General features: G+C 58.8%; 55 protein-coding genes, 1 tRNA gene and 4 pseudogenes (2 of these 60 only partly in view). 17 read left to right on the top strand and 43 right to left on the bottom strand.

The window, feature by feature from the left end:
* The 5 genes in view from lysA to A7D21_RS13415 are tightly spaced (at most 58 nt apart) and all read right to left on the bottom strand, a layout consistent with a single transcriptional unit that may run on beyond the window.
* Nucleotides 1-1,290 carry the 5' portion of a diaminopimelate decarboxylase gene (gene lysA, locus A7D21_RS13435; RefSeq protein WP_069551914.1) on the bottom strand. It extends 33 nt beyond the left edge of the window, so 1,290 of the gene's 1,323 nt are visible here — the first part of the coding sequence; the start codon lies at nt 1,288-1,290; its stop codon lies beyond the left edge, outside the window.
* 23 nt (nt 1,291-1,313) lie between these two features.
* Nucleotides 1,314-1,976 carry an adenylyl-sulfate kinase gene (gene cysC / locus A7D21_RS13430; RefSeq protein ID WP_069551913.1) on the bottom strand — a complete coding sequence of 221 codons (663 nt, stop codon included), beginning with the start codon at nt 1,974-1,976 and terminating at the stop codon, nt 1,314-1,316.
* A gap of 8 nt (nt 1,977-1,984) precedes the next feature.
* On the bottom strand, nt 1,985-2,743 hold the full coding sequence (locus A7D21_RS35295) for a hypothetical protein (RefSeq protein ID WP_139372230.1): 759 nt from the start codon (nt 2,741-2,743) through the stop codon (nt 1,985-1,987).
* A gap of 58 nt (nt 2,744-2,801) precedes the next feature.
* Complete coding sequence (locus A7D21_RS13420; RefSeq protein ID WP_053255897.1) at nt 2,802-3,965, bottom strand: argininosuccinate synthase domain-containing protein; 1,164 nt, start codon at nt 3,963-3,965, stop codon at nt 2,802-2,804.
* A gap of 51 nt (nt 3,966-4,016) precedes the next feature.
* The gene (locus A7D21_RS13415) at nt 4,017-5,000 is read right to left on the bottom strand and encodes an aldo/keto reductase (RefSeq protein ID WP_053255898.1); all 984 of its coding nucleotides are present in this window, start codon (nt 4,998-5,000) and stop codon (nt 4,017-4,019) included.
* A 191-nt stretch (nt 5,001-5,191) separates the two neighbouring features.
* On the opposite strand from A7D21_RS13415, the gene A7D21_RS13410 reads away from it, so the two are divergent.
* Complete coding sequence (locus A7D21_RS13410) at nt 5,192-6,115, top strand: LysR family transcriptional regulator (RefSeq protein WP_053255899.1); 924 nt, start codon at nt 5,192-5,194, stop codon at nt 6,113-6,115.
* Here the strand turns inward: A7D21_RS13410 and A7D21_RS35290 are convergent.
* From A7D21_RS35290 to A7D21_RS13395, 4 genes and pseudogenes are all read right to left on the bottom strand, one after another.
* Nucleotides 6,108-6,218 (bottom strand): annotated as a pseudogene (locus A7D21_RS35290) (IS5/IS1182 family transposase); the annotation flags it as partial. The gene A7D21_RS13410 and the pseudogene A7D21_RS35290 overlap by 8 nt on opposite strands.
* A gap of 25 nt (nt 6,219-6,243) precedes the next feature.
* The gene (locus tag A7D21_RS13405; protein ID WP_053255900.1) at nt 6,244-6,489 is read right to left on the bottom strand and encodes a Pathogenicity locus; all 246 of its coding nucleotides are present in this window, start codon (nt 6,487-6,489) and stop codon (nt 6,244-6,246) included.
* A gap of 49 nt (nt 6,490-6,538) precedes the next feature.
* On the bottom strand, nt 6,539-6,793 hold the full coding sequence (locus A7D21_RS13400) for a hypothetical protein (RefSeq protein WP_053255901.1): 255 nt from the start codon (nt 6,791-6,793) through the stop codon (nt 6,539-6,541).
* Nucleotides 6,794-6,805: 12 nt separating this feature from the next.
* Nucleotides 6,806-7,327 (bottom strand): annotated as a pseudogene (locus A7D21_RS13395) (N-acetyltransferase family protein).
* Nucleotides 7,328-7,584: 257 nt separating this feature from the next.
* Between A7D21_RS13395 and A7D21_RS13390 the strand changes: the two are divergent.
* The 3 genes from A7D21_RS13390 to A7D21_RS13380 all read left to right on the top strand — a co-directional run bounded on the left by A7D21_RS13390 (nt 7,585) and on the right by A7D21_RS13380 (nt 10,273).
* Nucleotides 7,585-8,049 carry a hypothetical protein gene (locus A7D21_RS13390; protein ID WP_069551911.1) on the top strand — a complete coding sequence of 155 codons (465 nt, stop codon included), beginning with the start codon at nt 7,585-7,587 and terminating at the stop codon, nt 8,047-8,049.
* A gap of 216 nt (nt 8,050-8,265) precedes the next feature.
* Nucleotides 8,266-8,874, top strand: coding sequence for a LysE family translocator (locus A7D21_RS13385; protein WP_053255904.1), 609 nt, complete (start codon nt 8,266-8,268; stop codon nt 8,872-8,874).
* 415 nt (nt 8,875-9,289) lie between these two features.
* Entirely contained in the window at nt 9,290-10,273 is a 984-nt protein-coding gene (locus A7D21_RS13380) for a GlxA family transcriptional regulator (protein ID WP_069551910.1), read from the top strand.
* Here the strand turns inward: A7D21_RS13380 and A7D21_RS13375 are convergent.
* The 7 genes from A7D21_RS13375 to A7D21_RS13345 all read right to left on the bottom strand — a co-directional run bounded on the left by A7D21_RS13375 (nt 10,248) and on the right by A7D21_RS13345 (nt 21,957).
* Entirely contained in the window at nt 10,248-12,194 is a 1,947-nt protein-coding gene (locus tag A7D21_RS13375) for a pepsin-like aspartic protease (protein WP_069551909.1), read from the bottom strand. The two genes, A7D21_RS13380 and A7D21_RS13375, sit on opposite strands and share 26 nt — an antisense overlap.
* A gap of 145 nt (nt 12,195-12,339) precedes the next feature.
* Complete coding sequence (locus A7D21_RS13370) at nt 12,340-13,680, bottom strand: MFS transporter (protein ID WP_069551908.1); 1,341 nt, start codon at nt 13,678-13,680, stop codon at nt 12,340-12,342.
* Between the two features lie 20 nt (nt 13,681-13,700).
* Nucleotides 13,701-14,522 (bottom strand): aspartate/glutamate racemase family protein, encoded by an 822-nt coding sequence (locus A7D21_RS13365; RefSeq protein WP_053255908.1) that lies wholly within the window; start codon nt 14,520-14,522, stop codon nt 13,701-13,703.
* Nucleotides 14,523-14,552: 30 nt separating this feature from the next.
* A complete protein-coding gene (locus tag A7D21_RS13360; RefSeq protein WP_232005419.1) occupies nt 14,553-15,314 on the bottom strand; it encodes a hypothetical protein in 762 nt (253 codons plus the stop codon).
* Between the two features lie 195 nt (nt 15,315-15,509).
* Nucleotides 15,510-17,168, bottom strand: coding sequence for a hydantoinase B/oxoprolinase family protein (locus A7D21_RS13355; protein WP_053255910.1), 1,659 nt, complete (start codon nt 17,166-17,168; stop codon nt 15,510-15,512).
* A 13-nt stretch (nt 17,169-17,181) separates the two neighbouring features.
* Nucleotides 17,182-19,260, bottom strand: a complete 2,079-nt coding sequence (locus A7D21_RS13350) for a hydantoinase/oxoprolinase family protein (RefSeq protein ID WP_069551907.1) — start codon at nt 19,258-19,260, stop codon at nt 17,182-17,184.
* 168 nt (nt 19,261-19,428) lie between these two features.
* Nucleotides 19,429-21,957, bottom strand: a complete 2,529-nt coding sequence (locus tag A7D21_RS13345) for a LuxR C-terminal-related transcriptional regulator (RefSeq protein ID WP_256556162.1) — start codon at nt 21,955-21,957, stop codon at nt 19,429-19,431.
* A 385-nt stretch (nt 21,958-22,342) separates the two neighbouring features.
* Here A7D21_RS13345 and A7D21_RS13340 point away from each other — a divergent pair.
* Nucleotides 22,343-22,597, top strand: a pseudogene (locus tag A7D21_RS13340) (ADP-ribosylglycohydrolase family protein); the annotation flags it as partial.
* Here the strand turns inward: A7D21_RS13340 and A7D21_RS13335 are convergent.
* The 5 genes from A7D21_RS13335 to A7D21_RS13315 are packed head-to-tail and all read right to left on the bottom strand — an operon-like array spanning nt 22,594 to nt 29,058.
* Nucleotides 22,594-23,880: an FAD-binding oxidoreductase gene (locus A7D21_RS13335; protein ID WP_069551905.1), complete on the bottom strand. Its 1,287-nt coding sequence runs from the start codon at nt 23,878-23,880 to the stop codon at nt 22,594-22,596. The pseudogene A7D21_RS13340 and the gene A7D21_RS13335 overlap by 4 nt on opposite strands.
* Before the next feature lie 3 nt (nt 23,881-23,883).
* The gene (locus tag A7D21_RS13330) at nt 23,884-25,455 is read right to left on the bottom strand and encodes an aldehyde dehydrogenase (NADP(+)) (protein WP_069551904.1); all 1,572 of its coding nucleotides are present in this window, start codon (nt 25,453-25,455) and stop codon (nt 23,884-23,886) included.
* A 58-nt stretch (nt 25,456-25,513) separates the two neighbouring features.
* Nucleotides 25,514-26,461: a dihydrodipicolinate synthase family protein gene (locus tag A7D21_RS13325; RefSeq protein ID WP_053255915.1), complete on the bottom strand. Its 948-nt coding sequence runs from the start codon at nt 26,459-26,461 to the stop codon at nt 25,514-25,516.
* Nucleotides 26,462-26,493: 32 nt separating this feature from the next.
* Nucleotides 26,494-27,420, bottom strand: a complete 927-nt coding sequence (locus tag A7D21_RS13320) for a 4-hydroxyproline epimerase (RefSeq protein ID WP_069551903.1) — start codon at nt 27,418-27,420, stop codon at nt 26,494-26,496.
* 12 nt (nt 27,421-27,432) lie between these two features.
* The gene (locus tag A7D21_RS13315; RefSeq protein ID WP_069551902.1) at nt 27,433-29,058 is read right to left on the bottom strand and encodes an APC family permease; all 1,626 of its coding nucleotides are present in this window, start codon (nt 29,056-29,058) and stop codon (nt 27,433-27,435) included.
* Nucleotides 29,059-29,244: 186 nt separating this feature from the next.
* On the opposite strand from A7D21_RS13315, the gene A7D21_RS13310 reads away from it, so the two are divergent.
* Together A7D21_RS13310 and treS are read left to right on the top strand one after the other, a co-directional pair.
* A complete protein-coding gene (locus tag A7D21_RS13310; RefSeq protein ID WP_053255918.1) occupies nt 29,245-30,003 on the top strand; it encodes an AraC family transcriptional regulator in 759 nt (252 codons plus the stop codon).
* A gap of 86 nt (nt 30,004-30,089) precedes the next feature.
* Complete coding sequence (treS, locus tag A7D21_RS13305; RefSeq protein WP_069551901.1) at nt 30,090-32,156, top strand: maltose alpha-D-glucosyltransferase; 2,067 nt, start codon at nt 30,090-30,092, stop codon at nt 32,154-32,156.
* Between the two features lie 90 nt (nt 32,157-32,246).
* Here treS and A7D21_RS13300 read toward each other — a convergent pair whose 3' ends face one another.
* Nucleotides 32,247-32,858: a cysteine hydrolase family protein gene (locus tag A7D21_RS13300; RefSeq protein WP_069551900.1), complete on the bottom strand. Its 612-nt coding sequence runs from the start codon at nt 32,856-32,858 to the stop codon at nt 32,247-32,249.
* Nucleotides 32,859-33,029: 171 nt separating this feature from the next.
* On the opposite strand from A7D21_RS13300, the gene A7D21_RS13295 reads away from it, so the two are divergent.
* Nucleotides 33,030-33,887, top strand: coding sequence for a S9 family peptidase (locus A7D21_RS13295; RefSeq protein WP_069551899.1), 858 nt, complete (start codon nt 33,030-33,032; stop codon nt 33,885-33,887).
* A 589-nt stretch (nt 33,888-34,476) separates the two neighbouring features.
* Here A7D21_RS13295 and A7D21_RS35275 read toward each other — a convergent pair.
* Together A7D21_RS35275 and A7D21_RS13290 are read right to left on the bottom strand one after the other, a co-directional pair.
* On the bottom strand, nt 34,477-34,662 hold the full coding sequence (locus A7D21_RS35275) for a hypothetical protein (protein ID WP_073637437.1): 186 nt from the start codon (nt 34,660-34,662) through the stop codon (nt 34,477-34,479).
* A gap of 233 nt (nt 34,663-34,895) precedes the next feature.
* Complete coding sequence (locus A7D21_RS13290) at nt 34,896-35,828, bottom strand: cation diffusion facilitator family transporter (protein ID WP_069551898.1); 933 nt, start codon at nt 35,826-35,828, stop codon at nt 34,896-34,898.
* 962 nt (nt 35,829-36,790) lie between these two features.
* Between A7D21_RS13290 and A7D21_RS13280 the strand changes: the two genes are divergently transcribed.
* Entirely contained in the window at nt 36,791-37,099 is a 309-nt protein-coding gene (locus A7D21_RS13280; protein ID WP_053255924.1) for a hypothetical protein, read from the top strand.
* A gap of 39 nt (nt 37,100-37,138) precedes the next feature.
* On the opposite strand, the gene A7D21_RS13275 is transcribed toward A7D21_RS13280, so the two are convergent.
* Together A7D21_RS13275 and A7D21_RS13270 are read right to left on the bottom strand one after the other, a co-directional pair.
* On the bottom strand, nt 37,139-37,825 hold the full coding sequence (locus tag A7D21_RS13275) for an SOS response-associated peptidase family protein (protein WP_069551896.1): 687 nt from the start codon (nt 37,823-37,825) through the stop codon (nt 37,139-37,141).
* An 85-nt stretch (nt 37,826-37,910) separates the two neighbouring features.
* The gene (locus A7D21_RS13270) at nt 37,911-38,387 is read right to left on the bottom strand and encodes a YkgB family protein (RefSeq protein WP_069551895.1); all 477 of its coding nucleotides are present in this window, start codon (nt 38,385-38,387) and stop codon (nt 37,911-37,913) included.
* 892 nt (nt 38,388-39,279) lie between these two features.
* On the opposite strand from A7D21_RS13270, the gene A7D21_RS13260 reads away from it, so the two are divergent.
* Nucleotides 39,280-39,474 carry a hypothetical protein gene (locus A7D21_RS13260; protein WP_069551893.1) on the top strand — a complete coding sequence of 65 codons (195 nt, stop codon included), beginning with the start codon at nt 39,280-39,282 and terminating at the stop codon, nt 39,472-39,474.
* Between the two features lie 246 nt (nt 39,475-39,720).
* Here A7D21_RS13260 and A7D21_RS13255 read toward each other — a convergent pair whose 3' ends face one another.
* From A7D21_RS13255 to A7D21_RS13250, 3 genes and pseudogenes are all read right to left on the bottom strand, one after another.
* The gene (locus A7D21_RS13255; RefSeq protein WP_069551892.1) at nt 39,721-40,086 is read right to left on the bottom strand and encodes a hypothetical protein; all 366 of its coding nucleotides are present in this window, start codon (nt 40,084-40,086) and stop codon (nt 39,721-39,723) included.
* A gap of 453 nt (nt 40,087-40,539) precedes the next feature.
* A pseudogene (locus A7D21_RS36205) lies at nt 40,540-40,785 on the bottom strand (integrase arm-type DNA-binding domain-containing protein); the annotation flags it as partial.
* A gap of 162 nt (nt 40,786-40,947) precedes the next feature.
* Nucleotides 40,948-41,034 (bottom strand) — tRNA-Leu (locus A7D21_RS13250).
* A 229-nt stretch (nt 41,035-41,263) separates the two neighbouring features.
* Here A7D21_RS13250 and A7D21_RS13245 point away from each other — a divergent pair.
* Entirely contained in the window at nt 41,264-41,629 is a 366-nt protein-coding gene (locus tag A7D21_RS13245; RefSeq protein WP_053255927.1) for a glyoxalase/bleomycin resistance/dioxygenase family protein, read from the top strand.
* Between the two features lie 9 nt (nt 41,630-41,638).
* Here A7D21_RS13245 and A7D21_RS13240 read toward each other — a convergent pair whose 3' ends face one another.
* On the bottom strand, nt 41,639-41,920 hold the full coding sequence (locus tag A7D21_RS13240) for a hypothetical protein (protein WP_053255928.1): 282 nt from the start codon (nt 41,918-41,920) through the stop codon (nt 41,639-41,641).
* A gap of 184 nt (nt 41,921-42,104) precedes the next feature.
* On the opposite strand from A7D21_RS13240, the gene A7D21_RS13235 reads away from it, so the two are divergent.
* Entirely contained in the window at nt 42,105-42,563 is a 459-nt protein-coding gene (locus A7D21_RS13235) for a GFA family protein (RefSeq protein ID WP_053255929.1), read from the top strand.
* Nucleotides 42,564-42,565: 2 nt separating this feature from the next.
* Here the strand turns inward: A7D21_RS13235 and A7D21_RS13230 are convergent, their stop codons facing one another.
* A complete protein-coding gene (locus A7D21_RS13230) occupies nt 42,566-43,093 on the bottom strand; it encodes a DinB family protein (RefSeq protein ID WP_069551891.1) in 528 nt (175 codons plus the stop codon).
* Nucleotides 43,094-43,215: 122 nt separating this feature from the next.
* Between A7D21_RS13230 and A7D21_RS13225 the strand changes: the two genes are divergently transcribed.
* Complete coding sequence (locus A7D21_RS13225; protein ID WP_053255931.1) at nt 43,216-43,905, top strand: DUF533 domain-containing protein; 690 nt, start codon at nt 43,216-43,218, stop codon at nt 43,903-43,905.
* Here the strand turns inward: A7D21_RS13225 and A7D21_RS13220 are convergent.
* The 10 genes from A7D21_RS13220 to A7D21_RS13180 form a co-directional block, all read right to left on the bottom strand.
* Nucleotides 43,902-44,723, bottom strand: a complete 822-nt coding sequence (locus tag A7D21_RS13220; RefSeq protein WP_069551890.1) for a hypothetical protein — start codon at nt 44,721-44,723, stop codon at nt 43,902-43,904. The genes A7D21_RS13225 and A7D21_RS13220 overlap by 4 nt on opposite strands.
* Before the next feature lie 18 nt (nt 44,724-44,741).
* Nucleotides 44,742-45,089: a DUF2493 domain-containing protein gene (locus A7D21_RS13215; protein WP_053255933.1), complete on the bottom strand. Its 348-nt coding sequence runs from the start codon at nt 45,087-45,089 to the stop codon at nt 44,742-44,744.
* Nucleotides 45,090-45,154: 65 nt separating this feature from the next.
* Complete coding sequence (mgtA, locus tag A7D21_RS13210; protein ID WP_053255934.1) at nt 45,155-47,869, bottom strand: magnesium-translocating P-type ATPase; 2,715 nt, start codon at nt 47,867-47,869, stop codon at nt 45,155-45,157.
* A gap of 235 nt (nt 47,870-48,104) precedes the next feature.
* Nucleotides 48,105-48,398 (bottom strand): hypothetical protein, encoded by a 294-nt coding sequence (locus tag A7D21_RS34325; protein WP_083272188.1) that lies wholly within the window; start codon nt 48,396-48,398, stop codon nt 48,105-48,107.
* Between the two features lie 319 nt (nt 48,399-48,717).
* Nucleotides 48,718-49,329, bottom strand: a complete 612-nt coding sequence (locus tag A7D21_RS13205; RefSeq protein ID WP_069551889.1) for a LysE family transporter — start codon at nt 49,327-49,329, stop codon at nt 48,718-48,720.
* Between the two features lie 73 nt (nt 49,330-49,402).
* A complete protein-coding gene (locus A7D21_RS13200; protein ID WP_069551888.1) occupies nt 49,403-50,194 on the bottom strand; it encodes an AraC family transcriptional regulator in 792 nt (263 codons plus the stop codon).
* A 48-nt stretch (nt 50,195-50,242) separates the two neighbouring features.
* Nucleotides 50,243-50,932 (bottom strand): arsenical resistance protein ArsH, encoded by a 690-nt coding sequence (arsH, locus tag A7D21_RS13195; protein WP_371850835.1) that lies wholly within the window; start codon nt 50,930-50,932, stop codon nt 50,243-50,245.
* Nucleotides 50,933-50,941: 9 nt separating this feature from the next.
* Nucleotides 50,942-51,412 (bottom strand): arsenate reductase ArsC, encoded by a 471-nt coding sequence (locus A7D21_RS13190; protein ID WP_053255937.1) that lies wholly within the window; start codon nt 51,410-51,412, stop codon nt 50,942-50,944.
* 13 nt (nt 51,413-51,425) lie between these two features.
* Nucleotides 51,426-52,709, bottom strand: a complete 1,284-nt coding sequence (locus A7D21_RS13185; RefSeq protein ID WP_053255938.1) for an arsenic transporter — start codon at nt 52,707-52,709, stop codon at nt 51,426-51,428.
* A 19-nt stretch (nt 52,710-52,728) separates the two neighbouring features.
* The gene (locus A7D21_RS13180; RefSeq protein WP_053255939.1) at nt 52,729-53,085 is read right to left on the bottom strand and encodes a metalloregulator ArsR/SmtB family transcription factor; all 357 of its coding nucleotides are present in this window, start codon (nt 53,083-53,085) and stop codon (nt 52,729-52,731) included.
* A gap of 178 nt (nt 53,086-53,263) precedes the next feature.
* Between A7D21_RS13180 and A7D21_RS13175 the strand changes: the two genes are divergently transcribed.
* The 3 genes from A7D21_RS13175 (at nt 53,264) to A7D21_RS13165 (ending at nt 54,554) form a co-directional block, all read left to right on the top strand.
* Nucleotides 53,264-53,479, top strand: a complete 216-nt coding sequence (locus A7D21_RS13175) for a hypothetical protein (RefSeq protein ID WP_053255940.1) — start codon at nt 53,264-53,266, stop codon at nt 53,477-53,479.
* Nucleotides 53,480-53,550: 71 nt separating this feature from the next.
* The gene (locus A7D21_RS13170; RefSeq protein ID WP_069551887.1) at nt 53,551-54,246 is read left to right on the top strand and encodes an AzlC family ABC transporter permease; all 696 of its coding nucleotides are present in this window, start codon (nt 53,551-53,553) and stop codon (nt 54,244-54,246) included.
* Nucleotides 54,243-54,554, top strand: a complete 312-nt coding sequence (locus A7D21_RS13165) for an AzlD domain-containing protein (RefSeq protein ID WP_069551886.1) — start codon at nt 54,243-54,245, stop codon at nt 54,552-54,554. Before A7D21_RS13170 ends, A7D21_RS13165 begins: the two co-directional genes overlap by 4 nt.
* Before the next feature lie 107 nt (nt 54,555-54,661).
* Here A7D21_RS13165 and A7D21_RS13160 read toward each other — a convergent pair whose 3' ends face one another.
* The gene (locus A7D21_RS13160; protein WP_053255943.1) at nt 54,662-54,919 is read right to left on the bottom strand and encodes a hypothetical protein; all 258 of its coding nucleotides are present in this window, start codon (nt 54,917-54,919) and stop codon (nt 54,662-54,664) included.
* A gap of 109 nt (nt 54,920-55,028) precedes the next feature.
* Between A7D21_RS13160 and A7D21_RS13155 the strand changes: the two genes are divergently transcribed.
* Complete coding sequence (locus tag A7D21_RS13155) at nt 55,029-55,382, top strand: hypothetical protein (protein WP_069551885.1); 354 nt, start codon at nt 55,029-55,031, stop codon at nt 55,380-55,382.
* A gap of 144 nt (nt 55,383-55,526) precedes the next feature.
* Here A7D21_RS13155 and A7D21_RS13150 read toward each other — a convergent pair whose 3' ends face one another.
* Nucleotides 55,527-55,548 carry the final stretch of a YoaK family protein gene (locus tag A7D21_RS13150; protein WP_053255945.1) on the bottom strand. 683 nt of this gene lie beyond the right edge of the window, so 22 of the gene's 705 nt are visible here — the last part of the coding sequence; its start codon lies off the right edge, out of view — the gene reads right to left on this strand; the stop codon is at nt 55,527-55,529.

Here is a 55,548-nt window from a genome sequence, read left to right as displayed (position 1 = left end):
CACTAAATCTTCGTGAGTTTCACGAGTCCGTATTAACTTGGCATTGATTCCCTCAACCAGGACTTCGGGTGGGCGCCCACGGGAGTTGTATTGGCTGGCCATACTCATGCCATACGCACCACATGAAAAAATCGCCAATACACTGCCATTGTCAAACGCCGGTAATGCTCGACCTAATGCAAAGTGATCGCCGGTCTCACAAATAGGCCCAACAATATCGGTCTCCTCCAAGTGAGTGGCGTCGGACTGCTGAGCGCTGTGGGTTAACGCCGTCCAATGGCCAGAAAAATTTTCAAAATGGGTTGGCCAAATAACATGGTTGGCACCATACAGGGTGGGCCGCAGCAGTACGTTCATGCCCGCATCGACAATAGCGATCTTTCGATCCCAGCCTTGTTTAATGTATTCGACGGTGGTCAGCAAAATACCGGCATTTGCGCTGATCGAACGACCCGGTTCAATGATGAAGCGGATACCGCGCTGTTTCAGCCCTTGCAGACGCTGACAAATAAGTGCTCCCGTTTCAGTTAATGAGCCGACGGGATTGCTTTCGGTCCCGTACTGCGCTGGAAAACCTCCGCCAATGTTGACAAATTCGATCGCACAATCAGTCGCCTTAAGTCGGTTGATCATGTCCTCGATCTTATCGATGGCAGACAAATAGGTCTGAGCTGATGGAATCGGCGATCCAAGGTGAATATGGATCCCAACGACATCGACGCTTGAGTAACGTTTCGGCTCGAACAGTTCGTAGGCGCGTTCCATCGGTATGCCAAATTTTGTCTGGCGGCCGCCTGTTGAGGTTTTCTCAGGGGTGCCAGCATCCGCCACATCCGGATTGATACGAATGGCCACTTTTATACGCTTACCGGCCGTCGTGGCGACCTCATCCAGACGCAGCAGCTCGCCTTCAGACTCCACATTAAAAAGGAAAACGCCAGCTTCAACCGCGTAGCGAATTTCTTCACGCGACTTGCCGACCCCGGCAAACACAATCTTGTCCGCAGTCACTCCCGCCATCAGTGCCCGGTGGAGCTCACCGCCACTGACCACATCCAGCCCTGATCCTTGATCGACCAAAAGCTTAAGGATGCTGAGATTACTGCAGCTTTTAACTGAGAAACAAATCAACGGCGAGAGGGCAGAAAACGCATCTTTCAGCACGGTGTAGTGATTTTTCAGGGTGTGTGCTGAATAGACATACACGGGGCTTCCATGCTGTTCGACTATCTGACGAACATCAAGGTGCTCCACATGTAAATGACCGTCGACAAAATTAAAATGGTCCATCTTGCTTCCTCCAATTGATGAGCTTAACTGCGTGCACTGACCCGCTCGCGGGATAAGCAGTCATCCGTTGATTCCAATAACAACCGACCCGTGCTGTACAAATAGTTGACAATCTTTTCAGCGCAAGCAATTGCGGTTTGAGTGTCCGTATTGATGATGAGTTCGGGATGTACCGGTGGTTCATATGGAGAATCGATGCCGGTAAACTCGGCGACCTGTTTCTCCCTGGCCTTTTTATACAGCCCTTTTGGATCGCGTGCCTCGCACACATCAAAAGAGGCATTGATAAAGATTTCCACGTAATCACTGTCGCCAATCAGCGCTCTTACCTGGGCGCGATCATGTCGAAAAGGAGAAATAAATGCGGTCAATACGATTAAGCCCGCGTCAGCAAGCAACTTGCTGACTTCACTCACCCGTCGAATATTTTCACTTCGCCCTTGGTGGGTGAAATCCAGGTCACGGCATAACCCATGACGTACGTTATCCCCGTCCAACACGTAAGTCAGGTAACCTTTCTGGAATAACAGCGATTCTACCAGACCGGCCACGGTGCTCTTTCCAGCCCCACTCAAGCCGGTAAACCAAAGCACACAAGGTTTTTGTTTCAATCTAGCGCTGCGCATAGATTGTTCCACGGGAAATAATTGCCAGGTCAGGTCACAGGCCACATCAGATATAGGCATTTCGTTCGTTACCCTAGGTCGCCAAGGTGCTTGTTTAGTACAGCCTCCCTTTCACGCTTCAAATACTCATAATGCGGCATATTTTCTAAGTAGAATTCATGCAGTACCGGGTGGTTGTCGACGCGCGTGCTGTATTGCTTTTTGATCGGCGCAATGCCTGTGCTGTTTGCTGCATCCAAATGCCAATGCTGGGTTCGCTCCCACACATCCAAGTGTCCGCTCTGCCACTGGAGAGCAGCGGGCAGGTGCTGCAAGTTAGCATCCCTGCAAAAGTTCGAAATTGCACACTCAGGGCTCAGGATCATGTCGTCCGCATCAACGAACAAGGGCGAATGTATCGACTCCGCCTTCACGGCATCATAGAGTTCAGCCAAGTGTTGGTAGCCCACCTCGCTGCAGGTAAGGCCTGGGTTAATATAGTAGTGTGAGTTAATTACTTTTTCCGGATTGCGCAACATGAACACATGTTGCGCTTCGCGCATATAAGACGTTCCCGTCAGTCGATGACGATAGTCAAACTCACAGGTGTCCTTGATGAACACAGCACGTTGCGCGCGCAATGCCTGTACATAATTGAAAAGCTCGGTTGAATTGTTCAACGTCTGAGTTGAATGATCCGTCTGCGGATGGCTGTATATACCACACGCCGACAGATCGCACAGAGGCTCATGCAAGATAGTGAAGTCACCACGCGCGGCGATCACACGTACAAATGCGGTGGAAAGCGAGCGTGGAGGGGCCCACAAAACAATTAGTCTGTGCTGCATAGTTAACCTTTATTTCAGCAATATGTGCAGGATGCCAGGACAGTCAGCCCCTCATGGCTTAAACGGATTCAGTGATCCACTTTTGCCCGCCATGAGCGAAACGGAATTGCTGTGCGGTAAAGCGCGACTTGGAGTATTCGCGTACGCGGTCAACCATGTAGTTGCCTTTATAAGCGATCACATCGACGGTGCCATTCGCTTGTTCAGTCAATGTGGCTACGTTGGCCAATGCGGCCTGCGTGGCGGGGTCATACAAACGACCTGCATACGATTGACGTGCGATAAAGGGTGACAAAAACCGCAGGACCTCCCATGAGTCCTTGTCGACCGTTGCTTGCAGTAGATGTTTCGCTGCGATGCCGAGCATGTCCAGCCCCGGAGATTCGTATAAGCCACGGCCTTTAGTGCCGTTCATTCGGTTTTCCAATACGTTCTTCAAGACCACCCCATTGCGGCCTGCGATCCTGTTGGCTTCAGCGAGTGCCTGGTAGTAACTCACTGACTGACCATTAATCTCAACGGGAATACCTTGCTTAAAGGTGATACTGCAAGTCTCTGGCACGTCGGGCGCATCCATGACCTTGACGCCCATGATCGGGCTGATCATGTCGGGTGAATTTGAGAGCACCTCAACTTCGCGGTTCTCATGCGACACACCGCCGACGTTGGCATCAACGGAGTGATGGGCTTTCGTACGCATCATGGTTTCGTCGGCGTCGGCAACAAAGTCGCCCATGTCTACGCGGGTTCGAAAACGATCTGACGTGGTTGGGTCTTCCCAGGGAGAAAAGGGCGTGATCTCTGGCGCAAACATTTTCAGGTAGTAATTGAAGCGGAATTCATCGTTGCCGCCATGAACGGCGCCGTGGGCCAATACACTGCACTGACGTTCGCGCAATGCATCAACCAGGCCTTTAACAGTTACGGCTCTGGCGATGCCAGTCGTGTTCCAGTAGCCACCGTCGTACTGCGCCTGGGCACGTACAGCGTGGAGAAAGCTGAGCGCAATGTCTTCCTTCAAATCAATGACATTAACGGCCTGCATCAATTCGATGTTGTCTGCACAAAACTCGTGTGCTTCATCACCCGGTTGACCAATGTCGACAATGAACTGTTCGACGTCAACGTGCTCCTCTTTCAAACGCTGCGCGATGAATAAGCTGACCAAGCCACCGGAGGCACAGATGCCAACTTTCTTACCTTTCAAGTCCGAGAATTTCACGTGGTAGTCCTTTAGAGAGTTGTTGTTATTAACAGTTTCGCTTCACGCCTGTTACTGCGACCACGCGGTCGGTTCACGGTCCCATCGGTGCTGTCGTAGTAGCGTCATTAACGCCGGCTCTATCTTGCCCTTGTCAGAACACGCCATGTTCGCTTCGACATGTGGAATAGAGCGCATGCCAGGAATAGTCGTTGCGACGTTATCGTTGGACAGAATGAACCTCAGCGCGACGTCCGATAGCTGAGTATCGGCGGGAAGAGCCCGCCTCAAAGACTCGACCCGCGCCACCGTCGCTGCCAGGTTTTCTGGCACGAAATAGCTGCTTCTCCAATCACCGGCAGGCCACGTTGAGTCGATCGTTAAATTCCCCGTCAGAGAGCCTTCGTCGAACGGCACCCTGGCGATGACGGCAATGTCCAGTTCGCGGCATAACGGAAGTAATTCATCGTCAGGCGCTTGATCAAAGACGTTATAAATCACCTGTACCGCGTCGATCATTCCTGTTTTCAGCGTGTCGAGTACGTTGGTGGGTTCCCAGCGATTGACACTGATGCCGATGCCGCGAATCAGGCGTTGCCGTTTGAGGTCATCCACCACGCGTATCCAGGATTCATCATGAGCCCACGCATCTTCCCAGACATGAAATTGCAGTAAATCCAGGGACGCCAAGCCGAGTGACTGCAAACTTTTCTCGACATATTCTTCAATATGGTCGGGCGGGAAAATCTGGTCTAAACGGTCGCCCCGGTGCGAGGGCCATTCGCGGTTCTTGGGGGGGACTTTAGTGGCTACATATAAGGTTTTGCCTGGGTGGTTTCGTAATGCTTCCCCCAGCATTTTTTCGCTGTGGCCACGACCATAAATCCACGCCGTATCGAAAAAGTTGCAGCCTAGTTGAATCGAATGCTCCAACGCCGCCATGCCGCTGACATCGGATGAGCCGGTCCAACCCCCTTCACCTCCCGCGACCCCCCACATTCCATATCCCACTTCAGAAACATTCCATTCCAGTCGTCCAAATCGCCGGTATTTCATCGCCCGCTCGCTGTAGGGTTATTTTATTCAGGACGCGATAAGCGCACTCATGTAGCGATCATCCTGATCATTAAAGTCTCGAGTACCTGGAAAGTATGCTCAGCAAAAAAACAAAGTAAAAATATCAATTTAGTGGCTGGCTATTCATTTCTGATATGGTATGGCTTGTTCGATTCATCGCGGGTTGGCTCATGAATTTCAGTTTTCGCCATGTGGAAGTATTTTGGGCGGTAATGACGACAGGCAGCGCGACGGGTGCCGCTGAACTTCTGCATACCTCGCAGCCCACCATCAGCCGAGAGCTCAGCCGGTTCGAAACGCTGACTCAGTTGACGTTGTTCAAGCGCGCGGGTGCAAAGTTGATTCCGACTGAGCATGGGCTGATGTTGTTCGATGAAGTTCAACGCAGCTATGTGGGGTTAGCCCGAGTGAAAAATGCCGTCGAGGCCATCAGGCATTTTCGGCAAGGGCAAATTTCGTTGACGTGCATACCGGCTTTCTCGAATGCCTTGTTGCCACAGGTCTGCCAGGATTTCTGCAGTGAATTTCCTGGCGTCAGCATCAATATCACGCCCCAGGAATCGCCCGCCCTCGAGGAATCGCTGACTGCTCAGCGTTATCACCTGGGGTTGACTGAAACCCTGGAAACACCCCCGGGCACCTACATCGAAACACTCTTGAACCTCGACGTGGTGTGTGTTTTACCGTCTTATCACGAATTAAATGCGAAAACAGTCCTCACACCACAAGACTTCGAGGGGCAAAATTTTGTTTACCTTGCGGCGGATGATCCCTACAGAAGAAAAACGGACGCTATCTTCCACCAGTCGGGCATTGAAAGACGGCTCGCGGTAGAGACACATAGCGCGAGCGCCGTGTGTGCGACCGTTAACCTGGGGGTGGGCGTTGCCATTGTGAATCCGATCACCGCCCTCGACTATGTCGGGCGAGGTTTGCAGATTCGTCGCTTTTCACATTCAATTTCTTACTGTGTCAGTGTCGTACGGCCGTTGCACCGCCCCGAATCGTCTACCGTGGAACATTTTGTTGATTCCCTTCGGAAAAATTGTCAGCAGATAAGTGCCCGGTTAGAGGGTTTAGACAAATTCAAGTGATAAGCCGGCGAGCAAGCATGTGAGCCTCGGCCAGCCACTCCCACGCCTCAATCACATCGAGTAGCCGATCATGATGCATGATCAACCGTCTGGCTCGCTCATTTCAGGCATGGGCCCCCCAGGGGCGCTCACGCCTCTTCAGCCTGAGCCCTCGCAAGCGCTATCGCGGCAGTAATCGCCGCGCGGGCCTGAGGGCTGTTCTTCCAGCACGTCGAACCGAGCGCCGCCGATACCTGAGCCAGGATGTCATTCACATCGGATTTCCCGAGCGCGTCGAGCGAGTCGATACCCATCTGCTCCAACCGTGTGATGACGGTGGGGCCGACACCCTTGAGGGCGAGTAACGCGCGGCTTTCTTGCGGTGAGAACGGCATGCATACATTCCTTTTAGGGTGGCGGATCACCTAAGCGACCGGCCCGTGTTCACGGGGCCTCTGCCCGGACGATACGGTGCACCTTGACCTCTTCTGCGTACACGCCAAGCTTTTGCTGTTGAGCGATCAACAGCGCGCATACTTTCATCAGCGCCACGGCTTCATCCGGCGTTCTGCCGCTTTGCGCCATGGCCGTCAGTTCAACCAGCGACCAGCCGATAACAGCGGTCGCGTCTTCAAGGTCGTAAAACAGTTCCTGCTGAGCGGTTCTGGGCCCATCGAGCCCATGGATCAATGCTTCCATTTGCTTCCCCGTTTATGGCTGCAATTCAAGCGCCATCACCACCATACCGATTTCAGCCAGGTCCGTACTGAACGGAATTTCGCCGATGCGTTGAAACCCAACCGTCTGATAAAAGCGCTGCGCAGGTGCATTGGTTTTGAGCACGTCCAGCCAAAGCCAGCGTTCCCCGCGTTGGGCGGCTTTATCACGAATGACCTGCAACAGTCGTTTTCCGTAACCCATCCCGGCGGCGGATTTCAGGAAGTAGATTTTCTGCAGCTCTGCACCCACGTCACCGGTTCAAGGCGCGGGGGTTGACCAATTGACCTTGGCAAATCCAACTGCCTTACCGTGTTCGTCTGCAGCCATCAGCCAGAGCTGGCGTTCGGGCACGTCGAGTGACCGGCCCAGCGCGCTGGCTGAGAAGTCTTGATCGAGGAAACCTTGCAGGCCGGCAGGAGACCATAACGTCGAAAAGTGTTCGCGGTAGGTTTCGCAACCGACCTCACGCAGCGTATCGATATCGGTGTTGGTCGCTTCACGAATGTGGATCATGTGCCTCCCTGTTGATGAGTGTGCAGCCCTTGATAGCGTCCAGCCTAGCCCAAGGGCCTTATCCTGCGAGGCGAAATCCTTGAGCAACTGCGCATCCTCTGATTAGCCTGGTTAAACCGGCGAACGCGCTGCGAAAACCGGCCTGCCGTTGTGAAATGTTGTGAAGCGTGGGGAATGGCTCTTTGCCCATGCTAACGTCCGCGTCGGGGTATCGTCAGCACGACGATTTCATTCGTTCCATTGAGGGAGCAGCGCCGATGTCTACTACCGTAACGCCCGCGGCCGGCGGGCCGAACACTCCAAAGTCCTCACCGTCTACGTTCGATGACAAGTTGAACATTGCCAAGTCCAGCAAGGTGATTGCCGACTACCTGCGCCAGACCGGCAAGTCAGCGATTACCAAGCAGGAACTGACGCAGTTGGCCAACAATGCCTCTGGCAAGGTGCCCACCGATGTATCCGATGCTGCCAAGTACATGGAGCGCAATCCGGATGTGTTCACCGCCATCGAAACTCACGACGTGGCCGGTGCCGATAACCTGTCGGGGGTGTGGAACTTCGATTGGGCCGCCAACGGTGGGTTGAACGGCACGTCGACCGACGCCATCGCCAAAATGCAGGACACGTTTGATTTCGCCATCGCCAAGTCCGCGCAAATCACCGAGATTTCCACCGGTAAAAAAGCCGAGCTGGACTCGACCAAGCAACGGCCACAAAACTGAGCCCCGTGTGTTGTCAGCCAAGATAGACGGTTCCCGGCGCAACCATCGGGAACCGTTTCCAGTCAGGTTGAAATTGCGTCATCCGTGGCAAACCGGATGGGCTCTTGTTGACTAGGGCCAAAGTGTATTCCTCGATCCGCCCCTAGCTGTACGGGGCGGTTGTGACCGCAACCGACTACTGTCGCAGGCATACCATCACCGCTTGGATGCCGCGCCATGTTCATGTCTACCAGCCTACTGTCAGCGTTTGTGCTGTTTGCCTTCGTGTCTTCAATCACCCCCGGGCCCAACAACACGATGTTGCTCGCCTCAGGCGTGAACTTCGGGTTCCGCCGCTCGATGCCCCATGCGTTGGGGATCAGTATTGGTTTCATGCTGTTGGTGATATCGGTCGGCCTGGGCCTGGGTGAGGTGTTCAAACTCTTCCCTTGGGCCTACACCGTACTGCGCTATGTGGGCGCGACGTACTTGCTGTACCTGGCGTGGAAGATTGCGACGTCTGGAGGCATGTCCGACAGCAGCGGTGAGCACGGCAAGCCCATGACCTTTTTAGGCGCAGCCGCCTTTCAATGGGTCAACCCCAAGGCATGGATCATGGCGTTGGGCGCGATCACCACCTACACGCCGGCTGAGGGGTATGTGACCAACGTGCTGGTGATTGCCCTGGTGTTTGCAGTGGTCAACCTGCCCAGCGTGTGCGTATGGGCGGGCTTCGGCACCGGCCTGCGTAACGTGTTGCGCGAGCCACGCTGGATAAGGGTGTTCAATTGGTCGATGGCCGGCTTGCTGGTGTTGTCGTTGTACCCGATGCTGTTTGTCAGTTGATCGGCTGCGTCGATGCCCTCGCAAGCGGCCCGCCCGGTTCCGCGGTTACACCGGCGAGATGGTCGCCAGCAAGCCAATGCCAATGGTCAACACCAAAAAACCGAACAGAAAAATTGCCATCTTGGTCATAAGGCCTCCGAAGGGAAGGGGAGCGACAGGAATGTCGGGATGTCGCCATTGTCCGCTTCGGCGGCATTTCGATACAGGCGCAGATAGAAAAGAAAAAACCGTATCAGATGGTCCGGCAACGCTGCGACTGCGGGGCCGCAAGGCCGGCGGTTTTCTAAAGATCAGCCATTAACCGTGCGGGCAAAGCACCGGGACAGTTTGCGCATTTGCCCCTAAGATAGCGCCCACTGCATCAACAATAAGAGTGGGCCAACCCTCGATGGAAAGACGCCAGTTCAGCGGTGGCATGAAAGGCAAGAACCTGCGCTACCTCAATGAAAACACCCAGCAGCCGCCGCAGGTCACGCGTGTCGGGTTTTTGCTGCTCGAACACTTCTCCCTGCCCGCATTCACCCAGACCCTCGATACACTCATCACCGCCAACCTGCTGCGCCCCGAGCTGTTCGCCACCCGTACGTTTGGTTGCGGCGACGGTGAAGTCATCAGTGACCTGGGCCTGGTGATCCGCCCCGATGCGCGCCTGGCGCTGTCGGTGTTGTCGGACCTGGACTTATTGGTCGTCTGCGGTGGCTTTCGCACCGAGCTCAAAGCGGGCGACGATTTCATCCAGCTGTTGCGCAGCGCGGCCGAACAGGGTGTGAGCCTCGCCGGTTTGTGGAACGGCTCCTGGTTCCTGGGCCGCGCCGGGCTGCTGCAAGGCTATCGATGCGCCATCCACCCGGAGCATCGCCCGGCACTGGCAGAAGTGTCCAAGGCCGCCCAGGTCACCAGTGAGCCCTACGTGATCGACCGCGACCGACTGACCGCTTCCAGCCCGTCGGGTGCATTCCACATGGCGCTGGACTGGATCAAAGGCTTGCACGGCAAGGCGCTGGTCGAAGGCATCGAAGACATCCTCGCCTTCGAAGAATCGCGCTACCGACGCATCAAACCGACGGAAAATGTCTGCGTCAGCGCACCGCTGCGCGAAGTGGTCAAGTTGATGGACGCCAACCTCGAAGAACCGCTGGAGCTCGATCAACTGGCCGTCTACGCCGGCCGCTCGCGCCGCCAGCTTGAGCGGCTGTTCAAAGAGCAACTGGGCACCACACCGCAACGCTATTACATGGAGTTACGTGTAACCGAGGCGCGGCGCCTGTTGCAGCACACCGAGCTGTCGCAAGTGGACGTGCTGGTGGCGTGCGGGTTTGTCTCACCGAGTCATTTCAGCAAGTGCTATAGCGCGTATTTCGGGTACAGACCGTCTAAGGAAAAGAGACTGGTGAAGTAGCGCGGATGAAATTCAACGAGGAAATTTTCGTTGCGAGGTAGGCCTGTGCGGGCGGGACTGGCGAGCTTGCCAGTACCAGCAGATTCAACGTTTGCTGCACAAAATCCAAAGTGCCGCAGAGTGTCGAGACGGCACCGTCCTGCGTAGTTGTTACGGTCAAACTAACGGATTGCAACGCGAGCTTGCTGGTGACGGCGTTGATGTCGGTAAAGCCGGTGAGTTCGACAGCGGTGTCGTTTGTGGTTAGAAAGCCTCGAACAATTCCGAATCGATGTTGGCTGTCAGCCTCAACCGTCAATGACAGGATCGTTTGATCAAGGGCGACCCATTGGCCGGCTAACGCGTTTTCGACCGGCATCACTTCGATAGGCTCACAGGATGTGGCTGGGGGGTGTTCTGCCACTCGGCGATAAACCAGCTTGTCGAGGTAGTTCCCCCGGCTCGCAAGGTCAGGAAAGTCACCCGATGCGACCAGCAGGTGCGACAGTGTCAGCACATCACCTCTGTCGTCAGTACTCAACTGCCCGCTCAATCCCGAGACCCAGTTCCAACTGGGGTCGCTCGTTTCGTCGCCAAGGTCGTGCCACTCAATGGCCAATGCCAACGGCTGGTTTTTAATGCGTGTGGCACCTGCTCCCGCTGTAAATCCGCGGATGGCATAGCGGCCAGTTGAGCCGGTTGAAGATTGGTAAGAGCCGCAAACTTGCCGGTCCGAGACGTTCAGGCTCATCAGTGAGCCGTAGTCGTTCTGCCAGGTGCCTGCGACCGAGACAGTTTCACTGGCAACCCTGAGCAGGGTGGTCTTGCCGTCGAGCACCGTTCGTTCGCCGGGGGCGAAGCGCCGCGAAGAAGATTGGGTAATGATTTGCGGGCTATCCGGGCGATTGAATAGCCAGACGCCCACCGGTGACAGGGAGTAAACCGTGTTCGAGCATTGCACCACCTGGTATTCATACACCGTGTAGCAATGCTCCATGACCACCGACCCCACCAGCACTAGATCGGTCAGGCCGAGTGCATTGAACTGTGGCAGCACCTGGCCTTTTTGCGGACCTTCGTCGATCAGGCAGTTGTAGAGATTGGCTCCCAAGGTGAGTTCGCCGTCGGCAAATCCCAACACAACGTCAGGTTCGCCTCCCTGGGCAATACGGGCCAGTGTCTGGCGCATCAATGTATCGTCGCCCTTGAACCGCGAAGAACCGGAATCGATCGCGAACTTGATATCGGCGGCCAACTGTTCTGTGCCGACGGTATAAGACTTGAGTTCGGTCGACCAGATGTATTCAACCCCGGGCAAGGCGGTGTAGGCGGACCAGGGTAAAAACAGGCGTGGGCCCTGAGTTTTTAACGGGTCAACCGCGCCCATTTGGCAGGTGCCATTGCGCTCATGACGGTTCCAGTCAAACGCCACAAACGGGTAGGCCGGGGACAGTTGCCCCTCACGCATCAATGACTGGAGCACAAACGAGTTGCGACTTTCTACGTACGCACTGCTACAAGGCAGGCCCAGTGCGCCGTCCCAGTCGAGCTGTTTGAATTGCTCACCCGCATAGTTCGCGGCTACAAACAGCTGGGTATCCAAGCGAGCGCCGGCTGGCGTGGCCAATACGTCTGAAGCCGTCTCGACCTGCATCGTGCCCCATGGGCCAAAGCTGTAAGGCCGACGCAGGCAATCGGTAAAACGGAAGGTGCTGGACGCTGCAACGTCAAAACGGCCATCCGCGAAATGGACACATTGATCATGCGGGCAGAGCGTCGATGTGACCCAATTGATATTAGTGCCTGAGTCGATCGCGAACTTCAGCCTTTGCCCTGGCGTGCCAAGATTGAGCGTGCAGTACCACGGCGAGGCGCCGTTGTTTTGAAAAGGCCCGCGCTGCATGGGGAAAACCAAACGGTCTGGTGGTGGATTGCTGTCCATGGGAACTCCGTTTCCAAGGGTGATCCGGGGCTCCCGACCGATATCGGGAGCCGTCTAAGGCGCCTATTCAATCTGCTACGCCTGCCCGTGAATGCCAGTAGCGTGCGCTTGGATCAGTCGGATTCGACGCTGAAGCCAGGGCGCTTTAACGCAATGCCTCGCCTTCCGTTTCGGGAATCAACGCGGCGAGCAACATCGTGACCAGCAGGAACGCATTGATGATGGTGGCGGTCAGGTTGAACGAGGAGCCATAGGCGATCAGTGCACCGATCAGCGAGGGTGCCAGCACGTTCGCCACGCGCTGGGCGAAGATGGCCCAGCCATAGCCCGCTGTGCGCAGGGCCGTCGGGTACAGTTCGCCAATCCAGGTACCCCATACACCCCAGGCACCGAGGCTGAAAAAGGCCAGGGCGAAGTTGCTCAGGTAGAGCATTTCCAGGCTATGGGCGTTGGCGAACCCGTACCCGGCGAGCACCGCTGCGCCAATGAAACTCAGGATGACTTTTTTACGCCCCAGCCGCGCGGTCAAATAGGCCGCCGCCATGTACCCCGGAATCATGCACAGCGCCGACAGCGCAATAAAACCGTAGCTTTGCGGCAGGCTCAGGCCACGTTGCTGGAGCAGCGTCGGCAGCCATGTTTGCAGGCCCCAGTAACCCCACGAAAATGTAAAGTTAACGGTTATTTGCAGCAGGCTGACCTTGAGCAGTGCGCCCGTGAACATGTCGCGTTGACGCCCGGATGTTGTCCGATCGACCTGCAGCTCGCACCCCTCGGGTATAAGCATCGAGCCTTGGCTCAATGTATAAATTGTTGCCTTGGCATCTTCCTGGCGCCCGACTGACGCCAGCCAGTAAGGCGACTCTGGTACCCAGCGCGCTACGGCAATCGCCCATAACCCGCCCAGCGAACTCAAGACGATAACGGCGCGCCAACCATATGGCATCAGCCATACCGTGGCGCCCAGGGCCAATAACATTCCGATCGGCCAGCCCGAGGCGAGATACACCGTCAACGCGCCGCGATGGCGTACCGGCAGCAGCTCCTGAAAATGCGCAAATGTCACCACTATCATGCCCACGGCCGCAACTCCGGAGAGCAATCGCAGGGCATACAAGCTCGAATAGTCCGGTGCAAACGCGCTGGCCAACGAGATCACCCCATAGCTGCCAAGGCTCCAGATAATCGCGCGTTTGCGACCGATGTGTTCGGCCAGCTTGCCCCAGGCCAACGCCCCCAGCAGCATGCCGATGAACATCGCGCCGATCAGATGGCCCAGTGCGAGTGCATCCAGGGAAAAATCCGCAGCAATCAGCGGCGCGGTGTAGACGATGATCATCATCTCCCACGCTTCAATCGCAAATACCAGGAACAACACCAAGCAACACCGCAGGTGGTTACGGGTTAGCGGAACGTCTCTGAACACATCACCCACGTTGCGATTGAGCGCCGCTGTAGTGTGTGGCGTCGAGGGAATCTCACTCATAGTGGCTATCCTTTTTGTGGTCAGGCTTTGACGCGATTGCCGATGGGGGCGGGGCCCTGGAACAAGCCGAATCGTTTGATTTCGGCTTCGGGTGGCGGCTCACAGCTGCCCACGCGGCTCGGGCGCCAGCCAAACCTGCGTTTCATTCCGGCCATGGCTTCGGCCACTTTGAATGCCGCCACTACCGGGTCGATCACCGGTACGCCGACCTCCCGCTGCACCTCCTCAAAAAAGCCGAATTCGATGGTGCAGCCCAGGATAATGGCCTCGGCGCCGTCATCTTCGACGGCGCGCCGAGCTTGTTCGATGATCTTGCGGCGCGTCACCGCGTGGTCGAGCTGGAACTCATCCACGCCCATGCCCAGCGGTCGCATGGACGCCAATCTGTCGCCGGCACCGTAGCTTTGGACGAGGCTGCGCATCTGCTCAATCCATTTGGTACGCCCGACAATGATCGAGTACCGATTCGCCAGGTGCGCCGCCACTTGCAGGCTGGCCTGGCAGGGCCCCACGACCAGGGTCTTACCGGACAGTTCGCGGGCATCGGCCAATGCCGGGTCGTAAAAGCAGCCCAGCACCAATGCATCCACGCCCGACTGTGCACAATCGCGGGCAACGCGCACGGTGCGTTCATAGGTGAGAGCCTCGTAGGCGCGGTATTCCAGGTGGGTGGGGCTTGAGGCCATGTCGAACGACACGACCTCAACTTCGGTGGAGGGTTGTTTGATGCTGTGCAGCAGTTCGGCGATAGGCGCGTCGAAGGTCGGGCACCCGATGGGGTTAAGCCAGCGTACGATGACCGGCATGTCGTGGGGCGCAAGAGTGGGGGTAGTGCTGTCCATACGGTATTCCTCATAGGCGAGTGAGTGGCGCTAGAAAAATTTAACCAGCGCCATGGTCAAGCTATTGGAATGGGGCAGGTTGTCGCTGTGGTAGTAATCGACGTTCAGGTTGGTCGACAGGAAGAAGCCCTGTTTGCTGAAACCTGTGTAGGTCATCGCCGGGCCGATTTTGCCTTGGCGCGATTCCTTGAAGTCCGAGGCCGTACGGTTGTTGATGTGATAGGCGTGATGCACACCGAGCCATAAGTCGTCGGTCACCAGATACCCGGCCGCAACGTTTGCGAACCACCAGCTGACACCCCCTTGAAGCCGCGTGGGGGCACCGTCGCCAAGGTCGGTAGCGTGACGATTGCGCGCGGCGTAATGGATGCCGACCGGCGTGAACGTGGCAGCGAAACGCCCTACACGCAGGTAGTTGGCGACGCTGAAGCTGGCACCGTAGCGGTTGGCGAAGGCGCCATATCCCGTGCCTTCATCGTTGCCGTTGGGAAACTCCAGCGAAAGGGTTGGGTTGACCCAGAACGTGGTGAAGTCGTCGGAGCCATACGGGCTGGTGGGTTCTAGCACGTTGTAGTAATAGGCCAGGCCCAGGTTGGGGGAGGCGACGCCCCACGAACCATTGCTGCGTGTGCCATTAGCGCCGGTGTAACCCGCATCGGCGCCTACCCAGAACTGCACCTGATCGCGCTGCGTTCCGGTCAAGCCGGTTTCGGAGAAGTACGCCAGGACCGTATTACTGCCCGCTCGCACGTCGCCATCCTTGGTGCGATTGAACACGGGGAAAGATTCCAATGCCCACTTTCCGGGTATTCCCGGCTGGGCGAATCCAATGAACTGATCGCCCTGTGCCGAGGGTGTGATTCCCAAAATCAGGGCAAGCGCGGGCGCTACCCATAAACGCGATGAGTGTTGCGGTTTCATGGTTGTGCTCTCTTTTTTGTTGTTGTTTTCAAGCCGCGCGTCAGGTGGGTTCGAGGCGACCCGGGGCTAAGGTGTCAGGCCGTAAACCGAGCGGGCGGTCGCGGCGTCGATATAGCCATTTTTCAGGTCCTCGCGAACGGCGTGCGGGTCGCGCCGGCTGGCAGGGCCATACCCGCCGCCTGCGCCGGTGCGAACTCTGACCAGGTCTCCGGCATTCAAGGCAATGCCGCTGGCCATGCAGTAACGCTCGTGTTGACCGTCTTTGCGGATGACTTCGACATAATTGGGCGTGCCTTCGCCGCCTTGGTCCAGGCCCCAGGGCGGGATGACCGAACGGGTGTAGCCGCAGGTCATGAAGCTGTCATCGGCACGAATCCGGTAGTCAATGCACACGCCGCGGCCACCGCGGAACTGGCCGTGCCCGCCGGGTTCGTCATTCAGCGCCATGCGCTCTACATACAGCCCATAACGCGCCTCACAGACTTCAACGGGGCAGTTGTAGGTCTCACCATGCAACCCGGAGTAAACCGCATTGTTGCCATCGCGCCCGGGTTCTGCGCCCCAGCCACCAATTTCCGGCTCCACCAGGGTAAACACGCGGCCGGTGTCCGGGTGCACGCCGCCGATGATTGTGGCGCACACGGAAGCGAAATTGCCGGCGGGCAAACGATCGGGAAACTGCTGGGCCAGACAGCACAGGATCAGGTCGTGCACCCGAATCAGGTTCTCGAAGTAAAAGCCCTCTGCGGCAGGCGGCATGGCGTCGAATAACGAGCCTGGGCGAGTCAGTACCCGCAGGGGTCGAAAAGTACCGCCATTGGTGATGCCTTGCGGCGTGGTCAAGGCCTTGAACGCCATTTGTGCGGCGACCACCGCGCCGTCGCGACTCAGGTTGGTCGGCCCCAGGCACTGGTCCGGGTTGTCCCGCAGGTCGATCACCAACTCAGTGCTGCGGATATCAATCCGAACCTTGAACAGGCTGCCGTCGTCTTGCAGCTCTTCAAGGTTCAGTTGCCCGGCAGGCAATGTTGCCAGGGCTTTGAGCGACATCTTTTCGCCCAAATCCATGAAGTCTTTCATCGCCAGTAAAAACAGCACGGTGCCGTATTTTTCGGTGAGCTCGCGCAGCCGTGCGGCGCCACCGCGTACGGCGGCGACCCCGGCCCAAAGGTCACCTTCCATGAAGTCCGGCATACGGGTGTTGGCCCGCAATATCTGCAACACCGAACGGATCGGTTGGCCCTTGCTGATCAGCTTTACCGAGCCCAGGCGCAGGCCCTCCTGAAAGATATCCGTGGCATCCGTCGATAACGACCCAGGCACTCGGCCGCCCACATCGTTCCAGTGCGCAATGTTCGCCGTCCAGGCAACCAGTAGGCCGTCGGCAAACACCGGCATGGCCAATACCACGTCGTTCAGATGAGTCACTGCACCATCGTGAGGGTCGTTGCTGATGAACACATCACCCTCTTCAATATCCTGCGGCAACGGATGGTGCTGGCGAATTTTTTTCACGGCTTTGTCCAGCACGCCGACAAAGGCTGGAATGCCTGCGCCGGAACTGGCGATCTCACCGTGCGCGTCGGTGATGCCTGTGCCCATGTCCAGCACTTCGTAGATCACCGGGCTCATGGCAGCCTTGCGCATGGCGGTGAACATCTCGTCGGCAATCGCCTGAAGCGAGTTCTGGATGATGTCGCGCGTAAAGATATCGAGGGTGTGCATGGTGAATACTCCGTCAGCCGTTGATCATGATGTGCAGGTTGCCAAGACGATCCACCTGCACGCGGTTGCCGGGGTGTACCACCACGGTTGTGCCTGCGTCCTCGACAATGGCCGGACCGAAAAATGTCATCAATGGTTCAAGCAGGGCGTAGTCATAGAGGCTTGCCTCATGAATACCTTCCTGGGCGTAGTCGACGCGTCGCCGGCCCTTGCAGGCATCACCGATCAGGCGCCCGGTGACGGGCAGCGCCTGGGGCGCCAATTTGCCGACTTGAGCGATGGCCACCAGGTGAAAGCCGATGATTTCCACCGGGGCTTGTAGGGCATAGGTGTAGTGCTGCTCATAGAGCGTGTGAAAGCGTTGTTCGATCACGGCCCAGTCGGTGTCGATGCGTTCGTGCGGGTCGAGCGGTACTTCGACCGCGTGCTCCTGGTTTTGATAGCGCAACTTGCAATGCATCTGGATTTCGACGTGCTGAGGGGGGATGGCTTGCGCGACGAACTGTTCGCGGGCGGCCCCCGACAACTCTTCGAGAAACAATTGAGCCTGCTGGCGTTCGCCGTGGTGGGCGGTCTGCACAAAGCGGTTGATAAACAGGTCGCGTCGCAAGTCCGAGAGGGTCATGCCCCAAGCCGAGAACACCGAAGCATTGCGGGGGACGATGACCTTTCGCACACCCAACTCTTGCGCGAGTGCAACGGCATGCATGGCGCCACCGCCGCCGAATGCCATCAATGTCAGCTCACGCGGGTCATGCCCGCGGCTTAAAGACACCAGCTTCAACGCATTGACCATGTTGTCGTTGGCCAAGCGCACGACGCCGCGTGCGATCTCATCCGGCGGCAAGTGCAGGCGTTGGCCAAGGGCGTCCAGTTCACGCACAACGGCAGGCAGGTCGGCCACCACGTTGCCGCCACAAAAGTAATCCGGGTTGATGCGCCCGAGCATCAGGTTGGCATCGGTGGTGGTGATCTGTGTGCCGCCGTTGCCGTAGGCGGCAGGCCCCGGCACGGCGCCGGCGGAATGCGGGCCAACATGCAGTTTGTCGAAGTCGTCCACCCAGGCGACCGAACCGCCGCCGTTGCCGATTTCCACCAGGTCCACTACGGGTACCATGATCGGGTAACCCGCGTTGATCCGGTTACGTTCAATCCAGTAGTCGGTTTTGATCGACACTTGGCCGTTGCGAATCAGTGCACATTTGGCTGTGGTACCACCAATGTCGAGGCCCAGCACGTTCGGTTCCTCAATCAGCCGTCCCAACTCGGCAGCCGCCCAAAAGCCACTGGCTGGCCCCGATTCGACCATGGTGATCGGCGTTTCCCGCGCATGCTCCACACTGTCGATGCCACAGTTCGACTGCATGATGTACAACGGGGCCTTGTAGCCGCTGTCGCGCAAACCGCTGGCCAACTCGTCAAGATAGCGTGCGGCGATGGGCTGGACATAGGCGGACAGCACGGTCGTGCTGGAGCGCTCATACTCACGCCATTCCCGGGTGATCTGATGGGACGCGACGACGGACACGTCTGGCCAGAGCCTGCGCACTTCATTCAGTACGGCCTGTTCATGGGCCGGATTGGCATAGGCGTGCAGCAGGCAAATCGCAATCGCCTGTACGTCGTCGGCGCGGAACGCTTCAATGATTGCGGCGACTTGCGCCAGTTCAAGCGGTTGCCGCTCCTGACCATTGGTATGCAAGCGTCCGGTTATTTCACGACGCAAATAGCGCGGTACGAAGGGGGCTGGCTTTACCCATTTCAGGTTGAAGTAATCCGGGCGATTGGCACGGGCGATCTCCAGCACATCGCGAAAGCCGTGGGTGGTTATTAATCCTGTCTTGACGCCCCGGCGTTCGGTCAGGGCATTAATCACCACGGTGGTGCCGTGCGCCAGGAAGTCTACGGCCGCCAAATCCACGTCAGCCTTGCGGATGACATTGAGCACGCCTAGAGCGAAGTTCGGTGGCGTGGTGTCGACTTTGGCCGTACGAATCGTTTGTTCGCCGGTGGCCGGGTTGTTTTCGAAATACACGAGGTCGGTAAAAGTACCGCCGACGTCGGTGGCCACACGCACTGTTTTGCCGTCCATACCCACAGGGCATCTCCTGCTGTACTTACGTTGTGAGGGGCGCCAGGCGAGAGCCTTTCGCTGGTGTTGAGGCATGCTAGGGCGCGCTGCGCGGCGCAGGCTATGAGCAGGGCGGGTAGGTGACGAGGTTTTGGGCGCATCGACTACCCGCCTGGGTAGGTTGGTGGATCAATGAGGCGCGTCAAGCAGCCCAAGACGCAACGCTGCAGCCATGGCGGCGGTGCGGCTGTCGACACACAGCTTGGTAAACACATGCTTGAGATGGAACTTCACGGTGTTTTCAGAAATATCCATCGCCAGGGCTATGGCTTTGTTCGATTGGCCTTGGGCAAGCAAGGTGAGAATCTGTGTTTCCTTGGCGCTGAAGGACATGCGCGAACGCACCGGGTGGGCGCGCCACCCGCGCAGGCGCGTGATGATCGCGTGCTGGTTGTGGGCGGTATTGGTACAGGCTTCCAGCGCCGTCAGTATGCAAGGCCCTGCTTCCAGCAGCAGGCCGGGCAGTGCCAGGGCGGGTATCGAGGCCAGGATCGCGTTTTGCTCGGGTGGACGGCCCTTGCCCTGGGCGGCCAGTGCGAGCAGTTGCAGGCGCCAGGCGGGCAACTGCAAGCCGCGTTCTTGCAGGCGTTGCGCGCCGCGCTGCAGGTGATTGAGTGCGTCAGCCGATGCCCCCGTCGCGAACTGTAACCTGGCCAGTGCCAACGTTGCGGCCTCATGGTTGCGCCAGTCATCAGGGCTCCTTGCCGCGCGTTCCAGGTGATTGGCCAGCGCCTCCTGCCGCGCTTGCGTCAACGCGCCGCCTTGCACCAGAAGGTCGACTCGCCAGGCGTTAACCAGCCGCGTCAACCGCGGCCAGTTGCGCGCAGTGGCGAGTTCGGCCACCTGCGCAAGTTCGAGTAACGCCGGTTGCAGTCCAAGATTGCGCAGCGAAGTGCGCCAGGCGACCTCCGCGGTGACGGCCGTGATATCCAGCCAGGCGTCGGTCTGTTTGAGCGAGGCCCAACCGTCGCGAACCCAGGGTGTGGATTCGGCCCAGGCACCTTGCCAATACAGATGCTGCGCCTTGAGGCAGCCCGCCACTGCTCTGACAGAGCTCTCGCTGCCGAACTGGCTGTCGGCGATAGCCACCGCGATGTCGACGACCTGTGCAGACCCGGAGATATCGCCTGTCAAGGCGAGGACTTGGGCCTCGTGGATGCGACAGTAACTCTCACCGCGTGAGCTGCCGACCACACGCATCTTGAGGTGCGCCGAGCGAATCACTTGCAGGGACAGCAACAGTTGACCCTGCTTGAGGGTCTGCAAGGCACGCGCGCATTCCAGGGTACCGGCGGTGAGCATAGTGTCGCCTGGAGCGCTTTCGCAGCTTGGCAAATCGAATCGATCGATATAGCCATCGGCCAGCGTGCGTACCACATGAAAGTCTCGCGCAAGCCGTCGATCTGCCTGGACCCGGTCGCGGATCAAATCGAGCAATTGATTGGCGAGGGCGTGTTCGCCGAGCTTGGCGTGCAAGTACGCCTGGAGCAGCAACAGGTCCGGTTCGGTGCGCAGCGTCTTTTCATCGAATTGCTGACGCAGGCTTTCTGCGTAACGAATGCCGTTGTGCAGCACCACCTCCCATCCGCCGGCCTGCACCAGCAGGTCAACCGCGAGACGGGTGTTACGTGCACGCAACGCATAGCGTATGGCCTGTACCCAGTCCTTTTCTTCAGCCAGCCATTGGGCGGCGGCGTTATAAATATTACGTGCTGCGCCCGCATCGATACGTTGATTGAGGAAGTCCTGGAGTAATCGGTGATGACGAAACCACTGGCGACCGGCATCCAAGGGGACGAGCAGGGCGTCCAGGTGTGTCAACTGCGCCAGCAACTGCGCACTGTCGCTGCGGCCACGTACCGCGTCGGCGAGTTCGGCGTTGAAGCGCTCGAGCAACGCCATGTCCCGCAGAAAATCCTGGCACTGCGGTGACAGGCGCTGTACCACCTGCCCCGTGAAATACTCGGCCATGTCGGTGACACGCCCCGAAAAAGCATGCAGGCCATACAACGATGCATCACCACTGCTGCGCCACAATTTGGCCAATTGCACGGCCATCGCCCAACCTTCGGTTCTCTCGTGCAAGTCGTGCAGTTCGGCGGCCGGTATATCGGCGCCCAGTATGGCTGCGGTTTCCGAGGGCGTGAGCGTCAACGCGTGGGCGGATACTTCGTGCACCCAGCCGTTGGCTTTCCACTTCGCCAGCGGCCAGCCGGGCCTCTGGCGTGCGGACACAACCCATTCGAGCCACGGCGAAGCCTGTTCCAGCAAGGCCTGCACGATGGCGTCGAGTTGAGGGTTTGCCACCGCGTGATAATCGTCCAGGAACAACGTGACCTTTCGGTCTGAACGCGCCAGTGCGTGGAGCAACGCCGTTATCGTGCGCTGCGGTTGGGCTTCCAGCGCCTGTGCATGGGCCAGGCCTGTAAGGTGGCCCAGATCGAGGCCTGCGTGGTCCAGCGTCAGGATCAGATAGGCGAGGAAACGATTAGGGTCGCAGTCCGCCTCATCCAATGACAGCCAAGCGACGGTCGAAGGTGTTGACGCTGACAGCAGGACTTGTCGCCACTGCATCAACAGCGTGGTTTTGCCAAACCCGGCAGGCGCTATCACCAACACCAGAGGGCCGACGATTCGCGCGAGAAAAGAAGCGATCAAGGCCTGGCGAGGCAAGGAGGTCAGCAATGTAAAAGGAGGTGTCAGCTTGCCAACCCAGCACCAGTTGGATGAAGCAGGTGAAGACTTATTTTTCAAGACAGCGGTCTCGTACACAATGAATGCGTAGGTTTTATCAGCTACTTTTTGGGTTGGGGCCGTCAGAATCGTCACCTGATGTTTAGTCAGCCATCTGGGTGGGGGGACATGCCGCCGGCGCAGAGCGCGATCGGCCCGGCGCTTTCGCGCGGCGCCCGTGTGCTGGCGGGATGTCTGCAACTGGCAAGCATCCTGGGAGGTCGTTCCTACAGACCGCGCAGGACTTATCTGATTCTTTGCAAAGGCCGCGCTCAACCCCCGGAGGAGGCGGTCAGTCGAGTGGTATAACCGGGTGCCTGGATCAGCGCTCCTGGAAGCCGCGTTCTGGTGTTTTCAGCACACCGAGTGCTTTGCGGATGCCGTGCTCGCGGCCGCGAACCTGGGGGATGATGCAGATACCACGGCGGCCATCGTCGGCCAGTTGGCGGGCGCTTATTATGGCGTTCAAGGTATCCCGGCGGGCTGGCTGGAAAAGCTGTGGATGCGCGATGAGATTCAAGCGACGGCCGATGCTCTATTGGGCGCATCCCAAGCCCGTGACTAAAACGCCTCACGCAGCAGGTTGGCCTGGAAGCGATCCAACCGGAAGCACTCAAGCGCTGGCAGGCCCGATAGCGATGGCGTTGCGGCTGCCAGCTGCACGACGACTTCCGCGGTCACTGCGGCCTGCGTCAAGCCCAAATGCTGGTGCCCGAACGCAAGCAGCACCTTGCCATTGCACACCCGATCAATGATCGGCAGCGAGTCAGGCAGCGATGGCCGAAACCCCATCCACGGTGTGGCGCCTTGCACGTTCAGGTCGTGGCGAAACAAACCCTGGCTCAGCCGGTGCAACTGCCATGCGCGTTGCATATTTGCCGGGCGATCGAGCCCGGCGAATTCGACGGTGCCTGCCAGGCGCAAGCCGGTGGCCATGGGCGTCATGATGAACTTGCGTTCGAACGAGGTGACGGCAAAGGGCAGGCGGTGCGGCTCAAACGGCAACATCAGGTGGTAGCCGCGCTCGGTGTCCAGCGGGACTTTTTTGCCGGTCAGTGCCGCAGTCAGTTTCGCCGAGTGCGCGCCGCAGGCGATCAGTACCTGGCGTGCAGTGAACGTGCCCTGTTCGGTCAGCAGTGACACACCCTCTGGCGCCAGCCGCCCATCCACCACGTGCTGCTTGATAAATTGCACGCCGTGGGCCTTGGCGGCGTTCACCAGTTCGCACACCACCGTGTACGGGTCAACAAAATGCCCGGTCGCCGGGAAAAACAAGCCGCCTTGGATCTCGTCGCTTAACTGCGGCGCCGCCGCGCGCACAGCCGAACCCGACCAGTCAGCCACCGGCACGTTTTGCTGCTGCATGCGCTGGCGCAGCGCATCGAGCGCCTCACGGGAGGCGGCGCGCTCAAACACCAGTAACGAGCCGTCCTGGCGCAACAGGTGGGCCCGGTCGATGCTGTGCAGCAACCGTTGCCACGCGCCCAGGCTGGCCTCATTCAGCGCGCGAATGCCCGCGACCGTGCGCCGATAGTTCGCCGGGCGCAGGTTCAGCAACAGGCGCACAAACCAGGGCAGGGCACGGGGCAGGTATTTCCAGTCCAGGCGCAATGGGCCCATGGGGTCCATCAGCATGGCGGGCAGGCGTTTGAGAATCGACACGTCGGCAATCGGAAAGACCTGCTCGGTGGCCAGGTGCCCGGCGTTGCCGTAGGAGGCGCCCATGCCCGGGTCCTGTGGGTCGATGACCACCACTCGGCGGCCTTGACGCGCCAATTGCAGGGCGCACGCGACGCCAATGATGCCGGCGCCGATGACCGCGATATCTGCTGAGTTGGAGTCAGGCATTGCCTAAGCCTCTCTCTGGCCATTGAGCAACCGCCGCAACAACAGCGGGTTGCCGTGTTGCAGCGCGCTCGGCAGCAAACTGTCCGGGACATCCTGGTAGCACACCGGGCGCAGGAACCGCAGGATCGCCGCCGTGCCGACCGAGGTGCTGCGTGAGTCGGATGTGGCAGGGAAGGGGCCACCGTGGACGATGGCGTCGCAGACCTCCACGCCCGTCGGCCAGCCGTTGACCAGCAGGCGACCGGCCTTGCGTTCCAGTATGGGGAGCAAGGCTTTGGCGCGTATCAGGTCATCCTCATCCAAGTGCAACGTGGCGGTCAGTTGGCCTTCCAGGTGTTCGCAAACCTGGCGGACTTGCGCATCGTCGGCGCACACCACCACCAGGGAGGCCGCGCCGAACACCTCCGCTTGCAGCGGCGCATGGGTTAAAAACGCGTCGGCGCCGGTGATGAACACCTGTGCCTGGCCTTGGTTAGGGCCTTCGGCCGCCAAGCCTTTTGCGACGACCTGAGCGTGTTCTGCGAGTGCGCGCACACCGGCTGTGTAGGCATTGAAAATGCCGGGTGTGAGCATGGTCTGCGCCGCGCAGCCCGGGAGCCGTTCGCTCACGGTGGCGACGAAGCGATCAAGGGCCGCGCCGGCGATCGCGATCACCAGCCCCGGGTTCGTACAGAACTGCCCGGCGCCTTGGGTCAACGAAGCCACAAAGCCCTCGGCCAGGCGTTGCGCGCGCGCCTCCAGGGCGGCAGGAAACAGGTACACCGGGTTGATCGAACTCATTTCCGCATACACCGGAATCGGCTCCGGCCGCGCCTGTGCCGCCTGGGTCAGCGCGATACCGCCGCTGCGCGAACCGGTAAAGCCGACGGCCTTGATACGCGGCTCGGTGACCAATGCAATGCCCACCTCGCGACCCGAACCGTACAGCAGCGAAAACACACCCTGCGGCAACCCACAGTCTTTAACCGCCTTGGCCACTGCGCGGCCGACCAGCTCACTGGTGCCGGGATGCGCGCCGTGGGCCTTGACGATCACCGGGCAACCGGCTGCGAATGCTGACGCGGTATCACCGCCCGCCACCGAGAACGCCAACGGGAAATTACTTGCGCCAAACACGGCCACGGGCCCCAGCGCGATCTGCCGTTGACGCAGGTCCGCACGCGGCAGCGGCTGCCGTTGCGGCTGCGCCGTGTCCACGCGCACATCCAGCCATTCACCGGCGCGCACAGTGCGGGCAAAGGTTCGCAACTGCCCGCACGTCCGGCCGCGTTCGCCTTGAATGCGTGGGCGCGGCAGGCCGGTTTCGGCCACGGCGCGTTCGATCAACGCATCGCCGAGGGCTTCAATGTTGTCCGCAATCGCTTCAAGAAACGCGGCGCGCTCCGCCAGTGAGGTTTCTCGGTAGCTGTCGAAAGCGGCCCACGCCAGCGCGCACGCCTGCTCAACGTGCTCGCCATGGCCGCCGGCGTAGGCCGGTTCCATTGGCGTGCCGGTCGCAGGGTTGATGGCCCGGATCGCTTCGCGATTGCCGGAAACTGCGCGCTGACCGATCAGCATCTTGCCCGTCAGAGTCATGGGGTCGTCCTGGTAAAAAAGGGTTGGCCGCTGTGCGCACCACAGCGGCGCGAAGCGATCAGTCGAGGTTCTGTTCGGCCGACCAGTTGCTGTACCACTGACGGAACAGCGCGTACTGGTTCTCGGCGTAATGCCGCTGGGCGTCGCTGAGTATGTCGGTTTGGTTGAAGTGCAGGGCGTAGCCCTGGTCGCCGTTGAGCACCATCAAGTGCTTGTAATACAGCACCAGATCGCAGCCTTCATCGAAGGACGACAGCACGGCCAGCGCGGCTTCCAGTTCACGCGCCAGGCGTCGGGCCTTGGCGTCGCCTTTGGCCGCCTGCTTGCTCAGGGCGACCAGTTGCAGCACTTCCCGAGGCAGGGCGTTGCCGATGCCGGTAATCGCGCCGGTGGCGTTGCAGTTGACGAAACCGTGTACCACTTGGGTGTCGACACCGACCATCAGGGTCACGTTAGCGTCCTGGGAGGTGATGTTTTCCGCCGCGTAGCGCAGGTCGGCACCGCCGCCGAATTCCTTGAAGCCGATCAGGTTCGGGTGTTCGCGGCGCAGTTCGAAGAACAGCTCAGCGCGGGTGGCGAAGCCGTAGTATGGGCTGTTGTAGATCACCGCCGGCAGGTTGGGCGCGGCCTTGAGGATGGCCGAGAAGTGCGCTTTTTGCGCCGTTGCAGACGCACCACGGGACAACACGCGCGGGATCACCATCAAACCATGGGCACCGACGTGGGCTGCATGGGCTGCGTGGGCCACCGCCTCACGGCTGTTCACCGCGCCGGTGCCGACGATGGTCGGCACACCGGCGGCGACCAGGCGGGCCACACCTTCCTGGCGCTCGGCCTCGGTCAGCAACGGCCAGTCCCCCATGGAACCGCAATACACCACGGCGCTCATGCCGATATCGACCAGCTCGCGGCCTTTGGCGACCAGCGCGTCGAAGTCCGGCTTGCGCTCGGCAGTGCACGGGGTCATCAGCGCGGGGATGCAGCCGGTAAAGATGTTGTCGCTCATTGTGCTAACTCCTTGGACTATAGATCGGGGGCTCAGATGCCCCAGGCGAAAGGGTCGTGTTCGTCGATCAGCAGGGTGCTGTCGGCGGTCATGTACGCGCGGCCGGTGATGAAGGGGCGAATGCGCTCGCCCTCCCATTCATAACGGGCTTCGAATTGGCTGCCGGTGATGCTGGCTTGTACCCACGGCGCGCCGGGGGCGAGTTTTCCATCGGCGGCCAGGCACGCCAGTTTGGCGCTGGTGCCGGTGCCGCATGGCGAACGGTCGTAGGCCTTGCCGGGGCACATCACAAAGTTGCGGCTGTCGGCATGGGCGTCGTCGGCGAACAGTTCGATATGGTCGATCAGCGCGCCGTCTGCACCGTGAATGCCTTGGTGCTCCAGGGCCTTGAGCATCGCCCAGGTGTAGTCGGTGAGGGCGTCGACATTGTCCATTTGCAGGGTTTGGCCATGCTCCGAGACCAGGAAAAACCAGTTGCCGCCCCAGGCGATATCGCCATACACCCGCCCATGGCCAGGCACGTCCACCGGCACCTGCTGGCGATAGCGGTAGGCGGGCACATTGCGCAGGGTCACGGCGCCGTCTTCGTGCAAGGTGGCGGCGACGGGACCCACCGGCGTGTCGATGGTGTGCACCCCAGGCGCGATGTGCCCCAGGTGGTGCAGGGAGGCGACCAGGCCGAGGGTGCCGTGGCCGCACATGCCGAGGTAACCGGCGTTATTGAAAAAGATCACCCCGCATGTAGCCCCCGGCGTGATGGGCTCGCAGTACAGTGCGCCGACCAGTACGTCATTGCCGCGCGGTTCCAGCAGGCAGGCGCGTCGCCATTGATCGTGCGCGCTGCGCAGGTGGTCGAGCTTGGCGGCGATGGTGGTGCCCGTGAGCTGAGGAAAACCGGTCATGACCAGGCGTGTGGGTTCGCCGCCGGTGTGGGAGTCGATAACGTGCAACCGTTTCATAAAACGCTCCAATCAGTGGGTGGCCGGGGACAATGAGGCGTGGTGACGAAGGTCGCTGACGGCTTCGCTTTCGTCATCTTCGTGTTCCAGGCGCACGAGGTGCGCAGGCACGCCGGTGGCGGCGCCCCAGTAATAGATACCCAGGGCACAGACCGCGACCACCAGCGTGTCAAACGGGTGGCTGATCGCCCCGATACCGCCGAAGCTGCCGAGTTTGGACAGCAGGATGGTCACCGCGTAGAAGCCGATCAGCCACGCCGAGGCGCGCACTTGTTGCTTGAGGTTCAGGTGCGCAGTCGGCACCCAGCGCGCGCACAGCAGGTACACCCCAAACATGAGGATTTGCAGGCCGAGCAGCCACGACACGGTGCTCCAGCCGGACCAGTACACGATCAACGCGGCGATGATGAACGACAGCGGCCCCAGTACCGCCATGCCCTTGACCCGGAACGGCCGCGCCATACCCGGTGCATTGCGGCGCAACGCAGCGACGGTGACCGGGGCGACGGCGTAACTGAGGATCAGCGCTGCGGACACCACATTGATCAGCGCTTCCCAGGACGGGAACGGCAGGGTCCAGAACACCGACAGGCCAAAGGTCAGCCACAACGCTGGGCGCGGGATGCCGGATTTTTCGTCGATACGCGTGAAGAGCTTGAAGAACGTGCCGGTCTGCGCCCAGCCGTACACCACACGCGGGGTGGCGTTCATGTAGATATTGCCGCAGCCGCTGGGGGAGATCACAGCATCGGCCACCACCAGATAGGCCAACCAACCCACGCCCAGAGCCAGCGCAATATCGCGATAGGGCAGCGCCAGCTCCTTGCTGATCCCGGCCCAACCGTCGGCGAGCATCGCGGTTGGCACGCCCCCAAGGAACGCGGTTTGCAGCAGCACATAAATGGCCGTCGACAGCAGCACCGACAGAATCAGCGCAATCGGAATGGTGCGTTGCGGGTTTTTCACTTCACTGGCCACCGAGATGATCGGCGTCAGGCCCAGGTAGGCAAAAATCACACCGCCGGCCGATACCGCCATTTCAATGCCCGACAAGCCGAATGGCGCAAAACCCTGGACCTGAAAGTTCGCCGGTTTGAAGAAGGTGAAGAGCACGCCGATCACCAGCAGCGGCACGATGAACTTGAATACGCTCACCAGGTTATTGGCGATGGCGAAGGTCTTTACGCTGCGGTAGTTGAGGATAAAAAACAGGCACAGCAGGGCGAACTGCAGCAGCCAGCCGAGGGGGGGCGGGTCGTTGGAGCCGACCTTGGTCAGTTCGGGAAACCAGGCCGCTGCGTATTGGCGCGAGGCGACCACTTCAATCGCCACCAGGCTTGAGAACGCGATCAGCGTGATAAAGCCCATCAGGTAGCCCAGCAGTGGGCCATGGGAGTAAACCGGGTAACGCACCACGCCACCGGCACGCGGCAGGGCGGCGCCGAGTTCGCAGTACACAATACCCAAGAGCAGCACGGCGAAACCGCCGATCAGCCAGGAAATAATCCCGGCAGGCCCGGCGATCGCGGACACGTGGCTGGCCGCGAACAACCAGCCCGAACCGAAGATGGCGCCCAGCCCGATAAAGGTGAGGTCCATCAGTGAAAGTTGTTTCTTGAACTTGCCTTGAGCAGACATGGCGGCGCCTTCTTGTGAGTTATTGGATAGGCATGCAGTGGCGCTATCGTGAACCCACGAACGCGGCGGCGATTGATGTTTTGCATGGCGATGGATGACGAATTCAGCACACTTTGCGGTGCTCGACAGTGCCGCGCAGATGGCGCAATCTGCCTGGCGTCGACGAATGAATGAGCAATCAACGTCATGGTGCAGAGCGCGTTTACGGCCCTATTCCAGGGGGCTCGTCCCCACAGCATCGAACAGCTATTGGCCGGAGCGGCGCAGCTGTTGCCGCTGCTGGATGTGATCCCCAATGCCGCGATCTTCATCAAGGACATCGACGCCCGCTACCTGCTCGCCAACCGGACGCTGGTGCAACGCTGTGGCCTCAAGCAGCTGCAACCATTGCTCGGCAAGACCAGCGCCGAGGTGTTCCCCGCTCAACTGGGGCCGGGTTATACCGAGCAGGATCGGCGCGTGCTGGAGCAGGGGTTTGTGCTTGAAGATCAGCTGGAACTGCATCTTTACGGCAGCCGTGAACCCGGCTGGTGCCTGACCCATAAATGGCCGCTGTACAACCAGCGCGGGGAGATCATTGGCTTGGCGGGTATTTCGGTGGACCTTCAGTCAGCCAGTGAAACGCACCCGGCGTACCAGCGTCTGGCGGCCGTGGATGAGCACATCCGTGAGCATTTCAACCGGCGCGTCACCCTTGGCGAACTGACGCGGATCGCCGGGATTTCCGTGGCGCAGCTGGAACGCTATTGCAAACGGGTGTTCCACCTGACGCCACGGCAGATGATCCAAAAAGTGCGCCTGGAGCATGCGCATCGGTTACTGCACACCGACCTGCCCATCACCGAAGTGGCGTTGCAATGCGGGTACACCGACCACAGTGCATTTACCCGCCAGTTCAAGGCGTTGACCGGGTTTACGCCAAGGCAATATCGCCAGCTGGAGTAGTTGCACGTATTGCGATGCAACGAATCGCCCCCGTCGCCCCTCCTATGCTTACGAGTAACCTTTTCACGAACACAGGTATTGGGCTTATGACGGCGGCTGACAACGATCATGTGAACTGGCTGGTGCAACAATCGATGCTCAACGCGGCGCGTCAACGGGCCAAGCTCTATTCGGGGCAGGGGCGGTTGTGGCAGCAGCCGTATGCGCAGACCCGGCCCCGTGATGCCACCGCGTTGTCGTCGGTGTGGTTTACCGCGTACCCGGCGTCGATTGTGACCCGTGAGCACGGCACGGTGCTCGAGGCGCTCGGCGATGAGAGCCTGTGGCATGCGCTGTCGAAGATCGGCATCCAGGGCATTCACAATGGCCCGCTGAAAAAGTCTGGTGGGCTTTCCGGCACCCGGCATACGCCGACCATCGACGGTAATTTCGACCGCATCAGTTTCGACATCGACCCGCAACTCGGCACCGAAGCACAGTTGCAGGCGCTGACGCGCATGGCTGCCGCGCATAATGCGGTGATCATTGACGACGTGATTCCCTCCCATACCGGCAAGGGCGCCGATTTTCGCCTGGCCGAGATGGCGTACGAGGACTATCCCGGCCTGTACCACATGGTGGAAATCCGCGAAGAGGACTGGCCGCTGCTACCTGAAGTGGCGCAGGGCCGTGATGCGCAGAACCTCAGCCCGCTGCAGGTGGATGCGCTGCGCGACAAGCATTACATCGTTGGCCAGTTACAGCGGGTGATTTTCTTCGAACCCGGCGTCAAGGAAACCGACTGGAGCGCAACACCGGTGGTCGTCGGCGTGGATGGCAAGCCGCGCCGCTGGGTGTACCTGCATTACTTCAAGGAAGGCCAGCCGTCACTGAACTGGCTGGACCCTTCGTTTGCGGCGCAGCAGATGATCATCGGCGATGCCCTGCATGCCATTGATGTGATGGGCGCCAAGATCCTGCGCCTCGATGCCAATGGTTTCCTCGGCGTGGAGCGCAAGTTGGATGGCACCGCCTGGTCGGAGAGCCATCCGCTGTCTATTACCGGCAACCAGTTGTTGGGCGGGGCGATCCGTAAGGCGGGCGGGTTCAGCTTTCAAGAGCTGAACCTGACCGTAGACGACATCGCGGCCATGTCTCACGGCGGCGCCGATCTTTCCTATGACTTCATCACGCGGCCGGCTTACCAGCATGCGTTGCTGATGGGCGACACCGAATTTCTGCGCCTGATGTTGCGTGAGATGCACAGCCAGGGCATCGATCCCGGTTCACTCATCCATGCCTTGCAGAATCACGATGAGCTGACCCTGGAACTCGTGCATTTCTGGACCTTGCACGCCCACGACAGCTACCTCTATCAAGGTCAGACGTTCCCCGGCAACATCCTGCGCGAGCATATTCGCGAACAGATGTATGAGCGCCTGGCCGGTGACCATGCGCCGTATAACCTCAAATTCGTGACCAACGGCGTGTCCTGCACCACCGCCAGCATTATCACCGCCGCCCTTGGCATTCGTGACCTGGAGGCGATTACGCCGGCCGACATCCAGCAGATCCGCCAGATCCATTTGCTGTTGGTGATGTACAACGCCATGCAGCCGGGGGTGTTTGCCTTGTCCGGCTGGGACCTGGTGGGCGCGTTGCCACTGGCGGCCGATGAGGTGGCGCACTTGATGGGCGATGGGGACACCCGCTGGATCCATCGAGGCGCCTATGACCTGGTGGACCTGAACCCGGATGCCGAGCTGTCCGCAGGGCAAATGCCGCGTTCGAAAACCTTGTACGGCAGTCTCAACCACCAATTGCAGGACCCGGAGTCATTTGCCGCACAGCTGCAGAAAATCCTCGCGGTGCGCAATGCCTACGGGATCGCCGCCAGCCGCCAGATTCTGGTGCCGGATGTCGAGCATCCTGGTTTGCTGATCATGGTTCACGAGTTGCCGGCCGGGAAGGGCACGCAAATCACCGCGCTTAACTTCGGCGCCACACCGATCACTGAAACCCTGCACCTGCCGAACATCGCGCCGGGGCCAGTGGTGGACATCATCAATGAGCGGGTTGAAGGCGATCTCACCGCCGAGGGTGATTTCACCATCACACTCGATGCCTACGAAGGGCTGGCGCTGCGGGTGGTCAGTCATTCGCCGATGCTGTAGGTGCTGAACACGCGTATCGACTCGTCGACGCCATACAAAACCCCCGATGCGTTGCATCGGGCGTTGGGGTGAGGCCGCAGTAACGCTATTTCAGGACGGGATGGCGTTCAACGCGTGCAGAAACGCGGTGTGTTTCAGCGTCTGCGAAAACATCGGCAGGGTGAAGTGCTCGGCAGCGTGTTGTTGCTCCTCACTGAAGGTCGCGGTGCAGTCGGTCAACGTGACGACGTCGTAGCCCTTTTCATAACCGGATCGAACCGTGCCTTCGACACAGCAGTTAGTCAGGAAGCCCGCAACCACCAGGTTCTGGATGCCATTGTTGCGCAACACCAGGTCCAGGCCGGTGGTGGCAAAGGCGTCCAGCCCGCGTTTGCCCTCTACCACGATGTCGGCGGGCTCACGGGTCAGCGCGGCGCTGATCTCGGCGCCCCAGCTGCCTGCGCGAAAGGCGCTGCCGTCTGCCACGCCTTTGAGAATCCCGTAAGAGCGGTTCGTCAGCTCGGGGTAGCCCTCGGCAAATTGGATCGGCATGTGAATGATCTTCACGCCCAGCTTGCGTGCCTGTTGGATCGTGGTAGCGGTGTTCGCCAGCATGTCGGTTTGGTGCATGACGCCCTTGACGGCGTCGTGGAAGACGCCGCCCGGGGTGGTGAAATCGTTCTGGAACTCAATTAACACCAGCGCGGTTTTAGTCGGGTTCATCGTGATGCTCCGATAGGTGGGTGTTTGCACGGTTGTGCGATGGCACATCAGTTATAGGCGTTTAATCCTCGATCGGGTGCGTTTATGAACGACTCGCGTCACGAGATCGCAACCGGGTAATGGCAACGTAGCGCCACCGCTACTCGGCTGTTCCCCTTTCAGGATTGAATCATGCGCCTATCCATGGGTGTTTTACTTGGGCTGTGTGTGTTGTTGCCCCGTTTGACCCTGGCTGAACCGACTGGTTTTGCAACACAGGACATTACCTTCACCAGTGCCGGTATTTCACTGGCCGGCACGGTCTTCTTGCCTGAGCATCCTAAGGCCGGCGTGGTCCTGGTGCACGGTTCCGGGCAGGAAAAACGCATGACAAACTTCGCGACGCTATTGGCCGCGCGGGGTATCGCGGCGTTGACCTATGACAAGCGGGGTGTCGGCCAATCTGCCGGTGTTTATGCAGGCCCGGAGGTCGGCACCAACAACCTGGATGCGTCGAACCTGGCGGTGTTGGCGGGTGATGCGAACGCAGCCGTCGCGGCCTTAGCCAGCACGCTGGCGGCCAGTCGGTTGCCGGTTGGGCTGGTCGGTTTCAGCCAGGCTGGCTGGATCATTCCCATCGCGGCAGCACACAACCCCGGCGTGCGCTTCATGGTGTTGTTCAGCGGGCCCCTGCTCACAACGCGTGAGCAACTGCGGTTTCAATTCCTGACGCAGGGCAAAGCGGACTTCTGGAATAACCACAGCGAAACCGACGTACGCACGCATATCGCTGAAGACCCTGACCGCTACGCGTTTGCCGACACGGACCCCCGCGACTCGCTTGCCCGGGTTTCGATTCCAGGGCTCTGGCTGCTGGGTGGCAAGGACCTGCAAACACCGGCGTTCCTGGCGATGGAGCGGTTGGACGCAATGAGTGCCAAGGGCCAGGCATTTGCATACCGGCTCTATCCCGAGCTGGGGCACAACGTCACGCCCGGTGGCGTCGGTCAATCGGTTGAGGACGCGCTTCAATGGATCATCTTGCGCTAGTGCATCTAGACCTTACGTTGAACGTCACCCGACGTCGGTCTTCATCAGACCCATGCAGCGCGCTTTGTTTGACAGGCGTGGCCCGGTAGCGGTTTGCCGAGCCAGCTCAAGCAGAATTCATCGACTTCCACCCATGATTCGCCAGGCGATTGTTGGCATCGAATGAGCCCTGAGCAGACGCCGTTTTGATCAATTCTGACAAAGGAGCGGAATTTCGGGCTAGTGAAGAAAAGTAACCTAAGGCACAGCATGATGTTCCCCTGATTGAGTGCAATTTAGGTATAGCTTTATTTCAGGTTAAGGCCAGTAAGCTCAGGGTTTTATGCTGGGTATTTCGCTTCGGTTGTCTGACGTTCGCGGGTTCTGCCGGGCGCCGCTTGGATGGCGTTAGCCAGCTAGCATACGGGGATGAAGACGGTCATTCACGTTCCTGAAAATGACAGGCTTTCTCCGCGTGAGCAGGCGAGAGCTGGTTTCAGTGCACCGGCTGCGGCGCTGCGTGGCGATACGTTCTCTACCGCGGCAGGCCCTGATGCAAATTCTTCAAAGGCGCAGGGGGATTAGTCCCCGCGCCCATTTCTGCTGACAGTCAGGCCGTCGTGTTGACTTGCGTACCTATCGATCCTGAGGTCGCTTTGGGTTGTTCGACTTCACCTGGCGTGCTGCCGTCATGATCGCCGTCGCTGTCTGCCTGCACGGCTGGGCGAACTTGAGGCTTGATGGCTGCCGGTTGGGCGGGTGTGAGGTGGGTCGAACCCGTAATGGCCGATGTCATGTTGATCCCCTTAAGAAGTTGCAGTGTGAGTTCATACTATCGGTGAGATTTTTTAATGTTTAGGTGTTTTGATCGACGGACGCATGAATAAAAATAATTGAGATCGGTTCCCGGGCTTAAGTTTGGTTGGGCAACTTAACGCGTCTTAATGAAGTGTGAAAACGTTGTGATAAAAGTGTGAAGGGTTACCCGCCGCTACTGTTGATAATCCATGCGGCAATCGGTTTGCCCGGTTAATGATCAAGATCTGGACGCCGCCACGGGTCCACGTGCGTCATCAGGTTCAAAACGCGAGGGATACGCATCACGTTTTCTCTGGCACACACTGCAATCGCATGACCTTCTTCAACGCTGATTGAGGCGTCCACTTCGATATGCGCGTCGACAATGATCATGTCCCCCATTTTTCGTGTGCGTAGATCATGGACACCTTTAATGCCGGGTGTGTTGTGCAGCGTCGCGCGAATAGTTGCTACTTCCTGCTCGTCGGCAGACCGGTCCATCAGGTCGTGCAATGAGTCCCAGGTAAAGTGCCCACCCATCTTGGCGATCATGCCTCCGACGACAAGCGCAGCAATGGGGTCAAGGATCGGGTAACCCGCCAGGTTACCCACGATGCCTACACCGACAACCAAGGAGGACGCGGCGTCAGACCTGGCGTGCCAGGCATTGGCAACCAGCAAGCTGGACTTCACTTTTTTGGCGACTCTCAGCATGAAGCGAAACAACAGCTCCTTGGCCGCCAGCGCAGCAACAGCCACCCATAAGGCCGCAACGTGCACCGTAGGAATCGACTCAGGGGTTTGCAGCTTGAACACTGCGGAGACGATCATGCCGATGCCCACGATCAACAGTAACAGGCCCAACACCATGGAGGCTGCGGTCTCGAAACGCAGGTGCCCATACGGGTGGCCGTCGTCGGCATCCTCTTTGCCTTTATGGCTGGCGAACAGCACCACAAAATCAGCGATCAAGTCGGAGAGTGAATGAATCCCATCGGCTACAAGCCCCTGGGATTTTGACAGTACGCCTACTGCAATCTGGGTGAGCGAGAGCACGGTATTGACGATGACGCTGACCCAGGTGCACCGGGAGGCGGCCGCTGCACGCTCGAGCTGACTATAACCTTCGTCTTCAGGTTCGTCAGAGAACTGTTCATGGTTCATGTGTTGTTTCTCTAGTTGAAATGGAGACTCGTCTCGCCGTGCGAAAACACCGCTTGCACGGTAGTAGTTAGACTTTATTGGGGGAGCGAGGGTAAGGTTTATAGCGCTATTAAAGCAAGGCGCTGGAAGCGTTAAATAGAGCTATCTAAGCTCGATATAGTACGGCTGCGGTTACAGATGTTAATGCTAATGTTTCGCGTAATTAAGACGCCGGCCCAGCTGCAGGTTGAAAACTGCCCAACTGTTGTAGCGCGTGCATGAGCGAGCGCCGCTTTATGGGACTTTATAAGGTAGGTGCGGTGAGTTTTATATCGAACTTGAATCGTGTGCTGCCCGCCATAACCGATCGCGGTGATTACTCGCCGGTGGCACGCCGATAAAGGTGCTTGCCGCGACAGCAGCTGCCGTTAACGTGCGGATTTACAGTTCAATAACAGTTCAATAAGTGCACAGCCGAACGGTTTCGCTCAGAATCGGCTACCCGCCCGGCCATGACGCACGAACGATCACCCGGCGTCAGGCCGTCGGGCGGGCAGTGTTTGCTTGTTCGGGTGCAGCGAAGGCTGAGCTCGGGCTACTCAGTCAGTTCGCTCAAAGGGTCAGGTGTTGAAAGTGTTTAAGGGATACAGCACGGCGTTGTTGACGTTGCTCATGTCGACCACGGTTGCCGCCGATGAATTGCCGGAGGGCCCGTTACTCCAGCGATTTGGTGCGGCCATCAATGAGTTGCCTAAACCGGCAGCGCCTCCCGAGGCGAAGCCTGTACCCCGTGAATTACCTAGCGAGGGGCTGGAGGCGCTCAACCACCCTGGTACGCCTGTCAGGCGCGAGTTCGAAAAAACCGGAAACCCCACTATCGACAACATGCGGGCTCGCGATCAGGATGCGTGCCGCAGGGTTCGAGGCGCGGCCATTTGGGTGGGCAACGCGCAGGCTCTTGGGTGTGAATAGGAGGCTTAACGATGGAGCAGCAATTTACTGAAAGTGAGTCTATTTATCTGGCGGATAAGCTGGCGTCCTGTGTCGACGAGTTGGTTGAGCAGACGATGGACTTGATTGCCGGCGTAGAGGCGAGCGCAAACAGTGAATTTGCTTCCCAAGGACTGGTTTTTGTTGAGCATTCGCCGGCCAATGCGGACTTTCTGACGGTTGCCCTGATGGAAGCGTTATTCCATAAACTGCATCAGGGAGACCCGGCGGCGGCGGAATTGATGTTGACCATGATGGCCAAACAGACGGGCATTGGCTTGCACGTAGACGCCTGCGGTTAATGGTCTAAGACCGATCAGACTTGCCAGGCGTGCTTCAGGCTATCGCCGGCTGATTGGCCGGATCAGTTCCGGCCCTTGTTTGCGCACGTTGCCCACGGCGGGGTCAACCTTGAACCACTCGAAAGCCGCGGCGGGCTCACCCTGGTGCAACGCCATCTGCTCGGCGCGCACCTTTGACGTGGCCGGGTCCAGCCATTCGCGCGCGAGTTCCGGCGTGAGCACCACCGGCCGGCGGTCGTGAATGTCGACCATCCCGCCAGCGCTGTCGGCGGTGATAATCACAAAGCCGTCATGTTCGCCCGGACCTTCATCGGCATCCGGCAGTTGGCCAATGGACGCACACAGAACCGGCGCACCGTCGCGCCTGCGGATCAGGTATGGCTGTTTCTTCGGCCCACCTTCATCGACCCACTCAAACCAATTGTCGATCGGCGTGATTGCCCGGTGCGGCCAGATCGCCCGGAAAAACGCGCTGTGGGCAACTTTTTCGACGCGTGCATTGATTGGCGTAACGCGATCCCTTGCCCAATGCGGCCGCCATCCCCACCGCACCGGATCGGCCAACAGCCGTTCGCCCTGGACGTGCAGCAGGGCTACCTGGTTGGTCGGGGCCACGTTGTAACGCTCGATCGGTTGCTCACCGGCGTTGTTCGCTAGCGCATTGGCCATACTGAGCGCGGCGACGAAGTCATGAATGCCCCGATACTGTGAAAGTCTTCCGCACATGGCTTAGCCCTCAGTCGCTGTGAGCTTAGACAATCGTGGCCAGGCGCGGTCTCAATTCATTCACGACGGCCTGTGTGGCGTCAGGCTATTGGGTGCAGGCTTTCAGTTGTTGCGCCGCGTTCTTGAGCAGCACCAACGAACCGGCCAGCAACACCAGGTCCTTGATCAGAAAGGAGCTGGCGCCGCCCATGGCGGGAAAACCACCCGCCGACCCCTCCCAGCCGCCCGGCGTGGTCAGCAGCAGGCTGGCGGTTGTCAGATAGGTCAGCGCGGACGCGGCGGCGGCAATCAGCGTGATCCTTGGCGACCACGCACCGACAGCCAGGCCCAGACCGATAGTCCATTCAGCTGCGCCTAGCGCATAACTTGCACCCTGAGTGCCAAACACGCCGTACATCCAGGCGAGGAGGGGGCTGTTACTGATCAGCGGGACCAATGCCTGGGCTTCGTAATCAAACCATTTTGTGTAGCCAAACATTAGAAATATCAAGACCAGCACCCAGCGCATGAATTCGACTTCAAACGACTGGCGAAGAAAACGGGAATAGCGTGTTGAGAGCATGGGATTTCCTAAAGGTCAGTCAGTGTTGTAGACCTAGAGTTAGCTCAACGCGGTGCGTTACAGACTTTGTAAGAATTTTGAAAAGAACGTATCAAGGAGGGAATTTGCCGGCCGCCAGCGCGCCCACGCAATTCAATGGGCATGCGCCGCGAGATGATTGCCAGCGCTGGACCAGTAAGCGCGACCGTGACCCGTCATTCAGGATCATTCCAGCGCCGCGAGGAATGTGTGTTCAGTCGGCAGGACGCCGAGGAAGCGCTACTAAGCGGGGGTGGATTTGCGCAGCGGAAAAGATAAGGGCCTGCATGAAGTTCATCATGCAAGCCCTTGATATTTATGGTGGCAAATCTGGATTGGAAAAATCTGTGACTTTTTGAATTTTAATGTTTTTATTTTTCGCGTTTGGGATTTTATCACTAAACATATCCTTTCCTGAAGGCACTCGGCATGTTTGGAATCACGCAGGTTCATGGCAAAAAAACTGGTACATCTAGCCGTTTCATGAGCAATTTTACGAGGTGTCGTATGTCCGAATATTGAGGTGTTGGAGGTTTCGATGCCCCAAAAGCATTTTGAGTTGGCCCTCCGGAGAATCTCTAAAGTGGCTCGGGCGATTCAGAACGCCGTATTAAAGTCGAAAAGAGACTGCCTGCTGCGGCATGCTCTCAATTGCAATATTGTGTCTAAGATGCCAATGCCTGCCCACCAGAGGATATTGGCGGTTGGCCAGGGTAATTCGATTACCTTGAGGTGATGGCATTCCCTAGCCACCCAAAATACGAAAATATGTTGGAGTGGCACAGAGATGACTTCGAACCCACGGCTTTTGAAGTAAAGCGCGTCAACCAGAGGCTGAAAAAAATTAAAGGGTAAGTTGCAAGGTGGTGTGGTTATGACGGTTGCACTAAAGAGTTTTAGCATCATTCACACGAACTCTGCCGCCTTATTGGTTTGTAATAGAATTAACTTTTGGGGGGCGGTGGAGGTGCTTTCGGAGCAACGGCAGGGCGTTGAGCAATTGGCTTGTATGGGGCGAGTGGAATGGCAGCAATGGTATACGTTCTTTACCGATTCAGTATTTTTTTGAACCTCGGGCAGCGAGGACATCAAAACCCGGTGGGTACTTCAGACTTTCCCTTAGCACTACACGTCTGCTTTTTTGAGCCACTGACAATGCTCGGATCAAATCGCTGGCAACAGTTCTCTGATGTTGCCAGCGGCTCGAAACTTCTCGATTTACGACGTACGTCCGATCAAGCGGGCGATCTTTAGGTCTCGATGAAAAGGTGACACAACGTAGCGAAACCGTAAAGCTTGGTAGCATTATCATTTATTATGAGTTCGTTCCATAATCAAAACTTAAGAATCTTGTTAAATAATCGCCAAGTTCAAAGCAGTCAGGTTTCTCGAGCGTGAACACCTCATTTGGACGGTGGGGGATAGCAAAAGCGTAAGAGGGTAGTTTGTTGATTGAGTACTTCTTGAATAATTCAATTGTGGCGGGGTCAAGATTGTTTTCGGTTACACACAGATATATGGCTTTTCCATTGTAGGCTGCATTGATAATATCTATTACGTAGGTGTCATTTCCGTCGAAGTCACATACTCCGTTAAAGAAAAATAGTATAACTGGAAGCGTTTTCTTCGAAATAAAAGCTTGAAACTCATCGTCGTTGTGGATCTCTATTGGCCATTTCATGATAGTGCCTCATTGGTTTGATCAAATGCTGAAACTTGTGGTTGTGGTTTTCAAAGTTCTCTTAATTTATGGCCAGGCCATAAGCTGTTATGGCGCAATCACTGTCAACTCCAGGCGCTAATACAAATAGCCCTGCCCAATATGCACTGTAAGCCTTATACGTATCTTTGCCATTTTAATCCTGCTTTTGATTTGATGTTGATATCCAGAATCCGCCGGAAATCTTATAATTTCTACTGTTAGAATTGACAGTGAGTTAGTTTTTTTGAGGCGGGTTTTAGTCTTTTTCAGTCCGCCTAGCTATAAGGCACACGGATATTCTCAAAGCATTAGCGGGTAGCTGGCAATGCGAAAAAACCGCATTGAATACATACAAGCATCGCCCACTGCGTGGCAACACATCAACGGCGACCCAGTCGCTATAACGACGGCTTGTTTTGTACGGGTCAATTGCGCCAGGAGCTTTTTGACCTCTAACCATTTGGTCCGCGCATCCATTGGCTGATCACAGTTCAATTGCCGAAAGAGGTTAGGACCACCTTGCCATCGGGTTTGACGTATCGCATGCGCCAACCTTTCCAACAGTTGGCCTGCACTAAGAGATAGAGACCTTCACCATCGAAGAGTTGATAGGCGCGGTCTCGAGGTTTGGCAGTGCGACAAGCTGCATCAGAAAAGTGGAGTTTTAGTGCGCGACATAAGGGTACTACCAGTTACGGAACTGACCTGCACCCAAAATATTACCCTTGAAATCGCTGGAATCGCTTGGAAACTGACGGATTGTTATAAACGAAAAAACTCGCTAGAGAGCGAGTTTTAGACGGCTCTACGGACATTTATGGCCGTCAGTAGAACAAAGGATGGTGCCCGAACCCGGAATCGAACCGGGACGCCCTTACGAGCGGGGGATTTTAAGTCCCATGCGTCTACCAGTTTCGCCATTCGGGCGGTAGCGCGGTGCAGCAGGGTTGGGAATATATAGACCCAAGCGTTTGGATGCAAGGTTGAAAGCTGCGTTTGTTGCACTCATGCAAAGCTGAAAAAGCTTGTCAGATCAGTGATCTACACAGGGAGCCCGGCGCTATGGCGAGGTTTTCCCACCTCGCGAAACACTCCTGTCAAAAACCGGTAGGCGGCTCATTTAGAGTGAGTGCTCACTTTAAACACAGGTCCGGCCATGAAATTTGCATCTGTACGTCTGGTTACCGCGCAGTTTGACGCCCTCGTCCAGTTCTATCAAAAACTCTCAAGCATCGAGGCCCGGCACCTTGCACCGGGGTTCGCTGAGTTTCACTTCGAGGGTGTTGTCCTGGCGATAAGCGACGAACGCTTGATCCGCCTGCATAACAACGGGCTGGCCGTCGCCGGCAGCAATCGTTCGGCGATCCTGGAGTTTCACGTGGCTGATGTGGCGGCGCTGGTGCTTCAGGTCGGCAGCGCGGCAGTGGTGATGCCTATGACGAACATGCCATGGGGCAATACGTCCGCGCTGCTTCAGGATCCTGAGGGGAACCTGTTGAACATCTTTTCAACACCTGAATAAGTCGAGCAATCAAACAAATGGCTGCCCGCTGAACCCGCGTGGCAGACGCTGCAACCCGGGCAGGTCGGTCAGGCGTTGCGTCCAGGCACTGCGCCAGTCAATGGCCGTAGAGGTCTTGGCTTTGCGCGCGGTGCGGCGGGCGGCGTTGCGCTGGGTACGACGGGCTTCTTTGTAGGCGTCGGTATTACGGCAGGTGCGGCATTTGACTCGGTTCAGCTCGGTGCTGGAAGGGAGGTCGGTGCCGTGGTGGCCGCAGGCTAGATGCCCGGCGACCTTGAAGTGAGTGACCATGTAAGCGTCTCCTTCTTATGGGGGAGCGCGCATCCCAAAAGCAGCGGCTACGCGCAAGCGGGGCCGGGCAATGAACCCCGGCGCCGTATAGTTACGACCCCACGTACGGCGCAGCGTTCGGTTTTGCCCTTACGCGTGTTCACGTTACCCTGTCAGGCCAAAAAACATAAAAAAGGAATGAATGATGAGCGTCGAAAACCTGCCGCTGGAAGGCAGTTGCCGCTGTAACCGGGTGCGTTTCAGCGTCAGCCTGCCACCCGTGATCACCATGGCGTGCCATTGCAGCGGTTGCCAGAAAATGACCTCCAGCGCGTTCTCCCTCAGCGCCCTGATTCCGGCGGCCGGCTTTACCGTCACCCAGGGCTGCCCGGTTATCGGCGGCCTGCACGGTGTAGACCGTCACTATTGCTGCCCGCATTGCATGAGTTGGCTGTTTACACGCCCGCATGGCATCGACGAGTTCGTCAACGTGCGGGCGACCTTACTGGATAACGCCCGCGACTATGTGCCGTTTATGGAAACCTGGACCTGTGAAAAACTGCCTTGGGCGGCCACGCCAGCCGTTGAAAGCTTTGCGCAGTTGCCCGAGCCGCAAGACTTTCCACGCTTGATGCAGGCCTACGCCGCGTTCAGCGCCGGCTGAAATCAGTCAATCAGTGCCAGCAGGTCCGTATCACCAACATCCACACCCGCCTGGGTCAGCAGCGTGGTTGCCTGGCCCCGGTGGTGCGTCTGGTGATTGAAAAAATGCACGAGCAAGCTGAAGAACGGTTTGTCCGCCGGCATACCGCGCATGTTGTGGTAGTGCAGGCGATGATCCAGCTCAGGCTCGCGAAGGCTGTTTGCCCAATCAATGATCAGTTGGTCCAGCCAGGAGCGACGGTCCGACAGTTCGCCCAACGTGCCGAAGGCGACCTGCTTCAAATCCCCAGGCATGGCCACGCTACTGAGCGGCGCCAACGCCGCAAAGCCTGCCGGGTGCTGGGCAAACCGCTTGAGCCAGACCGTATCGCCTAATGCGAGGTGATTCAGCGTGCCCAGGATCGAACCGAAAAATGCGTGCCGGTCCGCCGCCAACTGCGCGTCGGTCAGTGTGCTCGCGGCGTCATACAGCTTGCGGTTCATCCACTGGTTGTAGGTGGCCATCAACGCAATGTGCTCGGTGCGGTTCACGTGTGTGCTCTCTTGGCGGGATCACGCCATGATAAAGCGTGCCCGCCGGGCGGTCATGGTGTTCCTGCGGGAGCGGTCTATGGTTGATGAACGCTACTACTGTGCTCCGGGAGAGCAACACGATGAACACCAGCGATCTACTCGAACAACTGCTCCGCGCCGGGCAGTCAGGCGGCACCTCCTCAGGCGGCCTGGGCGGTCTGCTGGGTGGTTTATTGAAAGGTAACAACACCGGCAATGCCCCGGCCAGCGGTGGTCTGGGGGGCTTGCTCGGCGGGCTTGGCGGTTTGTTGGGCGGTGCCCCCGCCAGCGGCACGACGCAAGCGCGTGGCGGCGGGATGAACTATGCAGCGCTGGCATCGTTGGGAATGGCGGCTTTTCAGGCATACCAGGCGTGGCAGCGCCAACAGGCAAGCGCTCCGCAGCAAGCCTTCCAGACGGTCGACCAACTGCAAGGCCCGGAAGCCGAGGCCCACAGCCATGCGCTGTTACGTGCGCTGATCGCTGCCGCCAAGGCGGACGGCGAGATCGACGATCAGGAACAACAGATGATTTCCGCCGAGATCGGCCGCCATACCGACGACCCGCAGTTGCAACAGTGGCTCGACGCCGAAGTCGCCAAACCCCTGAGTGCAGCCGATTTTGCCGAGTATGCCCACGACCCGGCGCTGGCGTCGGAGATCTACCTGGCCAGCGTGATGCTGGTCAATGATCAGCAGGCTGCGGAGCGCGCCTACCTGGACGAACTGGCGGGGCAGTTGCAACTTGACCCACAGTTGCAACTGCACCTGGAGCAGCAGGCCAACCCTTAGAAGCGCATGGTCGCGCCTGTGGTCAACCACTGGTTGCGGTCCCCGCTGAGGCTTTGCCCGACGACCACATCCACGTCGACCATTTTGCCAACATGGAAGCGCGGCCCGGCCTGCCAGGCCTGGTCGCCGCCTTCCTGGCCATAGCGCTCACCAATCAGCGTCAGCGCATCCGCCAGCTCATACTCGAAGCCGGTGCCCCACGTCAGCCGATGGTGTTGCTCGCCGCCGTTGTAGGCATGTGTCCAGCCACCGTTGAGGTTCAGGCGCAGCGCTGATACGGGTTGCCAGGTCAACGGCACATTCAAGTCCGCACCGTCGAACGCATGGTGGCGGTCCAGCGCAAAATGGCTGGTGGCCGACACGGCTACCTGCAGCCCCAACGCATCTTGAGACCACACCTGCGCCTTCACTTGCGGGCTGACCTGGGTCTCGGCATCGCCTGCGTTGCTGGCGCGCGACAGTGCGGCGCTCCATTGCACATAGGGGAGTGCGCTGAACGTGCAGGCCGGGTTCAGGGTTTGGCCATGGTTGTTGCCCTGGTGGCGATCGGCGGTGTACCAGGCGTCAACATTGCATTCGCCCGGCGCGTTCACCGCGCCGTCGTCGACCACATAGGCGCCGCCGGCCGCCTGGGCTTTGGAGAACAACGCGGCGAGCAAAACCAGGCCCAGGGTTGTGCCGATGAAGATCAGGTTACGTAGCAGTGCGCGGCGCTTGGCCGGTGGCAACAGCAGCAGGGTATGGCGGGCTCCGCGGTAATGACGCGCGCGATATTTGGCAAACCCGTCCGAGTGTTGAGGGGTATGTTTTTTGTGCATGATGCACCTCGCTTGAATTCAGCTTTCTACGGTCAGCACCGAAATGCCGCTGGATTTGGCCTGGCAGACCAACTCCGAAGTGTCGTCACCACCCGGTAGGGCGATGATCACGTCGGGCCGGCTGTCGGCGAGCATGAAATGGTTGCGCTGGCGTTCCGCCTGCTTGCCATGGCGTTGCCAATTGGGCGGGTAGCGCACCACGTCGATGCCGAGTTCCCGCGCCCATTCCTCGATGTCGCTGCCCAGGAATTGGTTGCCGCCGTGAATCAATACCTGCACGGGGCGCAGGCGGTGGTAAGCGTCCAGCACTTGGCGGGACTTTTTGGTGTCGGCGTAATGACGACCTGCACAGATCAAGACGCGCATCGTGAGTGTCCTTGTGTTGCACGGTGGCGGCCGGGCGACCGCCACCGTTTAAACGGCGGGGGTGATCAGTACCACTGCTTGAAGCGGCGGATGTAGATCGTCTTCATCAGTTGGGCGACGCAGCAGTAGGCGAACAGCGTGCCGACCAGCCATGGGAAGTACGCCAGCGGCAGCGGCTCCAGGCCCACCAGGGTGCCCAGGGGCGAGAACGGCACATAGATCCCCAGGCAAATGACGATGGCGGTCATCATCAACACCGGCCACGCGGCGGTGCTCTGGAAGAACGGGATCTTGCGGGTCCGCAGCATGTGCACGACCAGGGTTTGCGACAGCAGCCCCTCGATAAACCAGCCGGACTGGAACAGGGTCTGCATTTCCACGCTGTTGGCGGAGAACACGTACCACATCAGCGCAAAGGTGGTGATGTCGAAGATCGACGAGGTCGGCCCGATCCAGATCATGAAACGGCCGATGTTTTTCGCATCCCACTTACGCGGTTTGGCCAGGTATTCCTTGTCCATCTTGTCCCACGGCAAGGCCAGCTGGGAGATGTCGTACATCAGGTTTTGCAGCAGCAGATGGATCGCCAGCATCGGCATGAACGGGATAAACGCACTGGCGACCAGCACCGAGAACACGTTGCCGAAGTTCGAGCTGGCCGTCATGTTCAGGTACTTCATGATATTGCCGAAGGTTTCGCGGCCCTTGAGCACGCCTTCTTCCAGCACCATCAGGCTCTTTTCCAAGAGGATGATGTCGGCCGATTCCTTGGCGATATCCGTGCCGCTGTCCACCGAAATGCCCACATCGGCATCGCGCAGCGCCGGTGCATCGTTAATGCCGTCGCCGAGGAAACCCACGGTGTGGCCGTTGGCTTGCAACGCTTTGAGTACCCGGGATTTCTGCAGTGGCGTGAGCTTGGCAAACACCGTGCGTTCTTCCACGCGGCGCAACAGGGTTGCGTCATCCATCGCTTCGATTTCTACGCCCAGCAGCGGCTGGCCGGGCTCAAGGCCGACTTGGCGGCAGATCTTGCTGGTGACCACCGCGTTGTCGCCGGTCAGCACCTTCACCGCTACGCCGATTTGTTGCAGCGCGGCAATCGCCGGGCCTGCGGTTTCTTTGGGTGGATCAAGGAACGTCAGGAAGCCCTGGATCACCAGGTTGCGCTCATCGGTCGTGGTGTACTGCTGGCGAGCCAATGCTTTCGGGATGTTGCGGGTGGCGACGACCAGCACACGGAAGCCATCTTCGTTGTAGTCGTTCGCCAGCGTCAGCAACGCTTCACGGCGGCGCTCATCCAGCGGTACGGCATCGCCACCTTCCATGACGTGTGTGGAAATGCTCAGCATCTCTTCCACCGCGCCCTTGCACACCAGCAACTGGTCGCCGGCGGCATCCTTGACCACGATCGACAGGCGACGGCGTACAAAGTCGAACGGCAGTTCATCGACTTTGCTGTAGGCAAACGGCACCTGGAACTTCGGGTTCTGTGCCGAGAACTGCACCACGGCCTGATCCATCAGGTTTTTCATGCCGCTCTGGTGAAAGCTGTTCAGCCAGGCCAGGGACAGCACCGCATCATCACGTTGGCCAAAGGCGTTGACGTGATGCTCAAGGATGATTTTGTCCTGGGTCAGGGTGCCGGTCTTGTCGGTGCACAGCACGTCCATTGAGCCGAAGTTCTGAATCGCGTTGAGGCGCTTGACCACGACTTTGCGCTTGGCCATGGCGTTGGCGCCTTTGGCCAGGTTGGCGCTGACGATCATCGGCAGCATTTCAGGTGTCAGGCCAACGGCGACCGCCAGTGCAAACAAGAACGCATCGCCCCAGTCGCCTTTGGAGAAACCGTTGAGGAAAAACACGATCGGCACCATCACCAGCATGAAACGGATCAGCAGCCAGCTGACGCTGTTTACCCCACGATCAAACGCGGTTTGCACCCGTGAGCCGACGATCGCTTTGGCCAGGGAGCCAAAGTAGGTGCGTGGCCCGGTGGCGACCACCACGGCCTTGGCGCGGCCACTGACGACGTTGGTGCCCATGAAGCAGATGTTCGGCAGGTCCAGCAGGTTGCCTTGGTCGGCGGCTGCCGGTATTGCGGATTTCTGCGTGACGTCGCCGAGGGTGTCGTACTTCTCGACCGGCAACGCTTCGCCGGTCAGCACGGCCTGGCTGATAAACAGATCGCGGGACTCGATCAGGCGGATGTCGGCCGGGATCATGTCGCCGGCGGAAAGCTGCACGATGTCGCCCGCTACCAGGTCGCGCATCGGTACTTCACGCAGGGTCGGCTGGGCACCGACCTGCTCACGACGCAGCACCGTGGCCGTGGTGCGCACCATGGCTTTGAGGGCTTCGGCGGATTTGGCCGAGCGGTGCTCCTGCCAGAAACGCAGCAGGCTGCTGAGCAAGACCATGGTCATGATGATGATGACTTTGGTCAGGTCGACTTCTTCACCGGCCTGCAGCGGCAACCAGTAGTCGGTGACAAAGCTGATGCCGCCCAAGGTCAGCAGGACGTAGATGAACGGGTTGTTCAGTGCCTGCAGGAATTGGACGATGGCGTGAGGCGGCTTGTCATGGGCCACTTCGTTGTAGCCTTCGCGTTGCAGACGCGCCGAGGCGTCCAGTTCGGTTAAACCATCCTGGGTGGCGCGCACATTGGCAAGGGTGGCCGACAGGCCGTTCTGGGCTTCACGGGCGGCACGCATCGACAGTTTGGTGTCGGAGGCGGTGCCATTTTTCTTGTGCAGAGGCGTGTTTTTTACGGCGCTCATTGTCTGTACTCCTGTCGCCAATTCTCGACAAAACATACCCGGTACTTACCTGAATACAGGCGAGCGAAAGCATGCCGAGCCGCGGACTTCGCGATCGGTTTAAATAGGGTGACTACTTAACTTCTAGTGTGCCCGCCACACGCGCGTTAATTAACTAACGCGCAGCGGGCTACTACTGGACGTGTTCATAAAGAACTCCAGAACATCAATTGGGAAGTTACTGTTTCCAGCCGGCTTAAGCGGCGCGAGTGCTCACGTAAAGTCCGAGCATCAGGCCGGCGTGTGTCAGTCTGGAAACCATCGGTCTCTGTGGGTCTTGAGGGTCGGCGTGATCCCATTGCTGCAGCAATTGGCCGCTGGCAGGGCAGACACGCCAGTGCGCCAGCGGAGGAGCCGGGCGCACTTGGGGAGAGGGTGCAGCAAAGGCCGAGCGGGTCGGCGAAAAACCGACGGGCTCGCGGCACAGCTTGGCGCGCAAGGCTGCGGCCAGTGTACGCACATCAGGTAAAGCAATGAGTTGGAAGGTCATAACACACCTCGGGACCGGACGGACGACCGGTGAGGCAGTTACGGTGGAGCATCAAGCTCTAGCGCAGCTTACCGGACCTGGAAGGCGAGTCCTGTCATATTCTGGGTTTGGCGCCCGATGCCCGCTGATGCGGTGCTCGGACAGCGACTAGATACTGTGTCCATTGGCTTCTTTTGTGAGGTTTAAAAAAGGCCCCAGTTGTGGGCAGGGGCAATCTACTCAGACGGTTACAAAATGTCAACGCATGATTAATTAAATTATCCGGTGTTCAGAGTTCATTCAGTTAAGCCGCACCTTGAAGTTACAACCTATATAACTTTCATAGTCCGTGTGCCGCCAGAGCGGCCAGATAGATCAATACCAAGCCACATGCGCCATAACTGACGCGCTGCCAGAACGGTGATGCGTTCTGGCGTAACAAATTGACCAGCGCGGCGATCAGAAAACATGACAACACCGACGCCAACATGAAGCCGGCAAAAAACATCAGGGTTTGCCCGTGGCTGGGCGTGGTGCCGACGATGCCGGACAAGGCGCTGCCCAGTGCGCCCCAGTAAATAATGTTCTTCGGGTTAGCCAGGGAAATGGCCGCACCCACTGCCAGTGCGTTGCACCCGGAACTGGCGGGTGCGTGGCTGGGTGCGGGCAAATGCCAGGCATCGATCAGGCTGCGCACGCCCAGCCACGCCAGGTACAGCGCGCACACGATGGTCAGTGGCACGCGCACCGCGTCATGTTGAATCAGCAGGGCGATGCCGGTGAGGCCAATCACCGCCCACACCGCGTCGCCCACCAGTGAGCCGATCTGCACCAGCAGGGCCGGTATGAAGCCGTGGAGCAAGCCACGGCGCAATGTCTCAGCCAGCACCGCGCCCGGCGAAAGGCAAAACACAAAGCCGAATACCAGCGCGTAAAAAAAGATCGTCAACATGCCCGCGTTCCTTCAAAAGAGGCGAGCAGTGTGGTGATGGTCGGGCAGGGCGTCTTGAACCAGATTGCGCTGTTCAGCGTTTCAACACGCTTTGATAGCGGCCAGGGGTGATGCCATAGGCGGCGCGGAAGTGTCGATTCAGGTGGCTCTGGTCGGCAAAGCCCAGGCCGTGGGCGACATCACTGGCCGAGACACCGTTGCGCAACAGTCCTTTGGCGCGGCACGTTCGCAGTTGCATGGCCCACTGCCTGGGGCTAAGCCCGGTTTCTTTCTGAAAGGCACGCAACAGATGGAATTTCGACAGCCCCAATTCATTGCCCAGCTCGTCCAGGGGCAGTGATTGCTGCAGTTGCGCGGCGAGCAATTCCTGCGCGCGACCGATCATGCGGTTGCCGGTGCGGGGGCTGCCGGGCAGGCGTACGCCGCTGACGCCGACCACGTCTCCCAAGTGTAAAACCAGGGCTTCCTCATGGGCTTCGCGGACCCATGCATCGCCGCTCAAGGCGCCTTTCACGGCCGCCGCCACGCGTTGCGCCAAGTCAGGTTGAAAGCAGAGCGAGCGATCAAACTCCAGGTGCGACAGCCCCAGGTCAGTTGCCAGTTGGTCGGCAGTCACGTACAGGCTGACAAAATGCCAGGGCGCTCCCTCAGCCGCGCCGCCGCCCTGGATCTGACCCGGGTTGTACAAAGTGATGGTGCCCGGCCCGGCCTCGAACTCGCGGCGATCGAGCCAGACCTTTTCCTCACCGATGAGGTTGACGCCGATCACGCATTCATCATGGCTGTGACGGGCAAAGGTCAGGCCAGTGCAGGTGGTGCTGCTGACTTCGTAGTTGCCCAGCCAGGCGTGTTGAATAGCGCTCATCATTCAGCTCGTAAAGAGGTGGGCTTGAGCATACGCTGGCGGGGCCGATCAAATCGACCGTTGGTTGACGCGCTGCGACAGTTCGTCAGCGCTTTCCTTACGCTCTGAGTAACGGTCTACCAGGTCCGGGCGATCGCGCAGTAACAGCGTGAACTTCACCAGCTCTTCCATCACATCGACGACGCGGTCGTAAAGCGCCGAGGGTTTCATGCGGTCCTGGTCGTCGAACTCCATGAATGCTTTGGGCACCGAGGATTGATTGGGAATAGTGAACATGCGCATCCAACGCCCCAGCACACGCAGTTGATTGACGGTGTTGAAGGATTGCGAGCCGCCTGACACTTGCATCACCGCCAAGGTCTTGCCCTGGGTCGGCCGTACGGCACCCAACGCCAGCGGCACCCAGTCAAGTTGCGCCTTGAACACTGCCGACATCGAGCCATGACGCTCGGGGGAGCACCAGACCTGGCCTTCGGACCATTGCATCAGGTCCAACAGCTCCTGGACTTTGGGATGGTCGTTAGGGGCATCATCCGGCAGAGGCAGCCCCGACGGGTTGAAAATCCGTGTGTCGGCACCGAAGTGGCTTAACAGACGGGCAGCTTCCTCCACCAGCAAACGGCTGAACGAACGCGGCCGGGTAGAGCCGTAAAGCAGCAGGATGCGCGGCGGGTGAGTCGGCCCGGTATGCAGGGGTGTTGACAAGCGTGTGTCGAGGTTAGGCAGCGTCGTCATCAGGTTCTCCGCCTACAACCGCGCGATGCGGTCGAGCTCAGCCTTCAGTTCCACCGGACCCAGGCGGGCAAACGGCAGCGCGAAAAACGCCTGGCAGCGGGTGGCGATGATGTCCATCGTTGCGCTGAACGCAGCGTTGAGACGTTGATCATCGCCCTCAACATCGGACGGGTCTTCCAAGCCCCAGTGCGCCTTCAGTGCCGGCCCGAAATACACCGGGCATGCCTCTCCGGCAGCCTTGTCGCAGACGGTAATGACCACGTCCGGCGGGCTGCCTTCAAAGGCATCATTGCCCTTGCTGTACAACCCTTCGGTGCTGATGCCCGCCGCCTGCAATACGCTCAGGCTGCGCGGCAGGACCTGGCCTTTGGGGAAGCTGCCGGAGCTGATCGCCTCGAAGCCGGGTGGCGCCAAGTGATTGAATACCGCTTCGGAGAGAATGCTGCGACAACTGTTCGCAGTACACATGAACAGGACTTTCATTTCGGTATCTCCTTCAGATACTCAGGCGCAAAGCGAGGGCGGCGAGGGTGATCAACAGCACCGGCAAGGTCAGCACAATGCCGACCTTGAAGTAATAACCCCAGGTGATGGTGATGCCTTTGCGCGCCAGGATATGCAGCCACAGCAAGGTGGCCAGGCTGCCGATGGGGGTGATTTTCGGGCCCAGGTCACTGCCGATTACGTTGGCGTAGATCATCGCGTCCTTGATCACGCCGACCGCATGGCTGGACTCGATGGACAGCGCGCCGATCAATACCGTGGGCAGGTTGTTCATCGCCGATGACAACAGCGCCGTCAGCACACCGGTGCCCATGGCCGCGCCCCACACGCCGTAAGTGGCGAAGGTGTCGAGCCAGGTCGCCAGGTAGGTGGTCAGGCCGGCGTTGCGCAGGCCGTAGACCACCAGGTACATGCCCAGCGAAAACACCACGATCTGCCACGGCGCGTCTTTGAGCACTTTGCGCGTGGAAATCTTGTGGCCTTTGGCGGCGATGACCAGCAGTAATACGGCGCACACGGCGGAAATCGCACTGATGGGAATGCCCAGCGGTTCCAGGGCGAAACAGCCGATCAGCAAAATACCCAGTACCCACCAGCCGGCGCGAAAGGTCGCGCGGTCGTGGATGGCACTGGCCGGTTCTTCGAGGTCGGCCGGGTCGTAGACCTGGGGAATGTCGCGGCGGAAAAACCACAGCAGCACCGCCAGGGTGGCAGCCACACTGACGAGGTTCACCGGCACCATGACGGCGGCATATTCATTGAAACCGATCTTGAAGTAATCGGCCGAAACGATGTTCACCAGGTTCGATACCACCAACGGCAAGCTCGCCGTGTCGGCGATAAACCCGGCGCCCATGACGAATGCCAGGGTCGCCGCCGGGGAAAAGCGCAGCGCCAGCAGCATCGACATCACGATGGGGGTCAGGATCAGCGCCGCGCCGTCGTTGGCAAAGAGTGCCGAGACCAGTGCGCCGAGCAGCACCATGTAGGCGAACAGCCGTCGACCACGCCCACGGCCCCAACGCGCCACATGCAGCGCGGTCCAGGCAAAAAAACCGGCCTCATCGAGTAACAGGCTGATGATGATCAGCGCAACAAACGTGCCGGTGGCGTTCCAGATGATGTGCCACACCACCGGAATGTCAGCCAGGCTGATGACCCCACAGGCCAGGGCCAGGACTGCCCCCATTGTTGCACTCCAACCCACCCCAAGGCCCTTGGGCTGCCAGATGACCAGTACGATGGTGAAGATAAAAATCGCAATTGCGACAAGCATGAGTAAACGCTCCGATGGCTCAGCAGCAACTGCTGGCCCGTTGTGGTCTGTCGCCCATTGCATCAAGACGCAGCGCGTCGTTTTGCAACCATGGCTGGTTGGCTTGCAAAGTAGTCTCCAGCACCTGTGTCACCCAGGCGGGCAGTGCTGGATTAATGCGGTAATAGACCCATTGGCCCTGGCGACGGTCCTGCAACAACCCACAACTGCGCAGTTGCGCCAGGTGGCGGGAGATTTTTGGTTGACTGTCGTCCAGAGCATGGATCAGTTCGCACACGCAAAGTTCGCCCTCGCGCAGGATCAATAACGTCAAGCGTGCGCGGGTAGCATCGGCCAGGCATTTGAACAGGGTGGGCGGGGAGAGGAGGTCAGACATGCTCATGGTCTTCATGCATATGTTTATTCGAATATACGGATGTCCATATATGTAGGTCAAATCCTGAATTCGTTTGATGTGGATCAAACGCCGCCAAATCAACCACAAGTGACTGAAATTAAACTGAAACACGAATGTCCTAAAGTGCCTGCCCATTGCTGATGAAGGAAGAACCCGCGTGACCCGTGCCACTCGCAACCTGCGCAAGACCCTCGACGCCGTCGCGGATAACAACGAAACCGCCGCGTTTGACCTGATGCGCGCCGTTGAAAAGCTCGGTGATGAAGTGCTGCGCCAACGGTTGCTCAATACCATTCACCGGCTTAATCAGGATGCCCATGAGCTGCGCGAAGCGCGCGACTCGGTTGAACAGGTCCTGGTAAGGCTCGCCTGAGCACGATCGTTCAAGACAGGCCGCGCATGACGCTGGCATGCTTGTCGACTGTCTGTCGATGAGCCGTCTCCATGCCTACAGCCTTACCTCACTACGCGTTCGGACGCGGCGCCATTGCCGTTATTCCGCTCTCCCTGGCCTGTGCGCCTTGGGGGCTGCTGGCCGGCTCGATGGCCATTGATGCGCAATTTACCCCGCTGCAGGCCCAGGGCTTGTCCGCCATTGTGTTCGCCGGTGCGGCCCAGTTGGTGGCTATCGGTATGGTCAAGGGTGGCGCCAGCCTGATTTCGATTGTGCTGACCACCTTGCTGCTGACTTCCCAGCACTTGCTCTACGGCATGCACATGCGCCCGACACTCTCATCGCTCAATACCCGCTGGCGCATGAGCCTGGGATTTCTGCTGACCGATGAGTTCTTCGCCCTGGTCAACCACTATGACCGTGAGACCTTCAACCGCTGGTATGCCCTGGGCGTCGGCCTGACGTTCTATATCATCTGGAACCTCTTCACCCTGGCCGGCATCGTGCTTGGCAAAAGCATTCCCGGCCTTGATCAATTGGGGCTGGAGTTTTCCATCGCCGCGACGTTTATCGCGTTAATCACCCCCGTCGTGCGCGACGTGCCTACCGTGGTGTGCGTCGCAGTGTCCTTGCTGTGCTCGGTATGGCTGAGTTACCTGCACTGGGAATCGGCGGTGGTGGTGGCCGGTGTGCTGGGGATGAGCGCAGGGTTTGCCTGCAAACGACTGGGAGTCGGGCTGAAATGATCTACATCATGATCGTGGCCATGGGCCTGGCGGTGTTTCTCAACCGTTACCTGTTTATCGAGCCACGCCTGCCGGTGCGCCTCAACCGCGGTGCGCGCGAGTTTCTCGGGTTTGCAGTGCCGGGCATGCTCACGGCGATTTTCGGGCCGATTATTTTCCTCGCGGATCACACGCTCAACCTGAGCCCGGTCAACCCTTACTTGCTGGCCGGTATTTGCGCCGTGGCATTGATGTACTGGACGCGCAGCGTCCTGATCACCGTGCTGCTCAGCATGGCGTTGTTCTATCTGTTTCGCTGGTGGCGCTGAATCAGCAGCAAAAAAAAGCCCGCGGGAGAGCGGGCAGAAGGGAGATTTCTTAAAAATGAGCCTGCTGACTATAGGCAGTGTGCGCTCCCTTCACAGTGAAACTAAATTCATTCGGCGGCCGGTACCGGCTTCTTCCTGGCCTTGGCTTCGGCCGCCAGGCATTCCAGGGCGAACTGCTCGGTGTAGGTCATCTGGATCGGCGTGCTCTCACCCTTGACGGTGCGCTCGCCATCGAGAATGTAGCGAATGCGCTTGTCCGTGACACCGATACGCTTGGCGATCCACGCAGGTGTCTGGCCGATGCGACTGACCAGCTTGTCGGCGTAGTCGGTGGAAGGGTTGTAGCGCTCGGCGTTGGGGGTCATCGGGTTTCCAGGTAGAAGCGAGGTTGCAAGTCGGCGACAGGGTGACTGAATAATCCTTGGGTGTCGCTGGCTAATGGTAGAGTCGCATTTTTTACAAGGAGGCGATGGCATGCACAAGCTGGTAATTGGCGCATTGGTAGTGGCGGTACTGTCCGGTTGCGCGGGCTCGAAGATGAAAGACGCGCGCGCAGGTCAGCCCTACAAGACCCTGGCGTCGGACAAGGCCACGCTGGTGGTTGCCCAATGTATTCAGTTCGGCTGGCAGGACGAAGCGGTATTCGGCGTGGACGCCGGGGGCTTCAAGGAGCCGCTTGAGGCGGGTGGTTTTACCGTCTACACCACCGGCGGCGATTACTTTGTCGACGTGCGCGTCGCTGGCGCTGGCTCCAGCGTGAAGTACTACGCGGCCGAGGACACGATGCCGGCTAAACGCCGTTTGGCGGCACTCGCGACCTGTCTGTAATCCTTTGCCTTAGTGATATTCGGAAATGCCCGGCGCTACAACTGGCGGGCATTGGCTTATCATTCTTTCCGCTCGCTCGACGTGATAGCTCTTTACCAGCACACGGATGTCGAGGCCGAAACGTCGGGCGAGCCTCCTGTCTTCCTAGCGTGGCATGTAGCCCAGG

This window comes from Pseudomonas sp. AP19, from assembly GCF_001728855.1.
GTDB lineage: Bacteria > Pseudomonadota > Gammaproteobacteria > Pseudomonadales > Pseudomonadaceae > Aquipseudomonas > Aquipseudomonas fluorescens.
The sequence above is the reverse complement of the archived record's forward strand: the minus strand, read 5'-3'. Positions and strand labels throughout refer to the sequence as shown.

What these genes read in the sequence shown, in the direction of transcription:
- mgtA (WP_053255934.1), bottom strand. Translation starts at nt 47,869, where the DNA reads ATGAGCGCCGTAAAAAACACGCCTCTGCACAAGAAAAATGGCACCGCC.
- treS (WP_069551901.1), top strand. Translation starts at nt 30,090, where the DNA reads ATGACGGCGGCTGACAACGATCATGTGAACTGGCTGGTGCAACAATCG.
- A7D21_RS13380 (WP_069551910.1), top strand. Translation starts at nt 9,290, where the DNA reads ATGAAAGGCAAGAACCTGCGCTACCTCAATGAAAACACCCAGCAGCCG.
- A7D21_RS13370 (WP_069551908.1), bottom strand. Translation starts at nt 13,680, where the DNA reads ATGAGTGAGATTCCCTCGACGCCACACACTACAGCGGCGCTCAATCGC.
- A7D21_RS13295 (WP_069551899.1), top strand. Translation starts at nt 33,030, where the DNA reads ATGCGCCTATCCATGGGTGTTTTACTTGGGCTGTGTGTGTTGTTGCCC.
- A7D21_RS13405 (WP_053255900.1), bottom strand. Translation starts at nt 6,489, where the DNA reads ATGCCGTTCTCACCGCAAGAAAGCCGCGCGTTACTCGCCCTCAAGGGT.
- A7D21_RS13290 (WP_069551898.1), bottom strand. Translation starts at nt 35,828, where the DNA reads ATGAACCATGAACAGTTCTCTGACGAACCTGAAGACGAAGGTTATAGT.
- A7D21_RS13240 (WP_053255928.1), bottom strand. Translation starts at nt 41,920, where the DNA reads ATGGTCACTCACTTCAAGGTCGCCGGGCATCTAGCCTGCGGCCACCAC.
- A7D21_RS13170 (WP_069551887.1), top strand. Translation starts at nt 53,551, where the DNA reads ATGCCTACAGCCTTACCTCACTACGCGTTCGGACGCGGCGCCATTGCC.
- A7D21_RS13180 (WP_053255939.1), bottom strand. Translation starts at nt 53,085, where the DNA reads ATGTCTGACCTCCTCTCCCCGCCCACCCTGTTCAAATGCCTGGCCGAT.
- A7D21_RS13300 (WP_069551900.1), bottom strand. Translation starts at nt 32,858, where the DNA reads ATGAACCCGACTAAAACCGCGCTGGTGTTAATTGAGTTCCAGAACGAT.
- A7D21_RS13165 (WP_069551886.1), top strand. Translation starts at nt 54,243, where the DNA reads ATGATCTACATCATGATCGTGGCCATGGGCCTGGCGGTGTTTCTCAAC.
- A7D21_RS13385 (WP_053255904.1), top strand. Translation starts at nt 8,266, where the DNA reads ATGTTCATGTCTACCAGCCTACTGTCAGCGTTTGTGCTGTTTGCCTTC.
- A7D21_RS13200 (WP_069551888.1), bottom strand. Translation starts at nt 50,194, where the DNA reads ATGAGCGCTATTCAACACGCCTGGCTGGGCAACTACGAAGTCAGCAGC.
- A7D21_RS13185 (WP_053255938.1), bottom strand. Translation starts at nt 52,709, where the DNA reads ATGCTTGTCGCAATTGCGATTTTTATCTTCACCATCGTACTGGTCATC.
- A7D21_RS13190 (WP_053255937.1), bottom strand. Translation starts at nt 51,412, where the DNA reads ATGAAAGTCCTGTTCATGTGTACTGCGAACAGTTGTCGCAGCATTCTC.
- A7D21_RS13235 (WP_053255929.1), top strand. Translation starts at nt 42,105, where the DNA reads ATGAGCGTCGAAAACCTGCCGCTGGAAGGCAGTTGCCGCTGTAACCGG.
- A7D21_RS13315 (WP_069551902.1), bottom strand. Translation starts at nt 29,058, where the DNA reads ATGTCTGCTCAAGGCAAGTTCAAGAAACAACTTTCACTGATGGACCTC.
- A7D21_RS13275 (WP_069551896.1), bottom strand. Translation starts at nt 37,825, where the DNA reads ATGTGCGGAAGACTTTCACAGTATCGGGGCATTCATGACTTCGTCGCC.
- A7D21_RS13280 (WP_053255924.1), top strand. Translation starts at nt 36,791, where the DNA reads ATGGAGCAGCAATTTACTGAAAGTGAGTCTATTTATCTGGCGGATAAG.
- A7D21_RS13215 (WP_053255933.1), bottom strand. Translation starts at nt 45,089, where the DNA reads ATGCGCGTCTTGATCTGTGCAGGTCGTCATTACGCCGACACCAAAAAG.
- A7D21_RS35295 (WP_139372230.1), bottom strand. Translation starts at nt 2,743, where the DNA reads ATGCAGCACAGACTAATTGTTTTGTGGGCCCCTCCACGCTCGCTTTCC.
- A7D21_RS13335 (WP_069551905.1), bottom strand. Translation starts at nt 23,880, where the DNA reads ATGCCTGACTCCAACTCAGCAGATATCGCGGTCATCGGCGCCGGCATC.
- A7D21_RS13220 (WP_069551890.1), bottom strand. Translation starts at nt 44,723, where the DNA reads ATGCACAAAAAACATACCCCTCAACACTCGGACGGGTTTGCCAAATAT.
- A7D21_RS34325 (WP_083272188.1), bottom strand. Translation starts at nt 48,398, where the DNA reads ATGACCTTCCAACTCATTGCTTTACCTGATGTGCGTACACTGGCCGCA.
- A7D21_RS13310 (WP_053255918.1), top strand. Translation starts at nt 29,245, where the DNA reads ATGGTGCAGAGCGCGTTTACGGCCCTATTCCAGGGGGCTCGTCCCCAC.
- A7D21_RS13320 (WP_069551903.1), bottom strand. Translation starts at nt 27,420, where the DNA reads ATGAAACGGTTGCACGTTATCGACTCCCACACCGGCGGCGAACCCACA.
- cysC (WP_069551913.1), bottom strand. Translation starts at nt 1,976, where the DNA reads ATGCCTATATCTGATGTGGCCTGTGACCTGACCTGGCAATTATTTCCC.
- A7D21_RS13255 (WP_069551892.1), bottom strand. Translation starts at nt 40,086, where the DNA reads ATGAAATGGCCAATAGAGATCCACAACGACGATGAGTTTCAAGCTTTT.
- A7D21_RS13205 (WP_069551889.1), bottom strand. Translation starts at nt 49,329, where the DNA reads ATGTTGACGATCTTTTTTTACGCGCTGGTATTCGGCTTTGTGTTTTGC.
- A7D21_RS13415 (WP_053255898.1), bottom strand. Translation starts at nt 5,000, where the DNA reads ATGAAATACCGGCGATTTGGACGACTGGAATGGAATGTTTCTGAAGTG.
- A7D21_RS13330 (WP_069551904.1), bottom strand. Translation starts at nt 25,455, where the DNA reads ATGACTCTGACGGGCAAGATGCTGATCGGTCAGCGCGCAGTTTCCGGC.
- A7D21_RS13155 (WP_069551885.1), top strand. Translation starts at nt 55,029, where the DNA reads ATGCACAAGCTGGTAATTGGCGCATTGGTAGTGGCGGTACTGTCCGGT.
- A7D21_RS13410 (WP_053255899.1), top strand. Translation starts at nt 5,192, where the DNA reads ATGAATTTCAGTTTTCGCCATGTGGAAGTATTTTGGGCGGTAATGACG.
- A7D21_RS13355 (WP_053255910.1), bottom strand. Translation starts at nt 17,168, where the DNA reads ATGCACACCCTCGATATCTTTACGCGCGACATCATCCAGAACTCGCTT.
- A7D21_RS13260 (WP_069551893.1), top strand. Translation starts at nt 39,280, where the DNA reads ATGACGGTTGCACTAAAGAGTTTTAGCATCATTCACACGAACTCTGCC.
- A7D21_RS13390 (WP_069551911.1), top strand. Translation starts at nt 7,585, where the DNA reads ATGTCTACTACCGTAACGCCCGCGGCCGGCGGGCCGAACACTCCAAAG.
- A7D21_RS35275 (WP_073637437.1), bottom strand. Translation starts at nt 34,662, where the DNA reads ATGACATCGGCCATTACGGGTTCGACCCACCTCACACCCGCCCAACCG.
- A7D21_RS13160 (WP_053255943.1), bottom strand. Translation starts at nt 54,919, where the DNA reads ATGACCCCCAACGCCGAGCGCTACAACCCTTCCACCGACTACGCCGAC.
- A7D21_RS13375 (WP_069551909.1), bottom strand. Translation starts at nt 12,194, where the DNA reads ATGGACAGCAATCCACCACCAGACCGTTTGGTTTTCCCCATGCAGCGC.
- A7D21_RS13225 (WP_053255931.1), top strand. Translation starts at nt 43,216, where the DNA reads ATGAACACCAGCGATCTACTCGAACAACTGCTCCGCGCCGGGCAGTCA.
- A7D21_RS13270 (WP_069551895.1), bottom strand. Translation starts at nt 38,387, where the DNA reads ATGCTCTCAACACGCTATTCCCGTTTTCTTCGCCAGTCGTTTGAAGTC.
- A7D21_RS13400 (WP_053255901.1), bottom strand. Translation starts at nt 6,793, where the DNA reads ATGGAAGCATTGATCCATGGGCTCGATGGGCCCAGAACCGCTCAGCAG.
- A7D21_RS13350 (WP_069551907.1), bottom strand. Translation starts at nt 19,260, where the DNA reads ATGGACGGCAAAACAGTGCGTGTGGCCACCGACGTCGGCGGTACTTTT.
- A7D21_RS13245 (WP_053255927.1), top strand. Translation starts at nt 41,264, where the DNA reads ATGAAATTTGCATCTGTACGTCTGGTTACCGCGCAGTTTGACGCCCTC.
- A7D21_RS13325 (WP_053255915.1), bottom strand. Translation starts at nt 26,461, where the DNA reads ATGAGCGACAACATCTTTACCGGCTGCATCCCCGCGCTGATGACCCCG.
- A7D21_RS13365 (WP_053255908.1), bottom strand. Translation starts at nt 14,522, where the DNA reads ATGGACAGCACTACCCCCACTCTTGCGCCCCACGACATGCCGGTCATC.